47 protein-coding genes and 1 riboswitch (1 of these 48 only partly in view) are annotated in these 57,671 nt (G+C 71.9%); of the genes, 24 read left to right on the top strand and 23 right to left on the bottom strand.

Annotated features, from left to right (window positions below; translation table 11 throughout):
* Positions 1–29 precede the first annotated feature (29 nt).
* On the bottom strand, positions 30–911 hold the full coding sequence (locus AC3IX6_RS10510) for a winged helix-turn-helix transcriptional regulator (RefSeq protein ID WP_489369904.1): 882 nt from the start codon (positions 909–911) through the stop codon (positions 30–32).
* A 138-nt stretch (positions 912–1,049) separates the two neighbouring features.
* Here AC3IX6_RS10510 and AC3IX6_RS10515 point away from each other — a divergent pair, with 138 nt between their 5' ends.
* Positions 1,050–2,306, top strand: a complete 1,257-nt coding sequence (locus AC3IX6_RS10515; RefSeq protein WP_489369905.1) for an MFS transporter — start codon at positions 1,050–1,052, stop codon at positions 2,304–2,306.
* 11 nt (positions 2,307–2,317) lie between these two features.
* Here AC3IX6_RS10515 and AC3IX6_RS10520 read toward each other — a convergent pair whose 3' ends face one another.
* Together AC3IX6_RS10520 and AC3IX6_RS10525 are read right to left on the bottom strand one after the other, a co-directional pair.
* Positions 2,318–3,034, bottom strand: coding sequence for a flavodoxin family protein (locus AC3IX6_RS10520; RefSeq protein ID WP_489369906.1), 717 nt, complete (start codon positions 3,032–3,034; stop codon positions 2,318–2,320).
* Complete coding sequence (locus tag AC3IX6_RS10525; RefSeq protein WP_489369907.1) at positions 3,031–3,177, bottom strand: hypothetical protein; 147 nt, start codon at positions 3,175–3,177, stop codon at positions 3,031–3,033. Before AC3IX6_RS10525 ends, AC3IX6_RS10520 begins: the two co-directional genes overlap by 4 nt.
* A 285-nt stretch (positions 3,178–3,462) precedes the next feature.
* A riboswitch (cobalamin riboswitch) is annotated at positions 3,463–3,656 on the top strand.
* 29 nt (positions 3,657–3,685) lie between these two features.
* Between AC3IX6_RS10525 and AC3IX6_RS10530 the strand changes: the two genes are divergently transcribed.
* Genes AC3IX6_RS10530 through AC3IX6_RS10555 form a run of 6 tightly spaced genes read left to right on the top strand, consistent with a single transcriptional unit; the run spans position 3,686 to position 7,877 of the window.
* Complete coding sequence (locus AC3IX6_RS10530; RefSeq protein ID WP_489369908.1) at positions 3,686–4,381, top strand: energy-coupling factor ABC transporter permease; 696 nt, start codon at positions 3,686–3,688, stop codon at positions 4,379–4,381.
* Positions 4,381–4,719, top strand: coding sequence for an energy-coupling factor ABC transporter substrate-binding protein (locus AC3IX6_RS10535; protein WP_489369909.1), 339 nt, complete (start codon positions 4,381–4,383; stop codon positions 4,717–4,719). The genes AC3IX6_RS10530 and AC3IX6_RS10535 overlap by 1 nt, the downstream gene beginning before the upstream one ends.
* Positions 4,720–4,722: 3 nt before the next feature.
* Positions 4,723–5,472, top strand: a complete 750-nt coding sequence (cbiQ, locus tag AC3IX6_RS10540) for a cobalt ECF transporter T component CbiQ (RefSeq protein WP_489369910.1) — start codon at positions 4,723–4,725, stop codon at positions 5,470–5,472.
* Between the two features lie 5 nt (positions 5,473–5,477).
* Positions 5,478–6,302, top strand: a complete 825-nt coding sequence (locus tag AC3IX6_RS10545; RefSeq protein WP_489369911.1) for an energy-coupling factor ABC transporter ATP-binding protein — start codon at positions 5,478–5,480, stop codon at positions 6,300–6,302.
* 15 nt (positions 6,303–6,317) lie between these two features.
* Positions 6,318–7,313, top strand: coding sequence for a hypothetical protein (locus AC3IX6_RS10550; protein WP_489369912.1), 996 nt, complete (start codon positions 6,318–6,320; stop codon positions 7,311–7,313).
* 9 nt (positions 7,314–7,322) lie between these two features.
* Complete coding sequence (locus AC3IX6_RS10555; RefSeq protein ID WP_489369913.1) at positions 7,323–7,877, top strand: PadR family transcriptional regulator; 555 nt, start codon at positions 7,323–7,325, stop codon at positions 7,875–7,877.
* 44 nt (positions 7,878–7,921) lie between these two features.
* Here the strand turns inward: AC3IX6_RS10555 and AC3IX6_RS10560 are convergent, their stop codons facing one another.
* Positions 7,922–8,134 carry an EF-hand domain-containing protein gene (locus AC3IX6_RS10560; protein WP_243336380.1) on the bottom strand — a complete coding sequence of 71 codons (213 nt, stop codon included), beginning with the start codon at positions 8,132–8,134 and terminating at the stop codon, positions 7,922–7,924.
* Between the two features lie 254 nt (positions 8,135–8,388).
* Between AC3IX6_RS10560 and AC3IX6_RS10565 the strand changes: the two genes are divergently transcribed.
* Positions 8,389–9,177, top strand: coding sequence for a tRNA-dependent cyclodipeptide synthase (locus AC3IX6_RS10565; protein WP_489369914.1), 789 nt, complete (start codon positions 8,389–8,391; stop codon positions 9,175–9,177).
* Positions 9,158–10,396, top strand: coding sequence for a cytochrome P450 (locus AC3IX6_RS10570; RefSeq protein WP_489369915.1), 1,239 nt, complete (start codon positions 9,158–9,160; stop codon positions 10,394–10,396). The genes AC3IX6_RS10565 and AC3IX6_RS10570 overlap by 20 nt, the downstream gene beginning before the upstream one ends.
* A gap of 115 nt (positions 10,397–10,511) precedes the next feature.
* Here AC3IX6_RS10570 and AC3IX6_RS10575 read toward each other — a convergent pair whose 3' ends face one another.
* The 8 genes from AC3IX6_RS10575 to AC3IX6_RS10610 all read right to left on the bottom strand — a co-directional run bounded on the left by AC3IX6_RS10575 (position 10,512) and on the right by AC3IX6_RS10610 (position 20,325).
* Entirely contained in the window at positions 10,512–11,699 is a 1,188-nt protein-coding gene (locus AC3IX6_RS10575) for a YncE family protein (protein ID WP_385372677.1), read from the bottom strand.
* The gene (locus AC3IX6_RS10580; protein WP_489369916.1) at positions 11,696–12,484 is read right to left on the bottom strand and encodes a polysaccharide deacetylase family protein; all 789 of its coding nucleotides are present in this window, start codon (positions 12,482–12,484) and stop codon (positions 11,696–11,698) included. Before AC3IX6_RS10580 ends, AC3IX6_RS10575 begins: the two co-directional genes overlap by 4 nt.
* Before the next feature lie 397 nt (positions 12,485–12,881).
* On the bottom strand, positions 12,882–13,385 hold the full coding sequence (locus AC3IX6_RS10585) for an ATP-binding protein (protein ID WP_266955062.1): 504 nt from the start codon (positions 13,383–13,385) through the stop codon (positions 12,882–12,884).
* Positions 13,386–13,614: 229 nt separating this feature from the next.
* On the bottom strand, positions 13,615–14,382 hold the full coding sequence (locus tag AC3IX6_RS10590) for an enoyl-CoA hydratase/isomerase family protein (RefSeq protein WP_489369917.1): 768 nt from the start codon (positions 14,380–14,382) through the stop codon (positions 13,615–13,617).
* Between the two features lie 85 nt (positions 14,383–14,467).
* Positions 14,468–15,712, bottom strand: a complete 1,245-nt coding sequence (locus AC3IX6_RS10595; RefSeq protein WP_489369918.1) for a L,D-transpeptidase — start codon at positions 15,710–15,712, stop codon at positions 14,468–14,470.
* Between the two features lie 112 nt (positions 15,713–15,824).
* Positions 15,825–16,595: a L,D-transpeptidase gene (locus AC3IX6_RS10600; protein ID WP_489369919.1), complete on the bottom strand. Its 771-nt coding sequence runs from the start codon at positions 16,593–16,595 to the stop codon at positions 15,825–15,827.
* Positions 16,596–16,729: 134 nt separating this feature from the next.
* Positions 16,730–18,937, bottom strand: coding sequence for a choice-of-anchor A family protein (locus AC3IX6_RS10605; protein WP_489369920.1), 2,208 nt, complete (start codon positions 18,935–18,937; stop codon positions 16,730–16,732).
* 191 nt (positions 18,938–19,128) lie between these two features.
* On the bottom strand, positions 19,129–20,325 hold the full coding sequence (locus tag AC3IX6_RS10610; RefSeq protein WP_489369921.1) for a L,D-transpeptidase: 1,197 nt from the start codon (positions 20,323–20,325) through the stop codon (positions 19,129–19,131).
* 390 nt (positions 20,326–20,715) lie between these two features.
* Here AC3IX6_RS10610 and glgX point away from each other — a divergent pair, with 390 nt between their 5' ends.
* Positions 20,716–22,938 carry a glycogen debranching protein GlgX gene (gene glgX, locus AC3IX6_RS10615; protein WP_489371397.1) on the top strand — a complete coding sequence of 741 codons (2,223 nt, stop codon included), beginning with the start codon at positions 20,716–20,718 and terminating at the stop codon, positions 22,936–22,938.
* Positions 22,939–23,036: 98 nt separating this feature from the next.
* Complete coding sequence (locus AC3IX6_RS10620) at positions 23,037–23,783, top strand: CDP-alcohol phosphatidyltransferase family protein (RefSeq protein ID WP_489369922.1); 747 nt, start codon at positions 23,037–23,039, stop codon at positions 23,781–23,783.
* 82 nt (positions 23,784–23,865) lie between these two features.
* Here the strand turns inward: AC3IX6_RS10620 and AC3IX6_RS10625 are convergent, their stop codons facing one another.
* On the bottom strand, positions 23,866–24,339 hold the full coding sequence (locus AC3IX6_RS10625; protein WP_489369923.1) for an FAD synthase family protein: 474 nt from the start codon (positions 24,337–24,339) through the stop codon (positions 23,866–23,868).
* A 172-nt stretch (positions 24,340–24,511) separates the two neighbouring features.
* Between AC3IX6_RS10625 and AC3IX6_RS10630 the strand changes: the two genes are divergently transcribed.
* The 3 genes from AC3IX6_RS10630 (at position 24,512) to AC3IX6_RS10640 (ending at position 28,877) form a co-directional block, all read left to right on the top strand.
* Positions 24,512–25,717, top strand: coding sequence for a glycosyltransferase (locus tag AC3IX6_RS10630; protein ID WP_489371398.1), 1,206 nt, complete (start codon positions 24,512–24,514; stop codon positions 25,715–25,717).
* On the top strand, positions 25,714–27,480 hold the full coding sequence (locus AC3IX6_RS10635; RefSeq protein WP_489369924.1) for a tyrosine-protein kinase domain-containing protein: 1,767 nt from the start codon (positions 25,714–25,716) through the stop codon (positions 27,478–27,480). Before AC3IX6_RS10630 ends, AC3IX6_RS10635 begins: the two co-directional genes overlap by 4 nt.
* A gap of 239 nt (positions 27,481–27,719) precedes the next feature.
* Positions 27,720–28,877 (top strand): MATE family efflux transporter, encoded by a 1,158-nt coding sequence (locus AC3IX6_RS10640; protein ID WP_489369925.1) that lies wholly within the window; start codon positions 27,720–27,722, stop codon positions 28,875–28,877.
* Between the two features lie 15 nt (positions 28,878–28,892).
* On the opposite strand, the gene AC3IX6_RS10645 is transcribed toward AC3IX6_RS10640, so the two are convergent.
* Positions 28,893–29,483 (bottom strand): TetR/AcrR family transcriptional regulator, encoded by a 591-nt coding sequence (locus tag AC3IX6_RS10645; protein ID WP_489369926.1) that lies wholly within the window; start codon positions 29,481–29,483, stop codon positions 28,893–28,895.
* Between the two features lie 87 nt (positions 29,484–29,570).
* Complete coding sequence (locus AC3IX6_RS10650) at positions 29,571–31,067, bottom strand: hypothetical protein (RefSeq protein ID WP_489371399.1); 1,497 nt, start codon at positions 31,065–31,067, stop codon at positions 29,571–29,573.
* A 122-nt stretch (positions 31,068–31,189) separates the two neighbouring features.
* Between AC3IX6_RS10650 and AC3IX6_RS10655 the strand changes: the two genes are divergently transcribed.
* The 3 genes from AC3IX6_RS10655 to AC3IX6_RS10665 are packed head-to-tail and all read left to right on the top strand — an operon-like array spanning position 31,190 to position 33,258.
* Complete coding sequence (locus tag AC3IX6_RS10655) at positions 31,190–31,729, top strand: WcaF family extracellular polysaccharide biosynthesis acetyltransferase (RefSeq protein ID WP_489369927.1); 540 nt, start codon at positions 31,190–31,192, stop codon at positions 31,727–31,729.
* On the top strand, positions 31,726–32,841 hold the full coding sequence (locus AC3IX6_RS10660) for a glycosyltransferase (protein WP_489369928.1): 1,116 nt from the start codon (positions 31,726–31,728) through the stop codon (positions 32,839–32,841). Before AC3IX6_RS10655 ends, AC3IX6_RS10660 begins: the two co-directional genes overlap by 4 nt.
* Positions 32,842–32,853: 12 nt before the next feature.
* Positions 32,854–33,258, top strand: coding sequence for a hypothetical protein (locus AC3IX6_RS10665; RefSeq protein WP_489369929.1), 405 nt, complete (start codon positions 32,854–32,856; stop codon positions 33,256–33,258).
* Between the two features lie 14 nt (positions 33,259–33,272).
* On the opposite strand, the gene AC3IX6_RS10670 is transcribed toward AC3IX6_RS10665, so the two are convergent.
* The 4 genes from AC3IX6_RS10670 to gmd all read right to left on the bottom strand — a co-directional run bounded on the left by AC3IX6_RS10670 (position 33,273) and on the right by gmd (position 38,426).
* The gene (locus AC3IX6_RS10670; RefSeq protein WP_250744801.1) at positions 33,273–33,485 is read right to left on the bottom strand and encodes a hypothetical protein; all 213 of its coding nucleotides are present in this window, start codon (positions 33,483–33,485) and stop codon (positions 33,273–33,275) included.
* Between the two features lie 133 nt (positions 33,486–33,618).
* Positions 33,619–34,302, bottom strand: a complete 684-nt coding sequence (locus tag AC3IX6_RS10675; protein ID WP_489369930.1) for a hypothetical protein — start codon at positions 34,300–34,302, stop codon at positions 33,619–33,621.
* A 79-nt stretch (positions 34,303–34,381) separates the two neighbouring features.
* Complete coding sequence (locus AC3IX6_RS10680; protein WP_489369931.1) at positions 34,382–37,159, bottom strand: CBM96 family carbohydrate-binding protein; 2,778 nt, start codon at positions 37,157–37,159, stop codon at positions 34,382–34,384.
* Positions 37,160–37,412: 253 nt separating this feature from the next.
* Positions 37,413–38,426 carry a GDP-mannose 4,6-dehydratase gene (gene gmd, locus AC3IX6_RS10685; RefSeq protein WP_489369932.1) on the bottom strand — a complete coding sequence of 338 codons (1,014 nt, stop codon included), beginning with the start codon at positions 38,424–38,426 and terminating at the stop codon, positions 37,413–37,415.
* 533 nt (positions 38,427–38,959) lie between these two features.
* On the opposite strand from gmd, the gene AC3IX6_RS10690 reads away from it, so the two are divergent.
* Positions 38,960–39,949, top strand: coding sequence for a GDP-L-fucose synthase family protein (locus AC3IX6_RS10690; RefSeq protein WP_489369933.1), 990 nt, complete (start codon positions 38,960–38,962; stop codon positions 39,947–39,949).
* A 25-nt stretch (positions 39,950–39,974) separates the two neighbouring features.
* Here the strand turns inward: AC3IX6_RS10690 and AC3IX6_RS10695 are convergent, their stop codons facing one another.
* A complete protein-coding gene (locus AC3IX6_RS10695; RefSeq protein WP_489369934.1) occupies positions 39,975–41,450 on the bottom strand; it encodes a sugar transferase in 1,476 nt (491 codons plus the stop codon).
* A 384-nt stretch (positions 41,451–41,834) separates the two neighbouring features.
* On the opposite strand from AC3IX6_RS10695, the gene AC3IX6_RS10700 reads away from it, so the two are divergent.
* Entirely contained in the window at positions 41,835–44,099 is a 2,265-nt protein-coding gene (locus AC3IX6_RS10700; protein WP_489369935.1) for a M4 family metallopeptidase, read from the top strand.
* Positions 44,100–44,323: 224 nt separating this feature from the next.
* Positions 44,324–45,784, top strand: a complete 1,461-nt coding sequence (locus AC3IX6_RS10705) for a nitronate monooxygenase (RefSeq protein WP_489369936.1) — start codon at positions 44,324–44,326, stop codon at positions 45,782–45,784.
* Positions 45,785–45,848: 64 nt separating this feature from the next.
* On the opposite strand, the gene AC3IX6_RS10710 is transcribed toward AC3IX6_RS10705, so the two are convergent.
* Positions 45,849–46,379, bottom strand: coding sequence for a hypothetical protein (locus tag AC3IX6_RS10710; RefSeq protein ID WP_489369937.1), 531 nt, complete (start codon positions 46,377–46,379; stop codon positions 45,849–45,851).
* Positions 46,380–46,602: 223 nt separating this feature from the next.
* The gene (locus AC3IX6_RS10715; RefSeq protein ID WP_489369938.1) at positions 46,603–48,150 is read right to left on the bottom strand and encodes an MFS transporter; all 1,548 of its coding nucleotides are present in this window, start codon (positions 48,148–48,150) and stop codon (positions 46,603–46,605) included.
* Positions 48,151–48,327: 177 nt separating this feature from the next.
* On the opposite strand from AC3IX6_RS10715, the gene AC3IX6_RS10720 reads away from it, so the two are divergent.
* Positions 48,328–49,338 carry an Lrp/AsnC family transcriptional regulator gene (locus AC3IX6_RS10720; protein WP_489371400.1) on the top strand — a complete coding sequence of 337 codons (1,011 nt, stop codon included), beginning with the start codon at positions 48,328–48,330 and terminating at the stop codon, positions 49,336–49,338.
* 19 nt (positions 49,339–49,357) lie between these two features.
* On the opposite strand, the gene glgP is transcribed toward AC3IX6_RS10720, so the two are convergent.
* Complete coding sequence (gene glgP, locus AC3IX6_RS10725) at positions 49,358–52,003, bottom strand: alpha-glucan family phosphorylase (protein ID WP_489369939.1); 2,646 nt, start codon at positions 52,001–52,003, stop codon at positions 49,358–49,360.
* Positions 52,004–52,478: 475 nt separating this feature from the next.
* On the opposite strand from glgP, the gene AC3IX6_RS10730 reads away from it, so the two are divergent.
* The 3 genes from AC3IX6_RS10730 to AC3IX6_RS10740 all read left to right on the top strand — a co-directional run.
* Entirely contained in the window at positions 52,479–54,473 is a 1,995-nt protein-coding gene (locus AC3IX6_RS10730; RefSeq protein ID WP_489369940.1) for an alpha-1,4-glucan--maltose-1-phosphate maltosyltransferase, read from the top strand.
* On the top strand, positions 54,470–56,164 hold the full coding sequence (treS, locus tag AC3IX6_RS10735) for a maltose alpha-D-glucosyltransferase (RefSeq protein WP_489369941.1): 1,695 nt from the start codon (positions 54,470–54,472) through the stop codon (positions 56,162–56,164). The genes AC3IX6_RS10730 and treS overlap by 4 nt, the downstream gene beginning before the upstream one ends.
* Before the next feature lie 189 nt (positions 56,165–56,353).
* Positions 56,354–57,671, top strand: the 5' portion of a protein-coding gene (locus AC3IX6_RS10740; protein WP_489369942.1) for a maltokinase N-terminal cap-like domain-containing protein. Its footprint extends 140 nt past the window's final position; the window shows 1,318 of its 1,458 coding nt (coding positions 1–1,318); it begins with the start codon at positions 56,354–56,356; its stop codon lies beyond the right edge, outside the window.

Below are 57,671 nucleotides of genomic sequence, written 5' to 3' on the forward strand. Positions count from 1 at the left end.
GAGCGTGGAGGCCCCTCGACGACGCGATGTCAGTTCTCCGCGGCCAGGCGCCGCACCTCGGCCAGCGCCTCGTTCACCGCTGCCGGGATGTCCGTCACCGGAAAGCGCGCGTGCCGCACCGCGCCGTCACGGTCGATGACCAGCACGGTCCGCTTCAGTCGCAGCAGTTGTCCGGCGCGAAAGGCGGGCAGGCGCAGGGCGGTGGCGAGGTGGAGGTCAACGTCGGAGAGGAGGGTGAAGGGGATGCCCTCCTGGCTCGCGAACACGCGCTGTTCGTCGGGGCGTTGGGTGCTGACGCCGCGCACCTCCGCGCCCGCGGCGCGGAAGTCCTCGTAGGCGTCCCGGAAGAGCCGGTTCTCCAGCGTGCAGCCGACCGTGCCGGGGATGCGTGACCAGCCCTCCGGCAGGGGGCTGGGGCTCCCGGTCGCCGGATAGCAGAACAGGACGGTGGCCACGCTGTCGGCCACCGGGTCAACCGGCGCACCGTCCCGGTGGCCGGGCAGCCGCAGGCGCGGCAGCCGCCGGCCCGTCAGATCCGCGACGCGCCGCGCCTCCGCGCTCGTCTCGCCGGCGGTGCCGCTGAGAGAGCCGTCGCCGAGGAGCCAGCGGTCGGCCCAGTCCTGCATCGACAGCAGGACCGGCAGCAGCCCCCGGCCACTCTCGGTCAGCCGGTACTCGTGCCGCGTCGGCCGCTCCTGGTACGGGACCTTCTCCAGCACCCCCGTCTCCACCAGGTGCGCCAGGCGTTCGGCGAGCACCTTCCGGGAGATGCCCAGCTCCTCCTGGAGCGCGTCGAACTTGTGGTGCCCCCGGGCGGCCTCCCGGATCAGGAGCAGGCTCCACCAGTCGCCGACCACCGCCGCGGCCTGCGCGATCGCGCAGGCGGCGTCCCGCTCGGGGATCGACCTCATCACCACGTCTCCGCTTCTGCGCGCACGGCGGCCGTTCGCCGGAACCATCTTGCGCCATGAGGTCAGTTCTGGATAGAAACTCACCTGGAACGAGTGAGTTCCCAAAAGAGACTAACAAGACCCGGGGGTGGGCTCCGCATGAGCGGAACACAGGCGATCCAAGAGCACGACCGACGCGACGACGAACGGGAGACCTCATCGCCGGGCGTCTTCTGGCGCTTTTGGGCCGCCACCACGGTCAGCGGCGCGGGCACCGCCGTCACCGCCCTCGCCCTGCCGCTCGTCGCCCTCACCGTTCTGGACGCCACCGCTTTCCAGGTCGCCCTGCTCGCCGCCGCCGGGCAGGTCTCCTGGCTGCTGCTCAGCCTCCCGGCGGGCGTCCTCGCGCAGCGCGTGCCGCTGCGCCGACTCCAGGTCACGCTCGACCTCGTACGGTTCGCGGCGCTCGGATCGCTGCCGCTCGCCTGGTGGATCGGCACGCTCACGTATCCGCACCTGCTGTTCGCGGCGCTCGTCACCGGCTCGGCGACCGTGCTGTTCGACATCGGCAACTCGACCTTCCTGCCCGCCGTCGTCCCGGCCCGGCAGCTGGCCGCCCGCAACAGCGTCATGTCGGGCACGCACGCCGTCACCGACACCGGCGGCCCCTCCCTCGGCGGCGTCCTGATCGGCGTGACGGGCCCGGTCGGCGCGATCGTCGTGGACGCCGCCAGCTACGTGGCCTCCGCCGTGCTGTTGCGCACCCTCCCCGAGAGCCGCCCCGCGCCCCGCACCAACGAGAGCGCGCTGCGGCTGATGCGCGCTGGATGGCGGTACGTCACCAAGCACCCGGTCATGCGCCCCTGCATGATCTGGGCGACCGCCGCCAACTTCCTGGGCGCGGCCCTCGTCACCCTCACCCCCCTCTACCTGGTCCGCGGAGCCGGCCTCGACTCCATGCAGCTCGGTCTCGTCCTTGCCATGGACGGGGTCGGCGCGCTCGCCGGCGCCGCCGTCGCGGTCCGCGTGACCACGCGCCTCGGCACCGCGCGGGGCATCATCCTGGCCGATCTGGCCGGCGGCGCGCTGCTCCTGCTCGCCCCGCTGACCACGTCGGCGGGGGACGCGTACTGGTTCGCCCTGGGCAACGCCGGCTTCGCCTTCGGCACCGTCATCGGATCGATCACCACCCGCACCTACCGGCAGACGCAGTCGCCCCCGGAACTGCTGTCCCGCGTGATGGCCACGGTCCGTTTCGTCTCCTGGGGCGCGCTGCCGCTCGGCGCGCTCACCGCCGGCCTCCTCGCCACCCACTTCGGCGCCCGTACCGCGCTCTGGACCGTCTGCGCCGCCGCCCTCCTGCCCCCGCTCTACCTCTTCTCCACCAAGGTGGGCCGCCACCGCGACCTCATCTGACGGGACCGAGCTCAGCGGTGCTCGGGGTTCTCGAAGTCGAAGCGGCAGCCGGCGTCCCACTCGGAGCGCTGGTTTCCGTGGGCGGGGATGCCGCCGGTGTCCTTGAGCATCCTCGCCAGGTGGAGCTGGTTCCAGGTCATGAAGGTCGTGTTGCGGTTCGTGAAGTCGTTGTCCGGCCCGCCGGAGCCGGGGTCGAGGTACGACGGGCCCGGGCCGGCCTCGCCGACCCAGCCCGCGTCCGCCTGCGGCGGAATGACGTATCCGAGGTGCTGGAGGCTGTACAGGACGTTCATCGCGCAGTGCTTGGCGCCGTCCTCGTTGCCGGTGATCAGGCAGCCGCCCACGCGACCGTAGTAGGCGTACTGGCCGAGCTCGTTGAGGATCGACGAGCAGGCGTACAGGCGCTCGATCACCTTCTTCATGACCGAGGAGTTGTCACCCAGCCATACGGGCCCAGCCAGCGTGAGGATGTCTGCGGCCATGACTTTCGAGTAAATGACCGGCCACTCGTCGGTCTCCCAGCCGTGCTCCGTCATGTCCGGCCAGACGCCGGTCGCGATGTCGAGGTCCACTGCCCGGAGTACCTCGACCTGGACACCCTGACGCTGCATGATGCCGGTGCTGATGTCGATCAGGCCCTGCGTGTGGCTTCGTTCCGGCGACCGCTTGAGGGTGCAGTTGATCACCACGGCACGCAGGTCGTCATGAGACATGGCGTTGTCGGTCATCGTCGTGCTCCTCCCATCGCCGCACGGCTCTTGTCGATCAGGCCCTCGGTGTCGCCGGGCTCGGGCGATCGCTTGAGCGTGCAGTTGACGTGCACGGCGGTCAGGTCGGAGTGGTCGAGGTCGTGCGCGGGATCGGTAGCCACGCGTCCAGCCTCACCGGGGCCCGGCGGGCCCGCCACCGGGCCGCACCCGTCCGGGCGCACCCCGGGGGCGGGGGCCCCGGACCGTCCGCGGGAAGCAGCCCGGCCGGAACAGGGCGGCGACGTGTGGCGGCCGTTCTCCGGCGGCCACGGACATCCGGAACTCCCCTTTCAGGCGGGGACATTGGGGCGGACAGCGACAGCACGGGCACGTGGCGTGACGCACAAGCGGAATCCGGTCACCGCCCGGCGTGATTGGGGCGGGTTGTTACCGGTCCGTGCGGCCGACTAGGGTCAGCGGGCCTTGGTGTTCGGGAAACCGGTGGGAAACCGGTGCGGCCCTCGCCACTGTGATCGGGAAGTCCGGCTCCACTCCTGCGGGAAAGCCACTGGGCTGCGCGGGAGGTTCCGCGCTGCCCGGGAAGGCGGAGCATGGACGTCAACCCGTGAGCCAGGAGACCGGCCGGGGCGCGTTGTCCATCCACGAGGTGCTGGAGAGGTCTCCCTACTCATGCATATAGCCGAGGGGTTCCTACCCCCTTTGCACGCGGTCGCCTGGGGCGCCGTGTCCGCCCCCTTCGTCGTCCACGGCGTCCGCGCGCTCACCCGCGAGGTGAAGGCCAACCCGGAGAGCACGCTGCTGCTCGGCGCCTCCGGGGCCTTCACCTTCGTCCTGTCCGCCCTGAAGATCCCTTCCGTCACGGGCAGTTGCTCGCATCCCACGGGCACCGGACTCGGGGCGATCCTGTTCCGGCCGCCGATCATGGCGGTGCTCGGCACGATCACCCTGCTGTTCCAGGCCCTGCTGCTGGCGCACGGCGGGCTCACCACCCTCGGCGCCAACGTCTTCTCGATGGCCATCGCCGGCCCGTGGGCGGGCTACGCCGTCTACCGGCTGCTGCGGAAGTTCGCTCTCCCGCTGATGGTCACCGTGTTCTTCGGCGCCTTCTTCGCCGACCTGGTCACCTACTGCGTCACCAGCGTGCAGCTCGCCCTCGCCTTCCCCGACCCGGCCTCCGGATTCGCGGGCTCGCTCGCGAAGTTCGGGGGGATCTTCGCGGTCACGCAGATCCCGCTGGCCGTGAGCGAGGGGCTGCTGACCGTCCTCGTGATGCGGCTGCTGATGGCGTCGAGCAAGTCGGACCTGGTCCGGCTGGGCGTCGCGAAGCTGACGGCCACCCGTACCGGAGAGAAGGCGGCGGCCTGATGAGCGGCATGTCGAAGAACGCCAAGATCAACACCCTGCTGCTGCTCCTGGTGGCGGCGCTGGCCGTCCTGCCGATCGCCCTCGGGCTGGGCGAGGGCAAGGAGGAGCCCTTCGCGGGCGCCGACGCGCAGGCCGAGGCGGCGATCACCGAGCTGAAGCCGGACTACGAGCCCTGGTTCTCCCCTCTCTACGAACCCCCTTCGGCCGAGATCGAGTCCGCGCTGTTCGCCTTGCAGGCGGCGCTGGGAGCGGGCGTGCTCGCGTATTACTTCGGCGTCCGCAAGGGCCGCCGCCAGGGGGCGGCCGCCGCCGCTGCCGCCACCGCCCCGGAGGCGTAGGCGGTGCTGCCGATCGACGTGGCCGCGCACGGCAGTCGCTGGCGCGGCAGGCACCCGCTGGAGAAGGCCCTGCTCGGAATCGGGCTGACGGTCACCGCCGTGTGCCTGCCGCCCTGGCCGGGCGGGCCGCTGGTGGCCGCCGCCACCCTCGCCGTGCTGCTCGGCCCGGCCGGGGTGGCCGGCCGGCAGCTCTGGCGGGCCTTCCGGATCCCGCTCGGCTTCTGCTTCACCGGGGCGCTGCCCCTGCTGTTCGCGGTCGGCGGCCCGGCGGGGCCGGTGTCCCTGGCCCCCGACGGCCCCCGGCTCGCCGCCGAACTGCTGCTGCGCACCTCGGCTGCCTCGCTCGGGCTGCTGCTGTTCGCCTTCACCACCCCGGTCTCCGACGTACTGCCCCGGCTGGTGCGGGCCGGGGTGCCGGCCCCCGTGGTGGACGTGGCCCTGGTCATGTACCGGATCGGCTTCCTGCTGCTCGACTCCATGGCGCAGGTCCGCCGGGCCCAGGCGGCCCGGCTCGGGCACACCAGCCGGGCGGCGGTGTGGCGCTCCCTGGCCGGGCTCGCCGCCACCTCCTTCGTACGGGCCTTCGACCGCGCGGCCAAGCTCCAGGCGGGTCTGGCCGGACGCGGCTACGACGGCGCGCTGCGGGTCCTCGTACCGGAGGCGGCCCTGTCGTGGCGCTTCCTGACGGCCACCGGCGCCCTGCTGGCGGCCCTGATCACCCTGACCCTCACCCTGAAGGGGCTCTCCTTGTGAACCCGGTGGCGACCCCCCTGATCGAACTGTCCGACGCGGGCTACGCCTACGAGGACGGCCCGGCCGTCCTGACCGGCGTCGACTTCGCCATCACGCCGGGCCGGGCGCTGGCCCTGCTGGGCCGCAACGGCAGCGGCAAGACCACGCTGATGCGGCTGCTGAGCGGCGGCCTGCGGCCCGGCGCGGGATCGCTGTGGCTGGACGGCACGGAGGTCTCGTACGACCGGGCCGGACTGACCCGGCTGCGCACGTCCGTCCAGCTGGTGGTGCAGGACCCCGACGACCAGCTGTTCGCGGCCTCGGTCGAACAGGACGTGTCCTTCGGCCCGATGAACCAGGGGCTCCCCGCTCCGGAGGTCCGCGCCCGCGTGGACTCGGCCCTCGCCGCCCTGGACATCACGCACCTGCGGGACCGCCCCACCCACCTGCTCTCCTACGGCCAGCGCAAGCGCGCGGCGATCGCGGGGGCGGTCGCGATGGCTCCGCGGGTGCTGATCCTGGACGAGCCGACGGCGGGCCTCGACCCGGACGGCCAGGAGCGGCTGCTCGGCGTCCTCGCGGGACTGCGGGCCTCCGGCACGACGGTGGTCATGGCCACCCACGACGTGGACCTGGCGGTCCGCTGGGCCGACGACGCGGCGGTCCTGACCCCGTCGGGCATCCGCTTCGGGCCGGCCGAACCCCTCCTCTCGGACCCGTCCCTCCTGACCTCGGCGGGCCTGCGCCCGGCCTGGTCCCCGGCGGTGACCGCGCTGTTGCGGGCCCGGGGGCTGCTCGCGGCGGACGCCCCCGGGCCCCGTAATCCGGAGGCACTGGCCGCCTGGGGGTAGGGAGGTTGCCGGTCCATGCAGACGCTGAAGGCAACCTCCGAGCCGGGGTCCCTGTTCTGGGCGGGCCGGGAGGGCGAGGACCTGGTCGACCCGGTCGGCGGCTTCCGCCGCTGGACCCCGGACGGCCGGGAGCATCCGGCCCGCCGCCCGGCCTCCCCCGCTTGGGACCGTGCGGTGCGTTCCCCTTCGGGGCGCTGGACGGTGCTCTACGAGGAGCGCGGCACCACGGCCGTCCTGCTCGACGGCGAGCGGATCGTGCGCGAGCTCAGCCGGGGTGACAACCTCGCCGAGGACTACGACCACGCGATCACCATCGGCGCGCTGTCCGACGGCCGCGAGGTACTCGTGTACTGCCCCGACGAGTACGACGTCCTCCAGGTCGAGGACGCCGCCACGGGTGAGCGGCTCACCACCGGCGCACGCACCGCCCCCGATCTGTTCCCGTCGCGGCTCTCCGTCTCCCCCGACGGCCGGGGGCTCCTGGTGGCCGGCTGGGTATGGCACCCGTACGGGGTCGCCAACGTCTACGACCTGGCGGCCGCGATCGCCGACGCGACCGCGTTGGACCGGGACGGGGACCTCCTGGGCCCGACGGCCCTCTACGCCGAGGTCGGCTCCGCCTGCTGGCTCGACGCGGACCGGGTCGCCGTGTCGGGGACGGGCGAGGGCCCGGGCCGCGAGGAGGCTCCCACCCTCCAGGACGGGCAGTTGGGCGTGTGGTCCTGCCGGGCCGGCCGCTGGCTGCACCGCAGCGCCGGAGCCGAGGACTGGGGAACCCTGATCGCGTGCGGCGGGAACCTGGTGGCCTCGCTCACCGAGCACCCCCGGCTGGTCGACGCCACCACGGGCCGCATCCTGCGGGAATGGCCGGAGGTCCGGGTACGGCACCGGAACGGGGCCTACGGGGTGAACCACGTCCCGTCCCCCGTCACGGCCCTGCACCCCGACGGGTCCCGCCGGGCCGTCGCCGTGGAGACAGGCATCGCGGTCCTCGATCTCCCGCAAACCTAGGATGACCGCATGTCGCTCCCGCACGCCATCCTCACCGCCCTGCTCGAGAAGCCCTCGTCGGGGCTGGAGCTGACCCGGCGGTTCGACAAGTCGATCGGGTACTTCTGGTCCGCGACGCACCAGCAGATCTACCGCGAGCTCGGCCGGCTGGAGGAGTCCGGGCTGATCCGGGCGCTGCCCAGCGAGGGTCCCGTACGGGGGCAGAAGAAGGAGTACGAGGTGCTGCCCGCCGGGAGCGGGGAGCTGGCGCGGTGGGTCGGGGAGCGGCAGGATCCCAAGCCGGTGCGGGATCCCCTGCTGCTGCGGATCCGGGCGGCCGCGGTGGTCGGGCCGCAGGGGCTGGCCGCCGAGCTGCGGCGGCATCTGGAGCTGCACCGGGCCCAGTTGGCCGTGTACGAGGGCATCGAGGAGAAGGATTTCCCGGCCGGCCGGGACTCCGAGGAGGACCGGCTGCGGCGTGTCGTGCTGCACGCGGGAACCGGGCTGGAGACGTTCTGGCTGCGCTGGCTGGAGGAGGCCCTCGCCGAGGTGGAGAGCATGACCGGCGGGCCGGCGCAGGCCTGACGCGCGCCCCCGGCCCGGCAGGGGCCAGGGGGCCGCGCGGGTGCTTACTTGTTCAGGGAGGCCCAGAACTCGTCGAAGCTCAGCAGGCCGTCGTCGTTCGAGTCCTTGGCGGCGATCACGGCCTCCGCGACCGGGCCGGTGACGAACGGGTCGCCCATCTCCGCCATCGCCGAACGGAACTCGTCGGCCGTGACGAAGCCGTCACCGTTCACGTCGAACTTGCCGAACGTCGTCCGTGCGCTCTCGATGTCCGCCACTGGGTCCACCCCTTCTTGGTGCTTGTTGACCGGCTCAGGGTAGCGGCATGCCCGACCCCCTCACGCCCCGGGTCCCGTTCGAGCGGCAGATAGAAATTCAATTACTCTTCCGTAGTGCGGAAGCGATAATTCCAGCCAACAATTCAAGCCCCCACTTGTCACGCTCCGGTACCACCGCATAACGTTGCGACATTGCCGCCACACCGGGAGCGCAGGGCTCCCAGGGACAAGCGGCAACAAGGGCGATCACACAGGTGACGATCACAGCTGACGCATCATTCGAAGTTCTGCCCTTCACCCGCACTTGCCACCACATCTGGGAAGACGGCGACCATGTGCTCATCGGAGTGAGTCCTGGCAACAGCTACTTCAGCTCCGAGCGCATATCCAGCCTCACCCGATGGGCCACGACCCGCTTCGCGCAGGTCGACTTCGTCTACGCAGACCTCCACGTGGACGGGATGTTCGCCGCCTTCGGCTACACCCAGGAACACGCCGAGAAGCGTGCGACGAAGGAAATCAAGGCAGTCCGGCGAAGGATTCTCAAGGGCGTGGAGGAATCAGGACCTCCGAACGCCGAGATCCGAGTGAGGGCACTTTCGGAGTTCCAGACGAACCCCGTCTACCAACTTCTGCACCGGCGCGTTCTCCATTTTCTGGAGACCGACGACGAATTCCGCAAGGGCTGCGAGGAAATGGCCCTGCACTTTGTCGGATCCAAGTTGCCGGAAGGTGAATCAATCACCGACGCGCAGTTGCAGGTGTGTTTCGATTACATGGCGGCCGAGCTGCCGTTCTTCATCGACACCCCCAGCATTCTCGACGTCCCGTCCTCCGTGGCGGCCTACCACGTCAAGATGCCGATGACCGACGTCCTCTTCGCGCGCGGTGGGGGACTGCGCGCGACGAGGAACCAGGCATACGCCGTGGTGCGGCCCGAGGCGGCCGAAAAGGCTCAGAGCAACCCGAACCACCCGAACACGCACACGCACACGCACACCGCACCAACCGAAGGGACCGTCGATGAGCGTCGAGCAGCTTGAGGGCACCGGACAGACCACCGAGCCCCTCGTCGACTTCCCGCTCTCGCGGCGCGGTGACGTGCTCCCCGAGGAGTGCACCTGGCTGCGCGAGAAGGCGCCGGTCGCGAAGGTCCGCACCCTCACCGGGGACCCGGCCTGGCTGGTGAGCAGTTACGCACTGGCCAAGCAGGTGCTGGAGGACGAGCGCTTCAGCCTCAAGGACACGGCCAATGCCGGCGTCCCGCGCCAGTACGCGCTGACGATCCCGCCCGAGGTCGTCAACAACATGGGCAACATCAACAGCGCCGGACTGCGCAACGCGGTCATGAAGGCGCTCAACCCGCGCCAGAAGGGCCTGCAGGACCGGCTGCGCGCGAAGGCCGGCGAGCTCATCGACCAGCTCCTCGCCGAAGGGGGGCCCGCCGACCTGCGGGCCGGGTTCGCCGACCCCTTCTCGGCGGCCATGCACTGCCAGGTGCTGGGCGTGCCGTTCGAGGACTGGCGGCGGCTGATGTCGGGGCTGGACGTCGCGTTCATGACCGCACGCGAGCCGTTCGCCGACTCCGCGCTCAACTGGTACAAGGACGTCGGCTACTTCGAGCAGCAGCTGAAGGCGCAGCTGGCGCTGCCTGCCGAGGAGCGTACGGGGCTCCTCGGCAAGTTCGCCGAGCTGAAGGAGGCGGACCCCGAGTCGGCGCACCTCACCGACGACATGTTCGCCACCGTCGCCGTCTCGCTCTTCGGGGCCGGCGCCGTCTCCACCTCCGCGTTCCTGACCCTGGCGGTCCTGGCGCTGCTGCAGAAGCCCGAGCTCATCGGGTACCTGCGCAAGCACCCGGAGCGCATGGGCAAGGCCGTGGACGAGCTGCTGCGCTGGAACCTGTCCGTGGGCGACGGCCTGCCGCGCATCGCGATGGCGGACATCCAGGTCGGGGACGTGCTGGTCAAGGAGGGCGAGCTGGTCCTCGTCCTGCTGGAGGGGGCCAACTTCGACCCGGAGGCCTTCGAGAACCCCGACGAGCTGGACCTGGAGCGCGAGAGCTCCAACGCCAACCTCGCCTTCGGCGCCGGCCGGCACTTCTGCCCGGCTTCCGCGCTGGGCCGGGCGCACGCCGAGATCGCGCTGGAGGTGCTGGTCGAGCGGCTGCCCGAGCTGCGTCTCGCGGTGCCGGCGGAGAACCTCGTATGGCGGACCGGCTTCATCAAGCGGCTTCCCGAGCGGCTCCCCGTCGCCTGGTGAGGAGGCGTCGGTGAGCAGTTGAGAGTGCCCCGGGAGCTGTGCGAGCCCCCGGGGCACGGCCGCGTTCTCCATGCGGAGCGGTCTCCGCGCGGGGCGGTGTCCGCGCGCTCGCCCCCTACCGGAAGATGCCGGTGTGGCCGAGGGAGTAGCGGCCGGGCTGCGGGTAGACGGCGAGGCCGTGCGGTCCGCCGCCCACCGGGATCTTGGCGAGCTGCTTGCCGGTGGTGGTGTCGATGGCGTAGACCTCGGAGTTGTAGCGGCCGGAGAGCCACAGCACCTTGCCGTCGGCGGAGACGCCGCCCATGTCGGGGCTGCCGCCCTCGGGCAGCTCCCACTTCTTCGTCAGCTTGTTCTGCGTGAAGTCGAAGACGGAGACGGACCCTTCGCCCCGGTTGGAGACGTACATCTCCTTGGAGTCGCGGCTGACGTACAGGCCGTGGCAGCCCTTTCCGGTGGGCAGCAGCTTGGGGGTCTCGAACTTGTCGCCGCCGAGCACCCACATGCCGTGCGCCATCATGTCCGCGACGTAGAAGGTCTTTCCGTCCGGCGAGACCTTCACGTCCTGCGGCATCGCGCCCTCGAACGGCAGTTTCTGCTGGCCGACGACCTCCATCTTCTCGGTGTCGACCTTGAGCAGTTCGCCGGAGAACTCGCAGCTCACGATGAAGTAGCGGCCGTCCGCGGAGAAGTCCGCGTGATTGACGCCGAAACAGGTCACCGGGACGGTCTTCACCCGGTCCATCGTGTGCGGATCGCGGAAGACCAGCTCCTTGTCCATCGAGGCCATGACGATCGCGTACTTGCCGTTGGGCGTGAAGTACAGGTTGTACGGGTCGTGCACCTCGACGGGCTTGCCGGCCTCGCCGGTGGCCGGGTTGATCGGGGTGAGCGTGTGACCCCGGTTGTTGTTGACCCAGAGGGTCTTCATGTCCCAGGAGGGGACCACGTGCTGGGGCTGGACGCCGACGGGGATGGTGTCGATGACCTTGTACGTGACCGGGTCGATGACGGACACCGTGTTGGAGTTGGTGTTCGGCACGTAGACGCGGGACGGGAAGTCCTTGACCACCGGGGAGAGCTTGTTCGGCCGGTCGGCCGCGTACACGTCGTTCGGATCGAGGAGCGGCGGCATTCCGGCCAGGCCGGGCGGCGCCGCCGGTACGGCCTTGACGGGCGCGGCGGGCCCCTTCGTGCCGAGGGCCTCGGCGGGTCCCTTGTCGGCCGCTCCGCAGCCGGCGAGGGCAGCGAGGACCAGACCGGCCAGCAACGCGGTGGCCTTCCGGGGAAGGCGGGTGGTCGTCATGGGGTCAGCAGCTCCGTGGTGGTCACCGCGCGCAGTTTGCGGCGTGCGAGTTCTTCGAGGAGGGGTGGCATCGCGTCGACCGTGTCCGCGTAGCCGAAGTGCAGGCTCACCACCGATCCGCCTTGGATCGGGCCGATGACGGTGCGGACGACGGCCGCGGCACCGGGCGAGGTGAAGTCGAGGGAGTCCACGTCGTACGAGAGGACGTGCGGGTAGCCCGCCCGCTGGGCCAGTTTTCGTACCAGGGGGGTGGCGTACTGGGTCTGGGACGGGCGGAACCAGGTGCCGATGGATCCGGTCAGCCGTCTGAGCCGGTCGGCGCAGCCGGTGATCTCGGCGTACGCCTGCTCCTCGGGCATGGTGTTGATCGCGAGGTGCCGCTGGGTGTGGTTGCCGAGCTCGTGGCCGCCGTCCAGGATCCGGCGGGCCATCTCCGGGTGGGCGTCGAGCCAGGCGCCGATGGCCAGTACGGTCACCCGCGCGCCCGCCCGCTCCGCCTCGGCGAGCACCGACGTGGCGATGGCGGGGTCGCCGTTGCCGTGGAAGGTGAGCGCGACGCCGGGCCGGCCGCGGGGGCCGTGGCCGATCTCCACGGGCTGCCCGGCGAACCGGCGCGGGGCGGGGGCCGCCTTGGCCCGGGCCGCTTCGGCCGGCGCCGCCGGTTTGTCCGGGGCGGCCTTCGCCGGGGCCGCGGGGCCCGCGGGGGTACAGGCGGCGGCGAGGGCGCCGGCGGCGACCGCCGCGCCGGCACGGAGAGCGGATCGGCGGTCCGGGTAGCAGAGCACCCGCCCATTTAAGGGGTGGATGCCCGTGTAGGTATTGATTGACCCATTTCAGGACCTTCGGCCGAACCGGTGCCACCCGGCGACTGTCCGCTATGTGATCAACGATTCACTCAGGGCAGTCGATATTTATTCACTAATTACGAGGCCCGTGGCCCATCTCACCTAAGATTTAGGTAGAAAGTCTTAGGATATGCACACTTATGTCCAACTTGGGACTTTTGGCATTTGGTCCCTCTTCTGCCATAGTCGGAACCACGGCTTCCCGTTGACCCGAGCGAAGTCCCCGCCGAGGATCACACCCCCTTCGATCCTCGGCACACCCATGAAACCCCCACAGCGCCCCACAACGGCGACAGGGGGTTTCTGGCGTTCGGGGGGCAGTGAGGCCAGGGGGCTCCTAGCGGTCCGCGACCCGCATCTCGAACCAGGTGATCTTCCCGCGCGGCAGCAGGTCCGCGCCCCAGCGGTCCGAGAGCTTGTCGACGAGGAACAGCCCCCGGCCGGTGGTGTCCATCTCGTGCACCGGCATCAGACAGGGCAGCCCGCGCGAGGGATCGCGCACCTCCACGCGGATCCAGCCGCGCCGCCTGAGCATCCGTAAACCGAAAGAGCGGGCCCCCGTGTGCCGGACCGCGTTGCCCACAAGCTCCGAGACCAGCAGGACCGTGTGCTCGGCGATCTGCGGCGAGAGCCCCCACAGGCGTACGACCACGCACTGCGTGAGCCGGCGGGCGGTGCCGGCCGACTCGGGCATCGACGGCAGCGTCACTTCCGCCTCGGCCGGATTCCCGTACAACTCCAGCGCTTTCAGGCCCAGTTCGTCCTCCAGGGCCGCCGTGAGCCGTACGGCGGAAGCGCTACTGCGCTGCCGCGGCTGTTCCACACCCTCCAGACCCGCCATGCACCCATCATGGAGGGCCGGTAAGGCCGTTCGGGCCGTTCCGCAGGAAAAGACCCCCCGGGATCGTGGATTCCGAGGGGTCGTCCTGGCATATGCAACTGGCAACACGGAGGCCGCCGCACACCCCTGACCTGCGGTGACACACCGCACATCGGTGATCACCCAGAGTGGATCACCGATTCTCCTTAAGGCTGCCTTAAGGCCTGGCTAATCCACCCGCAGGGAGGACCTACAGGAACTTCGCCTTGCCGGGACCCTCCTCCACGAAGCTGCGCATCCCGCGCTCGCGGTCCTCGGTGGCGAACAGGCCCGCGAACCAGCCCCGTTCGATGGTCAGGCCGGTGTCGATGTCGGCCTCCAGCCCCGCGTCCACGCACTCCTTGGCAGCGCGCAGCGCGAGGGCCGGGCCCTGCGCGAGCTTCGCGGCCCAGGCGTGCGCCTGCTCGTAGACCTCGGCGGCCGGGACGACGCGGTCCACGAGGCCGAGGGTCAGCGCCTCGTCGGCCTTGACCATGCGGCCGGTGAAGATGAGGTCCTTGGCCTTGGAGGGGCCGATCAGCCGGGACAGCCGCTGGGTGCCGCCCGCGCCGGGGATCAGGCCGAGCAGGATCTCGGGCTGGCCGAGCTTCGCGTTGTCGGCGGCGATCCGGTAGTCCGCGCACAGGGCCAGCTCGCAGCCGCCGCCCAGGGCGTAGCCGGTGACGGCCGCGACCACGGGCTTGGGGATCCGGGCCACGGCGGTGAAGGCGTCCTGCAGTCCGCGGGACCGGGCGACCATGGCCGCGTGGTCCATCGTCTGCATCTCCTTGATGTCCGCGCCGGCCGCGAACACCTTCTCGCCGCCGTAGATGACGACCGTACGGACGTCGGCCCGGTCGGTTGCCTCGACGGCGAGCTCGCGCAGTCGGTCCTGGGTAGCGATGTCCAGGGCGTTCATGGGCGGCCGGTCCAGCCGGATGACGCCGACGCCTTCGGAGACTTCGAGAGAGATGGTCATACGGGAAGGTTAGCGCCGGTTAACCCGAGGTGGCCCGGTGCTGTGGGTCACAGCACCGGGCCACTCGACTGCATTCCGACCGGGGTTACTTGATCCAGTCCGCCCAGTCCATGTTCCAGCCGTTGAGGCCGTTGTCGGGGGCGACGGTCTTGTCCTTGGAGTTCTTCACGATGACCACGTCGCCGATCAGCGACTCGTTGAAGAACCAGGCGGCGGGCTGGCTGCCGTCACCGGCGCCGCGGACGTCCTTCAGGCCCACGCAGCCGTGGCTGACGTTCTCGGAGCCGAACGTGCTGGACGAGGCCCAGTAGTTGCCGTGGACGAAGGTGCCGGAGGTGGTCAGCCGCATCGCGTGCGGGACGTCGGAGATGTCGTACTCCCCGCCGAAGCCGACGGTGGCGCCGTTCATCCGGGTCACCTTGTACTTCTCGCTGATGACCATCTGCCCGTTGTACGTGGTCGTCGACGGGGCGCCCGCGGTGATCGGAACGTTCTTGAGCACCTGGCCGTCGCGGACCACCTGCATCTGCTTGCTGCTCGCGTCGACCGTGGTGACCTGGGAGCGGCCGACCTTGAAGGTGACCGTACGGGTCTGCTTGCCGTAGACCCCCGGGCGGCCTTCGACTCCGTCGAGCGCCAGCTTCAGGGTGACCGTGGTGCCCGCGGCCCAGTACTTCTCGGGACGGAAGTCCAGGCGGTCGTTGCCGAACCAGTGGCCCTCGACCGGGACGGCCGGCTCGGCCGTCACCGTGATGGCCTTCTCGACGGCCTCGGGGTTGGTGATGCCGCGGGAGAAGTTGATCGAGACCGGCATGCCCACGCCGACCGTCGATCCGTCTTCGGGCGTGTACTGGCCGATGAAGGTGTTGGCCGGCGTGAGGGTGGTGAAGGTGGTGTCCTTCGCGGACTCGCGGCCGGCCTCGTCCTTGGCCACCGCGTGCACCTTGTACTCGGTGGCGGAGGCGAGGTTCCGGGCGGGCTCCCAGCTCGCGCCGTCCTCGGCGAGCTTGCCCTCCACCGCGTTGCCCTTGGTGTCGGCGACCGTCACCGTGGTGAGCTTGCCGCCGGTGCTGGTTATCTTGAGGATGCCGCTCGTCGCGACCTCCTTGGCCCCGTCGTCCGGCTTGACGCTCACGACGGCCTTCGACGCCTCGGTACCGGTCGTACCGGTACCACCGTCTCCGCCACCGCTCCCGCCGGCGCCGCCCCCGTTGCCTCCACCACCGCTGCACGCGCTGGTGAACAGCAGGGCCGCGCCCAGCAGGAGGGCCGGCAGGCCGGTGCGGGCGCGGCCGCGTATCGGCTGCAGGTTCACGATCGTTCTCCCCATGTCCCCCGCGCGCGGACAGTCGCGCGCTTATCGCCAGGAAATCACATGGGGGATCACGAGACAGTACGGTCGTGTCACCGTTCCGTCCCAAGAGTGGTGCGGGCTCCGGGAGTCAGCCCTCCGTGCCGGGCTTGGTGCCCCAGACGTAGACGGCGTCCCCCTCGGTGAGCAGGTCCCACAGGCGCCGCGCGTCGGGGACGGAGAGGTTGACGCAGCCGGCCGAGCCGCCGTGGGCGTACAGGTCGCCGGGGCGGCCGTGCAGGGCCTGGCCCCCGTCGAAGAACTGGGCGTAGGGCATCGGGGAGTTGTAGAGCGTGGACACGTGGTCCTCGCTGCGCCAGTAGACCTCGTGCCAGCCGGGCCGGGTCTCCTCGTCGTCGCGTCCGGTGCGGACGGGCACGGGCGGGAAGACCACCGTGCGGCCGCGCTGCACCCACAGGATCTGGCGCTCCAGGTCCACGCAGGTCACCCGGTGCGGACGGACCGGGCAGTCGCCGGCGGCGTTGGGATCCGTACGGGCGGCGACCGCGACCATGGTCCGGAAGGTGACCAGCCCGGCGTAGCCGCCGGCGGGCCGGATCCCGTGGGCCCGCTGGAAGGTGCGGATCGCCTCGCAGTCCCCGGCGTCCTGCGTTCCGTCGGCCGTCCGGCCCAGGTGGTCTTCCAGCTCGCGCTGGTAGGGCCCGGTCCCGGCGGTGCACGCCTCCGCGGCCGGGGACGGAGCCGGGGCCGGGGATGCGGCCGGAGCCGGGGACGACGGTGTCGGGGACGGCGCCGCCGCTGCCGTCTGCGGCGGGGCCAGGGCGGCCGCCGCGAGGATCGCGGCCGTTGCGGCCGCCCTGCCGATCGCTCCTATCGCACCTGCCGCGTCCCCTGTGCGCATGCGGACCTCCTCGCGCCCGCCGGCCGGGCCGTCGGCTCCGAGCCAACCGGATCCGCCCGGCCCCGGCGCGCCGGGTGGGCCGGCAGGGTCACCGGCCCACCCGGGCGGCCTACTCGGCGGCCGCTCCGCCCGGCCTACGCGCCCGGCCGCGGCTTCGGGCCCTTGCCCTTGCCCTTGTCCTTGTCCTTACCGCCGTTGCCACCCTTGCCGTGGTCGTCGCGCTTGTTCTCCAAGGTGACCACCAGGCGGTGGTCCGGGGTGGTCCCGTCCAGGTGGAGCGGCCCGGTGACCCGGTTGCGCGGGAGGACGTAGCCCTCCGGCACGGCCGTTTCGACCACGTAGTACCAGCCCTCCTCCAGACCCGGGAACGCGCACACCCCGGCCCGGTCGGTCGCGCAGCCCGCCGTCACCTTGCGGTCCGGGTTGATGCCGCGCGTCTGGAGGCCCCGGGTGCTGTTGGTCTCCTTCCACACCTCGAAGACCGCCCCGCGCAGCGGGCGCTTCGTCTTCGCGTCCTTCTTCAGGACCTCGATCGACCCCTCGTAGTCGGGCTCCCCGGTCCGCTCGTCCGTGACGCTGACGACGAGGCCCGTCGTCACGTGGTCCGCGGTGAGGTCGAACGGCGTGACCGGGTCCGCCGGCAGGTCGTAGCCGGCCGGTGCCTGCGTCTCCCGCCAGTAGTACCGCTCACCGACGGGGAGCTGGACCGTGCAGCTTCCCTGCGCGTCGGTGGTGCAGGACCCGGCGAGCTGCTCGTCGGGGAGCGTTCCGTCGGTCTGCAGGCCCGTACGGTCGTTTGCCTCGCGCCACAGCTCGAAGCGGGCGCCGGGCAGCAGCGCCCCGCCGTCCGCGTCGGACTTGCGCAGCACCACCTCGGCGCTGCCGGGAAGCTTGGTGTTGCTCATGCTGACGCTCGCGCCCGCGGTGGCGTTCTGCTCGGTCAGCGTCAGTTCGGCGACGGGGTTCTCCGCGAGCTGGTAGCCGTCCGGAGCCTGCGTCTCGCGCCAGTAGTACGTGCCGAGCGGGACGGTGCGGGAGCAGACGCCGCTCACCGGGGTCACGCAGTCGGCGACCTTGGTGTCCCCGCCGGGGCTGGTGAACTGGGCTCCGGGGGCGCCGTTGGTCTCCTGCCACAGCTCGTACGTGGCTCCCGCCAGCGCGTTGTCCGCGTCGTCCCGCTTGGTGACGGAGACGGCGCCCGTGACCGGACCGGTGTTCCCGCAGGCCGGCAGGTCGCCGTTGAAGGGGTACGCGTGGAACTCCTGACCGCCGCCCCCGGTGCTGGTGTGGAGGAGCTCGCCGGTGGTGAAGAAGCGGCCGTTGGTCCCGGGCAGGGTGACGGTGGTGCGCGAGGCCTGCTCGCCGACGAGCACGCTCCCCTGGAACTGCCCGGTGCCGACGAGCTGGACGGCGGTGGCGTCGGGGAAGTTCCACAGCAGCCGGGTGCGGTAGCCGTTCCAGGGGTCGGCGCCGGCCCCGACGTCGTTGATGCTGCCGCCGTAGGTGCTGATCGTGGGACTGGCGCCCAGGACGTTGACCAGGACGGTGGCGTCGGCCGGGATCCGGTCGAAGCGGATGCCGATGGATCCGCCGGTCGGGCCCACCAGGTCGAAGTCCACGTTGAAGACCTGGAGCGGGGAGGCGTTGTCCCCGGTGAAGACCGTGGTGCCGTCCTGGTTGACGGCGGTGCCCGTCGCCGCGCGCGGCTGGCCGTCGACCCGGGCGTAGCAGCGGCTGGCCGCGGTGAGCTGGTCGCGCAGGCCGGCGTAGGGGGTGATCGCGGCCGGGTCGGCCACCAGCCGGCCGGTGACGGTGCCGGGCCCGGGGGCGGTGCCCGCGTGGCGGACGACGCCGGTGTCCGCGATCAGCCGCTGATCGGCGGCGATCGTGACGTTGCGGCCGGTGGTCAGGAAGTCCGAACCCGGCGGAGGCTGCACGAGCGAACCCGCCCCGACGACGCCGATGTTGTACCCGCCGCCGGTGGCCGCCAGGTTCTTGTTCTGGTCGAAGGTGCCGAGGACGACGACCTTGCCCTCGGCCTCGGCGGCGCGCTCGCGGACGAGGAAGTCGGCGCCGACGAAGATGTTGATGCCCTCGTCGTAGCCCTTGGCGACGGTACCGGTATCGATCGCCGGGAACGGGTCGACGCACCCGGCCCCGAGGCAGGGGCCGAGCCTGCCCGGCAGCGGTGCACGCAGGGCGGCGGCCTGCCGGGCCGGCCCCGGCTGCTGTCCGCCGGGGCCCGGCGCGGCCGGCGCCGCCAGGGCCGCCGGGGCGCCCGCGGCCAGTACGGCCCCGAGGGCGAGCCCCAGGGGGCCGAGGGTCCACTTCCTTGCTGACATGACGCTCCGTCCGTTGCCCGCCGCCGCGTGCGTGCGGGCCCGTACAGGCTGGCGGCGGGCTCCGGCGAGCCGGGCGGACCGACACTCCCCCGCTACGGCATTCCGGTACGACAATCACTCGACTGGGGTGTCGGGTGCGGGGAACGGCAGGTGAGGGACCGGCGGTGCGGGGAACAACAGGTGACGGGTGATCAGCCGAGTGCGGAGCCCGCGACCCAGGTGGGCCAGGACATGTTCCAGCCGCCCAGCCCGTTGTCCGGGGCGACCGTCTTGTCCTGCGAGTTCACGACCTCCACCACGTCGCCGACCAGGGTCCGGTCGAAGAACCAGCCGGCCGGGGTGTCCGAGCCGCCGCCCTTGTTGTCGCGCAGTCCGATGCAGCCGTGGCTGACGTTGGTGGAGCCGAAGGTGTCGGGGCTCGCCCAGTAGTTGCCGTGCAGGAAGGTCCCGGAACGGGTGAGGCGGATGGCGTGCGGGACGTCGGGGATGTCGTACTCGCCGCCGAAGCCGACGGTCTGCCCGTTCATCCGGGTGACGTCGAAGAGCTCCATCACCACCATCTTCCCGTTGTAGGTCATGTTCTTCGGTGCCCCCGCGGTGATCGGCACGGTGGACAGCAGCTCGCCGTCGCGCCGGACCTCCATGGTGTGCGCGGCCGCGTCGACGGTGGAGATCTGGGAGCGGCCGACGGTGAAGCGCAGGGTCTTGTCCTGGATCCCGTAGGAGCCGGGGGCGCCCTCGACGTCCCGCAGGCCGATCTTCACCGTGACCTCGGTGCCGGGCTTCCAGTAGGTCTTGGGACGGAAATCGAGGCGCTCGTCGCCGAACCAGTGGCCCACCACCTCCACGGCCGGGTCGGAGGTGATCGTGATGGCCCGCTCCACGTCGGCGCGGCGTTCGATGGACCGGCTGAACCCGAAGGAGATGATCATGCCGGTGCCGACGGTCGAGCGGTTCTCCGGCTTGAAGTAGCCGATGAACCGCTCCTCGGGAACGTAGGTGGTGAAGGTGGTGTGCCGGGCCTGGCGCCGGTTGTGCCCGTCGAGCGCGACCGCGTCGACGGTGTACTTGGCCGCGAGCGCGAGCCGGCCCGACGGCGTGTCGGGGCTCCAGCTGAGCCCGTCGACGGCGATGGAGCCGGGCACCTTCTCCTCCTGGGCGTCCTCCACCTTGGTGACCACGACCCGCTCCAGGCGGCCCTCGGGCACGGTGACCCTCAGCGGGCCCTCGGCCGGCACCCCCTTGGCATTGTCGTCGGGGGTGATCCTGATCGCCTCGTCCGGTGACCGGGGTTTGCCGGGCAGCTGGATCTCGATCGGGGAGCCGCCGTTCTCGGTGCATCCGGCCAGGCCTCCGAGGAGCCCCGCCCATACCGCCACGGCGGCCAAGCCCGCCCCTGCCCGCCTCGTCAGAAGAGTCACGTTCCTCCAACGACCGGGCCCCTCCGGGGGAAACGTGGGCGCGGCCCACGTTCCAGGCAGGACAGTCCGGGCAGAACAGTGGGAAGGACCAGACGGGGGCGGGCTCCGGCAGGGACGCCGGGGCCGCAGTTCCCCCACCCCCGCAGGTACCGAGAGCCGTGGAGGCGGGCAGTGTCGAGCGCAGCCGAGCAAGAGGCGGTGGAAGCCGTCGCGGGGACCGGGCATCCGAACGGGACGGGCCACCCCGACGGGACCGGCCACCCCGACGGAACCGGCAACGGGAACGGGAACGGCGCCGGGACCGGAAACGGGAACGGGAACGGGAACGCGGCGTCGAACGGGGCGTCGACCGGGACGGTGAACGGCCAGGTCAGAGCCCATGTGGCGGCGGTGCGGGAGCGGACCCGCCCCGGGCCGCCCGCATGGCCCGGCTCCTCTCATCCGCTGGGGGCCCGGTTCCACCAGGGGCCGGACGGGACGGCCGGGACCAACTTCGCGCTGTGGGCCCAGGGCGCGGAGGCGGTGGAGGTCTGCCTCTTCGCGGAGGACGGCTCCGAGAGCCGCTGTGCGCTGACGGAGCTGACCCACGAGATCTGGCACGGCTTCCTGCCGGGGGTCCGGCCCGGGCAGCGGTACGGATTCCGGGTGCACGGGCGCTGGGACCCGTGGACGGGGGCCCGCCACAATCCGGCGAAGCTGCTCCTGGACCCGTACGCACGGGCCGTGGACGGGGACTTCCTGCTGCCGCCGGAGGTGTACGGGCACGTCCGCGACTGGCCGCAGCAGTACATCGCGGACACCGTGCGCGACGACCGCGACTCGGCGCCGCACGTCCCGAAGGGGGTCGTGGTCCACGATGACGACGACTGGGCGGACGACGTCCGGCCGAAGACCCCGTGGGCCGATTCCGTCATCTACGAACTGCACGTGCGCGGCTTCACGATGCGCCACCCCGGCATCCCCGAGCACCTGCGCGGCACGTACGCGGGCCTCGCCCACCCGGCGGCGATCGAGCACCTGACCGGGCTCGGGGTGACGGCGGTGGAACTGCTGCCGGTCCACCAGTTCGCCCACGAGGACCACCTGCTGCGCCGGGGCCTGCGCAACTACTGGGGCTACAACTCGGTCGGCTACTTCGCCCCGCACGCCGCGTACTCCTCCAGCGGTACGGCCGGCCAGCAGGTCGGCGAGTTCAAGCGGATGGTCAAGGCGCTGCACGCCGCCGGGATCGAGGTCATCCTCGACGTGGTCTACAACCACACGGCGGAGGCCGGCGAGCTGGGCCCGACGCTGTCGCTGCGCGGGATCGACAACCGGGCCTACTACCGGCTCCAGTCGGACCAGCGCCGGTACGCGGACTACACCGGCTGCGGCAACACCCTGCACGCCGGGCGCCCGCACGTGCTGCGCCTGATCACCGACTCGCTGCGGTACTGGGTGACGGAGATGGGGGTGGACGGCTTCCGCTTCGACCTGGCGGCGGCGCTGGCCCGCTCGATGCACGACGTGGACATGCTCTCGCCGTTCCTCGCGGTGATCGCCCAGGATCCGGTGCTGCGACGGGTGAAACTGATCGCCGAACCGTGGGACGTGGGCTCGGGCGGGTACCAGGTGGGGGCGTTCCCACCGCTGTGGACGGAGTGGAACGACCGCTACCGGGACGCCGTACGGGACTTCTGGCGCGGGGCGCTGCCCGACGTACGGGACCTCGGGTACCGGCTGTCGGGATCGAGCGACCTGTACGCGTGGGGCGGGCGGCGGCCGTACGCCTCGGTCAACTTCATCACCGCGCACGACGGTTTCACCCTGCGCGACCTGGTGTCGTACGAGTCCAAGCACAACGAGGAGAACGGCGAGGCGGGACGGGACGGGACCAATGACAACCGGTCCTGGAACTGCGGGGTGGAGGGCGAGCCCGAAGAGGGCACGGATCCGCGGATCGCGGCGCTGCGCCGGCGGCAGCTGCGGAACCTCCTGACCACGCTGCTGCTGTCGACCGGGGTGCCGATGCTGGTGGCGGGCGACGAGTTCGGGCGCACGCAGGGCGGCAACAACAACGCGTACTGCCAGGACAACGAGACGAGCTGGGTGGACTGGTCGCTGCTGGAGGACCCGTCCTGGCAGCCGCTGCTGGCGCTGACCCGGCGGCTGCTGGCGCTGCGCCGGGCCCATCCGGTGCTGCGGCGCCGCGCGTTCTTCTCGGGGCGCTCGCAGGGGGCGGACGGGCTGCGGGACCTGGCCTGGTTCACCCCGGCGGGGGTGGAGATGACCGAGCGGGACTGGTACGCCCCGGCCGGGTCGGTGGGCCTGTACCTGTCGGGGCAGGACATCCCGGGCCGTGACGAGCGCGGGCGGCAGGTCACGGACGACAGCTTCCTGGCGCTGCTGCACGCCGGGGACCGGCCGGTGGCGTGGGTGCTGCCGGGGGCGCCGTGGGGCCGGGCGTACGAACTGGTCCTGGACACCTCCCGGGAGGACCAGGCGGCGGCGCCCGCCACCGTGCACCGCGGCGGCGAGAGCGTCACCGTCCCGGCCCGTGCGGTGCTGCTGCTGAAGGTGGTGGGCCAGGTGGTGGACTGAAGGTGGCGGGCTGACGGTCGGGAGCCCTCGGAACACCCTGCAATGATGTGGCCTTCGTACGCACGCACGCACATACGGATGTTCGAGGGGTTGAGTCGATGGCGAGTGTCGGGACCGCGTTGCGGGAGCTGCGCGGGGCGCAGAAGTCGGCGAAGGGAGTGTCCCTGTACTCCCGGTTCGTCAACCGGCCCGTCGGACGCTACCTGGCCGCCGGGTCGTACGCGCTCGGGCTCACCCCGAACCAGGTGACGCTGATCAGCGCCGCCCTGAGCTTCGCGGGCGCGGCCGCCGTCGCGCTGGTCTCGCCCTCGTGGGGGCTGGGGATCGCGGTGTGGGCCCTGCTCGCCGTCGGCTTCGCCTTCGACTCCGCCGACGGGCAGTTGGCCCGGCTCCGCGGGGGCGGCAGTGCGGCGGGCGAGTGGCTGGACCACGTCGTGGACTGCGCGAAGCTCACCGCGCTGCACACCTGCGTGCTGATCGCCTTCTACCGCTTCCCCGAGGCCTACGGGATCGGCGGCGGCGGGGCTGACGGAGCCGCCTCGGCCGGCTGGCTGCTGGTGCCCCTGGGCTTCCAGCTCGCCGCGGTGGTGACCTTCTTCGGGGGGCTGCTGACCGAGAAGCTCAAGCCGAAGCCGGCGCCGGGGAGCGCGGCCGCCGCACCGTCGGCCCTGCGCGCGGTGGCACTGCTGCCCGTGGACTACGGGGTGTTCTGCCTGGTGTTCCTGCTCCTCGGCGGCAGCGGCGCGTTCCGCTGGGCGTACGCCGGGGCGGGCGTGATGGCCGCGCTGTTCCTGGTGGCGTTCCTCGCGAAGTGGTTCCGGGAGCTCAGCGCCGTACCGAGGTGACCGGGGCAGGCGCCCGCCGCCGGACCGCGGCCCGGCCGGATGCCCCGCCGGATGCCCCGCCTCGCCCTGCCGTTGGCGCCGCTCAGCCCCGCTGTTCCGTGGCGAGCGGCTGCGACAGCACGTCAAGGGCCCGGCGCAGCTGGGTGCTGGAGGTGTGGACCGTGTACGGGAAGTAGACGACCTCGACCCCGTGCACGGCGAAGTCCCTTTCGAGCTGGTCGCCCTTGGGGGTGCCGCGCCAGTCGTCGCCCTTGAATATGACGTCGAAACGGACTTGCTTCCACGTTTCGACTTTGTCCGGAACCGTCTCGACGAAGGCGGCGTCCACGTACTGCACGCTGCGGACGATCTCCAGTCGCTCGACGAGCGGGATCACCGGGCGTCGCCCCTTGGCGAGTTCGGCCATTTCGTCGGATACCACCCCGGCCACCAGGTAGTCGCACTGACTCCGGGCGTGGCGAAGGATGTTGAGGTGTCCGATATGGAACAGATCGTAGGCACCCGGCGCGTAGCCGATGCGGTGTGGTCTGTGCCCGGTCTCGGCAAATTCGGACATGTCCTGCTCCGTCACGTGTTATCCCCCAGAAGCCGCACACCCCGGTGTGGCGGATTAGCAGACAATAGCGTGCACGTTCCCTGTGTTGCCGGTGAACGAATAGGGTGACGTGCGCATCATCCTGGTGAGAGGGGGACGTCCAGTGTCGAAATCCGGTCAGCGACGCCTACTGCTGGTTTCCACGAATTACGCCCCCGAGCACACGGGCATCGGCCCGTACGCCACCCAGATCGCGGAGCACTGGGCGGATCTCGGTCACGAGACCCACGTCCTGGCGGGCATGCCCCACTACCCGGCCTGGTCCGTCGAGCCGGAGTACAAGGGGGCGCTACGGCGCACGGAACAGCGTGCGGGCGTGACCGTGCACCGGCGTGCGCACACCGTCCCCCCGCGCCAGACCGCCCTGCGTCGGGCCCTTTTCGAAGGATCGATTCTGCTGCACGGCTCCGTGGCCCCGCCGCGGATGGCGAAGCCGGACGCGGTCCTCGCCCAGATGCCCAGCCTGGCCGGCGGTCTGGTGGCCGCCCGCCTCGCGGCACGCTGGAAGGTCCCCTTCGTCCCGGTCGTCCAGGACCTGATGGGCGCCGCCGCCGCGCAGAGCGGGATCAGCGGCGGGGACAAGGCGGCCGCGTTCGCCGGTCGGGCCGAGGCCCACGCCCTGAAGCGGGCCACCCTCGTCGGTGTGATCCACGAGACGTTCGTCGACCGGGTCGTCGGCATGGGCGTGGACCCCAAGCGGATCCGGCTCGTCCCCAACTGGTCCCACGTGGCGCTGCCCACCAAGCCGCGCGGGCGGACCCGCCACCACCTCGGGTGGGCTCCCGACCAGACCGTCGTCCTGCACTCCGGGAACATGGGGCTCAAGCAGGGGCTGGAGGTCCTCGTCGGCGCCGCCCGGCTGGACCCGAGCGTCCGTTTCGTACTGATGGGAGACGGCAGCCAGCGCTCCGCCCTCGCCGACCTGGCGGCCGATGTTCCCAATCTCGACATCATCCCCCCTGCCGCGGACGGCGAGTTCCCCGATATCCTCGCCGCGGCGGACGTGCTCGCGGTCACGCAGCACGCCGCCGTGATGGACATGAGCGTGCCGTCCAAACTGACCTCGTACTTCCAGGCCGGCCGTCCCGTCGTCGCCTCCGTCGCGGCACTGGGCGGGACCGCCCAGGAAGTGGAACGTTCGGGCGCCGGGGTGCTCGTACCGCCGGAGAACCCGGAGGCCCTGCTGAAGGCCGTACGGGCGCTGGCCGAGGACCCCGCGGGCGCGGACGCACTGGGGGCGGCCGGGCCGCGCCACGTGGCGGCGCACCTGAGCCGTGAGGCGGGCCTCGCCCGCATCGACGCACTGATGGACGAAGCACTTGGGGGTCCCCGGCCGTGATCGAGACCAACCGCCCGGCAGCGGCTCCGGCCGAGGACGAACCGGACCTGCTCCGGGACCAGTTCCGCCAGCTCCTGCGCTACCGCCGGCTCATCGGCGCGGGCGTGGGCATCGGCCTGCTCGGCGGGGTCTACCTCGGCGTCTCCACGGCGGACACCTACGTGGCCACCGCCGACATCGTGCTGCGCGCGCCCACCGACGACCCCTTCAACCCGAGCCTCGCCCCCGACAAGGCGATCAACATCGGCTCGGAGCGGCAGGTCGCGCTCTCCAGCTCCATAGCCAACGAGGCCGCGAAGAAGCTCGGGGTCTCGCCCACCGACTTCTCGGCCCTGCGCGCCGGTCTGCAGGTGACCAACCCCCCGCAGACGATGGTGCTCCGCTTCACCTACACCGCCTCCTCACCCGCCGAGGCCGCCAAGCGCGCCAACGCGATGACCGAGGCCTACCTGCTCAAGCGGCAGGAGGCCCTCGACGTCACCCGCGACAAGATGGTCAAGGGCTACCAGGACCAGCGCGACCCGGTGGCCAAGCAGCTCGACGAGCTCGCCAAGCAGATCACGAGCATGCCGGCCGGTCCCGCGCGGGACGCCGCGTACTCCTCCAAGACCGACCAGCAGAGCAAGATCAACACCCTCAACGGCAACATCGCCAAGCTCCAGGCCCTGGACATGACCCCCGGCCGGGTCACCAGCTCCGCCGTCCCGCCGCACGGGGCCGACGGCCCGGGCCTGCCCATGTCCCTCGCGCTCGGCGCGGCCGTGGGCCTCGCCCTGGGCCTGCTCGGCGCCTGGGTGCGCCTGGTCTTCGACCCGGCTCCGCGCTCCGAGGGCGATGTCGCCCGGGCCCTGCGCGCGCCGGTCCTGGGTTCCCTGCCGCGGGGCAAGGCCGACGGCGGGCCGCTGCTCGCGGCCGGCGAGGAAGACCCCCGGCTGGCCGAGGAGTTCCGCTCGGTGGCCTTCCGGCTCGCCTACGACGCCCGCTTCGCGGACCGGCGCCGCCTCCTCGTGGTCGCCCCGCGCGGCAGCAGCGAGATCGCCGCCGCCGTGGCGGTGAACCTGGCCGCCTCCTTCGCGGAGACCGGCAAGGACGTGCTCCTCATCGAGGCCGACCTGCGCACCCCGGTGCTGGCCAGCCAGCTGCCCACCGACGCCGCCGGCCGGCCGCGCTGGAGCCAGTCGCAGGGCGGCGCCGGCGCGCAGCACGGGGACACCGAGTGGCCCGACGGCCGCCAGCTCCTCGTGGACGCCGGGGAATCGGGCAGCTTCGACCTGATCCCGGGCGAGCGGGTGCGCAACGTGCCCCGCGCGCTGACCTCGCAGCGGGCCACCCGGCTGATCTCCGAGGCCGACTCCCCCAACTCCACCGTCGTGGTGCTCGCCCCGCCCGTGCTCTCGTACGCCGACGCCCTCGCGCTCGTCGACCGCGTCGACGGCGTCCTGGTCGTCTGCAACCCCGGCGCGGTGCGCCGCACCGACCTCTCCCGCATCCGCGAGCTGATCAGCGGGGCCGGCGGCACGGTGCTGGGAGCCGTCCTGCACGCGCCGCTGCCGGGCGAGAAGAAGCGCGGCCTCGGCAGGGCTCCCAAGGGCGGCGACCCCGCCGCCGAGGAGCCCCGGCCCGCGCCGCCCGCGCCCTCGCCCGGTTCGCGGGAGCCGCAGCCGATCCCGTACGAGGTGGCCGCCGCCGACGCCGCCCAGCACATCCCGGGCGACGGCACCGACACGGTCGCCCTGCGTACGGTCCGCACGGGCCGGCGGTGAGCCGGCGCGGCCCAGGCCGTCTCTTTCGGATCCTGTCGGGCCCGCGACGCCTGGCACCGCGCCTGGCCGCACTGCCGAGACGACCACGTACGTCCAGTACGCGAACGCCCCGACAGCACGCCCAGGCACGGCACCAGACGCCGCGGGCTCGTCCGACAGGATCCGAAAGAGGCGGCCTAGCCGCGGTCGCCTCAGTACTGGACCAGGCCGCGTCCAGCGCCACGAACATCCTGGTCCTGGTGCTGGCCGCCCGGCTCTCCTCGGCGGCCGGCTTCGCCGACTTCACGATGGTCTACGTGACCTTCACCGTGCTGCTCGGCCTGAGCATGGCCTACGTCGGCCAGACCCTGGTGCTGGAGAAGGAACCGGCCCGTCTGGCCGGGGCCTGCCGCTCGGGGCTCGCCTTCACGGGCGCCGCCTCGGCCGCGGTGGGAGCCGTACTGGCCCTCCTGGGACTGCTGTTGCCCGGGGCCACCGGACGGGCGTTCCTCGCGCTGGGACTCGTCCTGCCCCTGGTGCTCCTCCAGGACGGGCTGCGCTACTGCTTCTCCGCCCTGCGGGTGCCCGGGCGGGCGCTGGCCGCCGACGCGCTGCGCCTCGCCTGCGTGGTGCCGGCGCTGCTGCTCCAGCCCGAGGGCGCTTCGGCGGGGCGGCTGGTGCTGGTGTGGGGGATCTCCGCGCTGCCCGCGCTCGCGCTGGGCCTGTGGCTGCTGCGGCCCTCGGTACGGGGTGCCGCCGCCGACATCCGCCCCTACCTGCGGCGCGGCCACCTGGGACAGCGGTTCGTGGTGGAGTTCGCCGTGGGCAACGGCTCCAGTCAGCTCGCCGTCCTGGGGCTCGGCGTCTTCGCGACCCCGCTGGCCGTGGGCGCGCTGCGCGGCGCCACCACCCTCTTCGGGCCGCTGAACGTGCTGTTCAACTCCGCGAACTCCTTCGGCCCGCCGGTCGTCGGCCGGGCCTCGGGGAAGCGGGGCGTGGTCCGGCTGACCGCCCTGATGGGCGGCGCGCTCGCGGTGACCGGCGCCGCGTGGGGGGCCGTGCTCCACGCGCTGCCGGAGCGGGCCGGCCGCGAACTGCTCGGCGACACCTGGCAGGCGGCGGCCGCGCTGCTGCCCGCGACCGGAGCCCAGTACGCCGTCATGGGGCTCGGCACCTGTGCGCTGCTGACCCTGCGGGTGCTGAACCCGAAGGCCACGCTCTCGCTCCAGGTGGTCTTCTCGCTGCTGTCGGTCGGGCTGCTGCTGGGCGGGTACGCCGCCTGGGGCGTGGCCGGAGCCGCCTGGGGGCTGGCCCTCGGCTCCGCCGCGAAGGCCGCGGCGGGCTGGCTGCGCGTGGCCCGGCTGCCCGTCCCCGAAGCGGCCGCGCCCACCGCCGCCGACCAGGTCCGGGCGGCCTGAGTCTCTCCCGGCCGGTCAGGCCGGGGTGTCGCCGAAGCCCGCTTCGATCAGGGCGAACAGCTCCCGCATGGCCTGGCGCTGGTCCTCCTGGCCGCGGATCAGGCTCGCGGTGTCCATCACGAAGCGGGCCAGCGCGGCGGACCTGAGGTCGCCCTCGGGAGCGCCGGCGGCTTCCGCGATCGCGGCGGCGAGCGCGAACTCGTGGCGCCGCCACATCCGGTCCCAGTACTCCTGCAGCTCCGGGGTCTCCCGGACCAGGGTGATGTGCGCGATCACCGCCGGGTCGTCGATCCGCCGGCTCGCCCGGGTCTCCACGAAGTGCTCGCGCAGGGAGTGCAGGACCGACTGCCCGGGCGCGCGGTCCCGTACCGCCGAGACGAGCGTGGCCTCGATGTCGCTGGTGGCCCCGTCTTCACCGAAGACCAGGGCTTCCTTGCTCGGGAAGTGCTTGAACAGCGTGGTCACCGAGACGTCGGCCGCCTCCGCCACGTCACGGACGCCGACCTTGTCGTACCCGTGCTCCAGGAACAGGCGCAGCGCGGCATCGGCCAGGGACTTGCGGGTCAGGGCCTTCTTGCGCTCGCGGCGCCCCACGGTCTCGGTCATGACACCACTGTACCGAGGGCGCTTATCCGGTGCACAAGTTGAGTGGATGCACTTGTGAAGCGATTGCGCACCTGGCCGGGTCTGCGGTCAGCGCAGGGAGGTGGCCCTGTCCTGCCGGTACGTGGCCACGAGCGCGAGGCACATCCCCGCGATGGCGATCCGGCCCGAGGCCTGGAGCAGCGGCCCGCGCAGCAGGATGAAGGAGTACCCCGCGACCAGCGGGACCACCGTGGAGATCAGACTGCCCGGCGGCGAACTGCGCCGGGCGCGCTTCGCGTAGCGCCGGTCGACGCGGGCGGAGGCGTACCCCATCCCCAGGAGCCCCGCACCCATGCCCAGCGGCCCGAAGTCGATCCACAGCTCGGCCCAGATCGGCGAGGAGAGGTTGGTGTTGACCGTGCCCATCCACTGGCCGACCATCACGCCGGTGTCGCGCGGCTTGCCCGACCACACCGAGCGCGGCACCGCGAAGAAGACGGATCCGGCGAGCTGGCGCCCGTAGGAGTGCCCGGGACCGGACTCCGAGAAGGTGATGGTGTTGGCGAACATGCCGATCTGGTCGTAGTCCTTGAGCGCCATCGGCTCCAGGAAGGAGGTCGTCTCCACCGGCTTGTAGTTCTTCTCGTCGTAGCGGAAGCGGTCCGCGAACGGGAAGACCAGCAGGGCGATCACCACGGCCATGGACAGCGCCACCCGGTACATCGCGGCGCTCACCGGGAAGACGGTGAAGAGGAGCGCGAACATCACCGTCAGGAACCAGTAGCGCGGGTTCGAGATCGGGTTGTTGACGATCAGGTTGAGGACCATGAGCGCCGACCAGGTGACGATGATCGACATCTTGCGGCGGGCGAACTTCGAGGTGATCAGCCAGCGCGTGTACAGCAGCAGCGCCAACAGCGCGGGGACCGTGCCGAATCCGCGCAGCAGCGCCTGCCCGGCCTGGCCGTCCTGGGAGACGCCCGCCTCCTCGATGCCCGCGATGATCTCCTGGCGACTGGAGAAGAACACCGCCGGACCGCCGAGCTTCACGATCAGGGCCGCCCCGCCCAGGAACGCCACGCCGGTCAGCACGTAGAGCCGCCTGCGGTGCGCCATGACCGGGCGCGGCTCCTTGAGCGAACCGCCCGCACGGCCGGCCGGCCGGTGCCGGGCCAGCAGCACGCCCACGTCGAAGGCGGCGCAGCCGAGCAGCACCAGGCTGATGGCGGCGGTGAGGTCGGAACGCGGGCCGACGACGGGCGTCGGCACCTGGCCGAGCACGGCCTGCGCGAGGGGGGCCACGCCCATGGCCATGTAGACGAAGAGCCAGAAGGAGCCCTGGAGCAGCTTGCGGCGGCTGGTCAGGACCATCGCCGAGAGACGGGCGCCCGCGTACATGGTGAGCAGGAGCTGAAGCCAGAAGGCGGCGTCGTGCTGGCCGGCGCCGGGCTGCACGGCGACGAAGAGCGGCAGGAAGACGGTGAACCCGAGGGCCAGCGGCACGGAGAGCGCCCGGGAGAGCAGCGTCCGCGGCGTGGTGACCCGGCCCCAGCTCTTCTCTTCCCCCGGCCGCGGCGGCACGACCCGGGCGACGGCCCCACGCATATCGGTCGCCACGCTTGCCCCCACCCCCTGTGCCTGATCCGGGCGCAGTCTAGTCTGAGCGCTCGGCGCCCGGGGAGGCGCCTTCGAGGCGCCGTTCGGGGCCGCAGTGCGAGGGGGTGCCCGTGCGTGATCTTCCTGCCTTCACGCTGGCCGGATACGACAAGGGGCGCGGGCGGCTGACGCAGGCGCTCTGGTTCGCCGTGATGAACACGCTCTTCATGAGCTGGCTGTGCCCCGCGCGGCTGCGGGTCGCGCTGCTGCGGGCCTTCGGGGCGAAGATCGGCGACGGCGTGCTGATCCGCCACCGGGTGCGGGTGCTGTGGCCCTGGAAGCTGACCGTGGGCGACCACGCCTGGATCGGCGAGGGCGCCTGGATACTCAACCTGGAGCCCGTGACGATCGGCGCGCACGCCTGCGTCTCGCAGGAGGCGCTGCTGTGCACCGGCTCGCACGACCACCGGGCCGCCGACTTCCGCTACCGCAACGCGCCGGTCACCGTCGAGGACGGCGCGTGGGTGGCGGTACGGGCCACCGTGCTGGCCGGGGTGACCATCGGCCGGTGCGCGGTCGCCGGCGCCGGGGCCGTGGTCCACAAGGACCTCCCCGCGCTGACCCTGCAGACCCAGGACGGGCGGCGCCGCCCGGTCGAGGAGCCCAAGTGAGAGTCCTGCACGCCGTCACCCTGCACTCCCCCACGCACGCCTTCGGCGGGCCGGTACGGGTCGCGCTGAACCTGGCCAAGGGGCTGCGGGCCCGCGGGCACGAGGCGAACCTGCTGGCGCTGGGCGAGGGGTTCCCGGAGCCCTGGCCCACCTCGGTGGAAGGGGTCCCCGCGAAGCTCTTCCCCGCCCGGCGCCTGCTCCCCCTCGGCTTCAGCGGGATGACCTCGCCTGCCCTGCTCGCCTCCGCGGGCCGCCTGGTGCGGGGCGCGGACCTGGTCCACGTGCACCTGGCGCGGGACCTGGTCACCCTTCCCGTCGCGCTCGCGGCGCTGCGGGCCGGCAAGCCGCTGGTCCTGCAGACCCACGGCATGGTCGACCCGAGCGGGAAACTGCTGGCCAAGGTGCTGGACGCGCTGGCGGTACGCCGCCTGCTGCGCGGCGCCGACGCCCTGCTGTACCTCACCCCGCACGAGCGCGAGGGCCTCGACGCCGTGGCCGGGGCGCCCCTCCCGAACACCGTCCGCCTGGTCAACGGCACCCCGGCCCAGGAGGAGCGCCCCGCCCTGTCCGGACCTCCGCGGATCCTCTACTCGGCCCGCCTGCAGGCCCGCAAACGCCCGGTGGACTTCGTGGACGCCGCCCCGGCCGTCCTGGCGGCGCACCCGGACGCGGAGTTCGTGGTGGCCGGCCCCGACGAGGGCGAACTCGCGGCGGTGCGCGGCCGGATCGCGGAGCTGGGCCTCTCCGCCCGCTTCACCGTCCCGGGCGCCCTGTCCGGCGCGGAGGTCCTGACGGAGCTGCGCCGCGCCCACGTCTACGTACTCCCGTCGGTGGAGGAGCCGTTCCCGATGTCGGTCCTGGAGGCGCTGTCGGTGGGCGTCCCCTCGGTGGTGACCCACTCCAACGGCCTGGCCCGCGACATCGCCCGCGCGGGCGCGGGCCGGGCGGTCGACCCGGGCCCGGCGGGCGTCGCGGAAGCGGTCCTGTCCCTCCTGGACCCGGCCGAGAACACCACGGCCTCGAAGTCCGCCCGCGAACTGGCGTCGTCCGCCTTCTCGATGGACGCGGTCCTGGACACCCTGCTGCCGGTGTACGAACGCATCTCCCGCTGAGGGCGTCATCCCATGGAGTGGTACGAGCAGGCCCTGGCAGCAGAGCGGCGCCGGGATTGGGACGCGGCCATCATGCTGGTCAGCGCCCGCGCCGAGTGCTATTCCGCCGATTCCTCCGCGCACCGCAACCACTTGTGGCACCTGCAGCTGCTCGTCGACGCGGAGCGGTTCACAGAACTCGCGGAACTGGCGCGCACCGATGTCCACGCACGCCGAAGGCTCAACAGGTCACTTCACGAACGGAAGATGGACGCGTCACTGTCCCGCCGTGCCCACGGCGGCGACAGGGGCGCCCTGTACCACCTCGTCAATCTGCTGTGCGAGACGGGGCGAGTCGAGGAGGCCTCCCGGGCGGTCCACGACCTCGCCCCGGAGGACGAGTACGCGCAGGAGCTGTTGTCGTCTTACCGCGCCTAGCGCTTGTTCATGTCTCAGAGGCCGCGGCGGGTTTCGTCGACCACCGGGAGGGCGCCGACGCGGCGGCGCTTGAGGACGCTCGCGTAGACCGCGAGGCCGATGGCGCCCGCGACCATCATGATGACCCCGACCAGGTCGAGGTTCACGCTCTGCAGCTGCCAGTCGCTCGCGAAGGTGAGGATGGCCCCCACCACGATCAGGCCTATGCAACCGCTGATGCCCCTCATGGGATTCGCCTCCAGCCTCGTGGACGGGGTGCCGCCCCGCCGTGTGGAGGCGCGGATGCCCCCGATGCGGGAACGAAAACGCCCCTGCTGCCCGGGAGTTCGGGCAGCAGGGGCGTTTGCGTTCGGCGGGGTGCTACGCCGGGATCCAGGCGTAGCAGCCGTTCGAGACGAACTGGGTCGTGCCCGCCGGGATCTTGGCGGTGATCTTGTCGCCCGGCTTCAGCGGGGTCTCCGGGCCCGCGGCGAGGGCGGCGCCGTCCTTGCCCTTGGCCTCCCAGGTGCACGTCGTGCTCTGGGTCAGCGCGCGGTAGGTGCCCGCCGCCGGGGACTCCTTCGTACCGTCCCCGAAGCCCTTCGCCGACGCGTCGAGGACCGGCTTCTGCTCCGGGCAGAGGTAGGTGATCGCGTCCTTCGCGCCCGGGATCTCCCCGGCCACGAGGGCGCCGACCGCCGCGTCCTTGTCCCGCTTCGCCGTGCGCTCCACCCGCTGGCAGGCTTCCTGGCCGCTCTGCAGGACGGCCGCCGGGTCCATCTTCTCCGGGACCCTGCCGCTCAGGTACTGCTTCTGCGGCGCGGTGAAGCTGCCCGTCTTCGGGACGAGCTTCGCGTCCGGCAGGACCGGACCCGTGGGCTTCGCGTCCGGCGCGGCCGGCGCCGGGGCGTCCGTGGCGTCGGCCGGGTCGGGGACCGGCGAGGCGGCCGGCGGCTTGGGCGAGGCGGACGAGGCTTCGGCCTTGCCGTCACCGCCCGAACCGCAGGCCGTCAGCGTCAGGGCGGCGGCGAGCAGGACGGCGGCCGCCGCGGAGCGTCGGTACATGAGGTGGCTCCCGTACGTATGAGAAGGGCGTGCGGGGCCCGGCCGTCGAAGCGGCCGGGCCCCGCACTCCGTCAAGCGGTTACTTCGCGCCGAAGGTGAGGGTCAGCTGCGGCTTGGCGTCCACGGCCGTGGACTCCGAGGACCAGATCCACAGCGGGTTGGTACCCGTGCTCGTCAGACCCAGGCTGTAGCTGCTGCCCAGCACCGCGGAGAGCGCGGCGGTGTCCAGCGTCGTGCTCTGGACCGCCGAACCGTCCGGCACGCCGGCGAAGGAGCCGAGCGGGGTGGTGCCCAGGGTCGGCTTGCTGTTGAAGGTCGTGCCCGCACCGCTCCACGTACCGGTGACCGGGACCACCGAGACGGTGTCGGTGGTGCCGGCACTCGCCACGGTCGTGGTCTTGACCTGGAGGGACGCGGACTTCAGCACCGTGCCGGCCGGGGCGGCCGGGATGTCGAAGCGCAGGTACGTCTCGTAGGCCGAGGTGCCGCGGACGGCCAGCGAGGCGGACGTGCCGTAGGCGGTGCTGGGGGCGCCCTGGTTGATGTAGGTGTCCTCGGTCGCGGTGACCTTGGAGACCGTGTCCGTGGCGGCCTTGGCCAGGTTGTAGTGGTTCTTGACCTGGGCCTCGGTCAGCACCTTCGGGTAGACGGCCGTCTCGTCGATCTGGCCGGCGAAGAAGTTGCTGGTCGGCCGGGACGGCCAGGCGGCGAGGTTGTCGCCGCCGACGTGCCAGTAGCCCTCGATCGCCTGGGAGCCGGTGACGTTGAGGGTGTCCTTGAGCTTGCCGTCCACGTACAGCGCCATGCCGGCGGGACCCTGGGTGGCGACCACGTGGTGCCACTTGTTGTCGTTGAACGTGTCCAGCAGGCCGGTGGAGATGGTCTTCGTCGAGCCCGGGTTGACCCCGAAGAAGATCCGGCCGGTGTTGGTCATGTAGAGGTGCTTGTCGTACAGGTTGCTGTTGCGGTCCTGGTTGGTGCCGAAACCGAGCAGCTTGCCGCCGCGGGTGGTGTTCGTCTTGAACCAGGTCTCCAGCGTGTAGCTGCTGCCGACCGTCTGGCGGTGGTCGCTGTACACCTGCTGGCTGGTGCCGTTGAAGCCCATGGCCGTGCTGGCTCCGGTGATGGCGCCCGGGGTCTGGCGCAGCGCCGGGGCGTTGAGCTGGATGCCGCTGGTGTTGCCGGAGACGGAGGAGTCGGCCACGTACGGGCTGACGACGTCGTCGTAGCGCCAGTACAGATTGGCGCCGTCCTCGCGGACCTGGTGGGGGTACGCGCTGACCGTGGTCGGGACCGAGACCGAGACCGTCGCCGACAGGGCGCTGGTGTTGCCCGCCGCGTCGGTGGCGGTGACCCGGTAGCTGTAGGACACGCCGGCCTTGACCGTGGCGTCCGTCCAGGAGGCCTGCTGGCGCAGCCACTCCAGGGAGTTCGCGCTGACGGTGGCGATCGGGGTCGCGGAGCCGTTGCGGTAGATGCGGTAGGTCAGCTTGTTGTCGTCCGCGTCGTAGCTGGCGCGCCAGCGGACCTGGACCTCGCCGGGCTTGACGCTGGAGACGCTGGCGACCGGGGTGGTCGGCGCGCCGACGTCGCCGGTGGAGGCGAAGCGGGTCAGGGCCTGCTGGGCCTTGCCGTTGATGAGGGTGAACTCACCGCCGACCCACATGTACTTGGCGGTGCCCTTCTCCGCGATGGCCATCACGCGCGGGCCGATGCCCTCGCCGAGGCCGTCGTTGGAGGTGGGGTGCCAGCCGAGCTTCGCCGGGCTGCGCACGAAGCCGCCGATGGGCGCGGGGGCGTCGAGGCCGCCGTTGCCCCAGTCGGTCAGCTGCGCCAGCAGGAAGTGGCGCTTGCCGTCGGGGAACTGGCCCTCGGAGGTGCAGTTGTGCGCGTGCGAGGAGCTGTAGAGGACTCCGTCGTACGGCAGCACGGCCTGGGTGGCGCCCAGGCACTGGTCGCGCCACTTCTCGCTGAAGTCGGTGGCGAGGGCGACGCGGCCGTCGAAGCCGCCGGTGCCCTCGGCGCCGGTGTAGTAGCCCGTGGCGTCGGCCGTGATGGACTTGATGACCGACATCGAGGGGATGGTGCCGTAGGTCTTGACGACGGCTCCGGTGGTGGCGTTCACGACGGCGAGCGCGTGGCTCTGGGATCCGTTGACGGTGAAGAAGTCGCCGCCCAGCAGGATGTTCTTGCCGTCGTTGCTGAGCTGGAGCGCGCGGCCGGGGTCGTCGGCGTTGGCGACGAAGGGCTTGAGCGCACCGGAGGCGGCGTCGACCGCGGCGAACCGCTCGCGGGTCGCGCCCTCGACGGTGCTGAAGTCCCCGGCCGCGTACAGGGTGGTGTCGGTGGCGGCGAGGGCGCGCACGGTGGAGGGGAACTTCGGGTGGAACGAGGCCTTGGGGGTGCAGGTCGCGATGTCGATGGCGGCGACGCTGTTGACCGGGGTTCCGTTGACGGCGGAGAAGTAACCGCCCGCGTACAGGGTCTTCTTGTCCTTCGAGACGGTGAGCGCGCGCACGGTCGCGCTGCCGTCGCCGATGGTGAAGGAGAGCTTGCAGGAGGTGGGGGCGCCGGTCGCCGCGTCGAGCGCGACGAAGTTCACGGCTTCCTGCTCCGCACCGGCGTCGCCGGTGGGCGGGCGGACGGCGGAGAAGGTGCCACCGGCGAAGACGGTGCCGTTGGCCTCGGCCATCGCCCAGACGATCCCGTTGGGCTGCCACGTCGGCAGGTTGTCGGCGGTGAAGGCCACCGGCTGCGTGATGGCCGACGCCTCGGGTATCAGCACCAGGCCTATCGCGGTGCCGGCGCCGGCCAGTGACAGGGCGAGGGCAGCAGTCAGCCCTCTGGATCTACGCATGAGCCCCCCAGGGCAATTGCCCGGCTTGAATGGCTGGTTCGACAACTGGCGGAACAGCCATATGTACTGGCGCAGACTAGGGCTCACGCGAGGGCCTGGTCACCACGCGGGACCCATTGCTTACCAACTTGGAATCAACGAGTCCGGACGCGGATGGAGCACTACGGACATACGGCAGATTTGCCCCGGCCACAGCCGCCGATAGCTGCGCGAATGGCCGGGACAGGGCAAATCGTAGGCGAAATATAAGGCCTCAGCGGTCGATGCGGACGCTGGCGCCCGCCAGTTGGTCCTCGACCTGCCGGATGTCGGAATCCACCATGATCCTGGCCAGCTCGGCCACCAGGACCGTCGGCTTCCAGCCGAGCAGGTCGTGGGCCTTGGACGCGTCACCGATCAGGGCGTCGACCTCGCTGGGGCGCTCGTACTTGGGGTCGTAGCGCACGTGCTCGTTCCAGTCGAGGCCGGCGTGCGTGAAGGAGGCCTCGACGAACTCGCGGACGGTGGCGGCGACCCCGGTGGCCACGACGTAGTCGGTGGCCTCGTCCTGCTGGAGCATCCGCCACATGGCGTCCACGTACTCCGGGGCGTAGCCCCAGTCGCGGACGGCGTCGAGGTTGCCGAGGTAGAGCTTCTCCTGGAGGCCCGCCTTGATCCGGGCGACCGCGCGGGTGATCTTGCGGGTCACGAAGGTCTCGCCGCGGCGCGGGGACTCGTGGTTGAAGAGGATCCCGTTCACGGCGAACATGCCGTACGCCTCGCGGTAGTTCACCGTCGTCCAGTACGCGAACACCTTCGCGGCGCCGTACGGGCTGCGCGGGTGGAACGGGGTGGCCTCGTTCTGCGGGGGCGGGGTGGCGCCGAACATCTCCGAGGAGGAGGCCTGGTAGATGCGGGTGTCCACGCCGCTGGCCCGGATCGCCTCCAGCAGGCGCAGGGCGCCGAGGCCGGTCACGTCGCCGGTGTAGAGCGGGGCGTCGAAGGAGACGCGGACGTGCGACTGGGCGCCGAGGTTGTAGACCTCGTCGGGGCGTATCTCGCGGAGCAGGTTCACCAGGGCGACGCCGTCGGAGAGGTCGGCGTGATGCAGCACGAGGGAACGGTTCGCCGTCTGCGGGTCCTGGTAGATGTGGTCGATCCGCTCCGTGTTGAAGCTGGAGGACCGCCGCACGAGCCCGTGCACCGTGTAGCCCTTGGAGAGCAGGAGCTCTGCGAGGTACGAGCCGTCCTGCCCGGTGACGCCGGTGATCAGCGCGGTCTTGCCCATTGGGTCCCCCTGGGGATCGTTGCGGTGCGGTCGTGGCTGCGCCCCGGTGTACGGGCCGGAGCTGTTCGGTTCGGGGCGTCGCCCCGGGTGTGGCTCGGGGCGCGGCCCCGGGTGTGCCCCGGGGTCACGCCTCGTCGTGCGGGTCGGTGCCGGGCACCGGGTGCGGGTTGGTTCCGGACCCCGGGTCCGGGTCGGTACCGGCCCCCGGAGTGCGGCTGGAGTCCGCGGCCTCCGGTGTTCGAGCCGGCCGCCGGATGTGGAGTGGGGCCGGGCCCGGGTGCTGCGCGGTCCGTCGCCAGGGGGCTGGAGACGGGTACCAGATCGGTACCGTACACGTTCGACCCGGAGCCCCCTCCCGCCGGATCGGGCCCCCTCGCCCCCTTGCGGGGCGGTATGTACCGGACTCGCCGCTGCCACCCGAAATCCCCCTGCCCGCCGGGGCTTCCGGGGTCGGCCCCGAGGCGTGCGGCAGGCAACCGCGGCCGGGGGCTCCCCCGTGAAACCGCGGACAGCGGACTGGCATCATCGGCGGTATGACAAGTTCGCCGTTCCTGCCCCCGAACGCCCGCGTCTTCGTCGCCGGCCACCGCGGCCTCGTGGGGTCCGCGGTCGTCCGCCGGCTCACCGCCGACGGGTACGAGGTGCTCACCCGCGGCCGCGCCGACCTCGATCTGCGCGACGCCGCCGCGACCGCGGCGTACCTGCGGGACGTGCGGCCCGACGCCGTCGTCCTGGCCGCCGCCAAGGTCGGCGGGATCATGGCCAACAGCACGTTCCCGGTGCAGTTCCTGGAGGACAACCTCAAGATCCAGCTGAGCGTCGTCGCCGGGGCGCACGCCGCGGAGGTCGGCCGGCTGCTGTTCCTCGGCTCCTCCTGCATCTACCCCAAGCTGGCCCCGCAGCCCATCAGCGAGGACGCCCTGCTGACCGGCCCGCTGGAGCCGACGAACGAGGCGTACGCCCTGGCGAAGATCGCCGGCATCGTCCAGGTCCAGTCGTACCGCAAGCAGTACGGGGCCTCGTACATCTCCGCCATGCCCACGAACCTCTACGGCCCGGGCGACAACTTCGACCTGGAGTCCTCGCACGTCCTGCCCGCCCTCATCCGGCGCTTCCACGAGGCCGCCGCCGAGGGGCGCGAGGAGGTCACGCTGTGGGGGTCGGGGACGCCCCGCCGGGAGTTCCTGCACGTGGACGACCTGGCGGCCGCCTGCGCCGTGCTGCTGCGCGAGTACGACGGCGCCGAGCCGGTGAACATCGGCTGTGGCGAGGACCTGACCATCAAGGCCCTCGCGGAGACCGTCGCCGAGGTGACCGGCTTCCGCGGCAGGCTCGCCTGGGACACCTCGAAGCCCGACGGGACGCCCCGCAAGCTGCTGGACGTGACCCGGCTGCGCGGGCTCGGCTGGAAGCCCGCGGTCCCGCTGCGCGAGGGCATCGCCGCCACGTACGCCTGGTGGCGCGAGCAGGACTCCGGGCAGGACAGCGGGCCGGGCAAGGAGCGGAGCAGCGGGCAGGGCTGATCCCAAGGCAGGGATCCCCGGTGCCTCAGTACGCTCCGCGACCGTCGACCACGGCGCGGAGCGTGCGGCCCATGACGTCGACGTCACTGGTGAACGACCAGTTGTCCACGTACTGCAGGTCGAGCTGGATCGTTTCGTCCCACGAGAGGTCGGACCGCCCGCTGATCTGCCACAGCCCGGTCATCCCGGGCCGCACCGCGAGCCGGCGCAGTTCGACCTCGTCGTACTCCGCCACCTCCTCCGGCAGCGGAGGGCGCGGGCCGACCAGTGACATGTTGCCCGCCACCACATTGATCAGCTGCGGAAGTTCGTCCATGGACGTGCGGCGCAGCAGCCGGCCCACGCGGGTGACCCGGGGGTCTCGCCGCATCTTGAACATCAGGCCGTCGTTCTCGTTGGCCCCGGACAGCTCGGCCTTGCGCGCATCGGCGTCCACGACCATCGTGCGGAACTTCCACATGACGAAGGGGACACCGTCGCGGCCGATGCGCCGCTGCCGGTAGAAGGCCGGCCCGCGCGAGCCGCAGCGGATCGCCAGGACCATCGCGAGGAAGGCCGGCGACAGCAGGACCAGTCCGAGCGCCGCGCCCGCCCGGTCCAGTACCGACTTCAGCAGGGTCTGCATGCCGCGGCTCACCGGCGGCGCCACCCGCAGTATGGACAGGCCGCCCGCGGACAGGGTCTCCAGTCGCTTGACGGAGACCTCCACCAGCCCGGGGAAGACCGCCAGTTCCAGCCCGGCGTCGTGCAGGGCCCAGGAGATCCGGCGCAGCCGCTCCCCCGCGAGCCGGGCACCCGGTGCGACGAGCACCAGGTCGGCGCGGTGGGCGGAGACGGCTCCGAGCACGGCGGCGGAGTCCCCGTTCGGGGACTGCGCCATCGCGGAGCCGAGCCGCGCCGCCACGGGTACCCCGCTGTCCAGCCCGCCGGGACCCACCGGGACGACGCCGACCACCACGTAGGGGTGGTCGGTGCGCGCGGCGAGGTGTCCGATGACGGACTCGGCGGCGTCGGGCTCGCCGACGACCAGGACCCGGCTCACCGCCTGGGCTTCGCGCCGGGCGGCGGAGAGGTGGCGGTAGGTCAGCTTGTGGCAGGCGACGGTGACGAGCAGGGCGGGTACGAGGGCGCCGAGGGCGGACAGCCGGGGGGTGTTCTCCCCCGTGACCACGCGGGCCACGGCGAGTACGCCGATCAGAATCAGCCAGTCGTGCAGGACGGGCAGGACTCCCCGGGATTCGCCGAGCGCGCGGCCCGCGTAGCGCCGGCGCATCAGCTGCACGCCGGTCCAGGCGAGGGCCGCGCCGAGGGCGCAGAACAGGGGCCGGGCCTGGTGGGCGGCCTCGAAGACCAGGCCGACGGGTACTCCCGCGCCGATCAGGTCCGCGGCGACCGCGGCCGGCAGGTACCAACGGGCCTTGTCGCGCAGGCCCCGGGCCCGCATGGCCGACGCCCGGGCCGCGCCGGCCACTCTTTGCACAGGAATACGGACATGCCTCATGAGGCCCCCCTGGCACGTGGTCTATGACGGTGGCGCGAGTCCGCGGCTTCCCCAAACAGTGGACATCAGGCGCACCGGGAAACAGTACGACAAACGCCAGTACGGTAAATGCCGTTTCCCGGAACCGGACATCTTGTTGCCCAAGCGTTAGCGCCCGGCCGTCCGCATTCCGGGTGCGGGACGCGCCCCCTCTCTCATCCCAAAGTGAATGTTCCGCATACCGGATACGTCTCTTCGGACAACGAACGATTTCCGGCCAACCTTTTGACGCGGCCCTGACATCACAGCGCGCAGGTGGCACTCTTCGACCGTTCATCGCACCAGCCCGATCTGCCCGGAGGCCCACCCAGCCATCCGGAACCCCCCTTGCAGAAGGAGTCTGCGTTGAGTCCCACCCCCCAGCGGCGTGCCACCACGGCCGGCGCGCTTGTTGCCGCGGCCGCTCTCCTCGCCGTAGGCATCCAGACAGGTTCCGCCAACGCCGACGCCACCGCGTCGCAGGCCGGATCGGTCGCCCAGGCCAACCCGGGCGCGGCCAATCTCAAACTCAGCGCTTCGGAGCGTGCGACGCTCCTGGCCGAGGCCAACTCCACCACCGCGCAGGCCGCCAAGGCGCTCAGCCTCGGCAGCGGCGAGAAGCTCATCGTCCGCGACGTGGTCAAGGACGTGGACGGCACCACCCACACCACGTACGAGCGCACCTACGACGGCATACCGGTGCTCGGCGGTGACCTGACCGTCCACGCCAAGGGCGGCGTCACCAAGAGCGTCACCAAGGCCACGAACCACGACCTGAAGGTGGACACCACCGCCACCGTCGCGCCGTCCGTCGCGGAGGGCCAGGCGGTTTCCGCCGCCAACGCCGAGGGTGCCAAGGACGCCAAGGCCACCAAGGGCGCCCGCAAGGTGATCTGGGCGGCCGAGGGCGCTCCGGTCCTCGCCTTCGAGACCGTCGTCGGCGGCCTCCAGCACGACGGCACGCCCAGCGAGCTGCACGTGGTGACCAACGCCAAGACCGGCGCGAAGATCACCGAGTGGCAGGGCATCGAGACCGGCACCGGCAACACCATGTACAGCGGCCAGGTGACCATCGGAACCGCGCAGTCGGGCAGCAACTACACGCTGAACGACGCCTCGCGCGGCGGCCACAAGACCAACAACCTGAACCGGGCCACCTCCGGCACCGGCACCCTGTTCTCCGGAACGGACGACGTCTGGGGCAACGGCCTGCCGGCCAACCTGGAGACGGCCGCCGCCGACGCCCACTACGGCGCGCAGGTGACGTGGGACTACTACAAGAACGTCCACGGCCGCAACGGCCTGCGCAACGACGGGGTCTCCCCGTACAGCCGGGTCCACTACGGCAACAACTACGTGAACGCCTTCTGGGACAACTCCTGCTTCTGCATGACGTACGGCGACGGTGAGGGCAACGCCAAGCCGCTCACCTCCACCGACGTGGCCGCGCACGAGATGACGCACGGCCTGACCTCGGTCACCGGCAACATGACGTACAGCGGTGAGCCGGGCGGTCTGAACGAGGCCACCTCCGACATCTTCGCGGCGGCGGTCGAGTTCTACGCCGCCAACCCGCAGGACGTCGGCGACTACCTGGTCGGCGAGAAGATCGACATCCGCGGCAACGGCACCCCGCTGCGCTACATGGACAAGCCGAGCAAGGACGGCTCGTCGAAGGACTCCTGGTACTCGGGCCTCGGCTCGATCGACGTCCACTACTCCTCGGGCCCGGCCAACCACTGGTACTACCTGGCCTCCGAGGGCTCGGGCGCCAAGGTCGTCAACGGCGTGAGCTACGACTCGCCGACCGCCGACGGGCTCCCGGTCACCCCGATCGGCCGCGACGCCGCGTCCAAGATCTGGTTCCGCGCCCTGACCACGGGCCTGTTCCGGTCGAACACCAACTACGCGGCCGCCCGTACGGCCACCCTGCAGGCCGCCGCCGACCTGTACGGCTCCGGCTCGGCCACGTACACCAACGTCGCGCACGCCTGGGCCGCCATCGCCGTCGGCGCCCGTCCCACGAACGGCGTCACGGTCACCAGCCCGGGCAACCAGAACACCGTCACGGGCAGCGCGGTCAGCCTGCAGATCCAGGCCACCAGCACCAACGCGGGTGCCCTGAGCTACGCGGCGACCGGCCTGCCGGCCGGGCTGTCGATCAACGCCTCCAACGGCCTGATCTCGGGTACGGCCTCCACGGCGGGCACGTCCAACGTGACCGTCACGGTGACCGACTCGGCGAACCAGACCGGGACGGCGGCGTTCACCTGGACGGTCGGCACCACACAGCCGAACGTCTTCGAGAACACCACCGACTACGCGATCGCCGACAACTCGACGGTCGACTCCCCGATCACCGTGAACCGCACGGGCAACGCCCCGAGCACCCTCAAGGTGGACCTCAACATCCTCCACACCTACATCGGTGACCTGAAGGTCGACCTCGTCGCCCCCGACGGCACCCTGTACAACCTGCACAACCGCAGCGGCGGCAGTGCGGACAACATCATCAAGTCCGTCACGGTCAACGCCTCCTCCGAGGTCGCCCAGGGCGTGTGGAAGCTGCGTGTCAACGACAACGCGAACATCGACACCGGCAAGATCGACAGCTGGAAGCTCACCTTCTGACCCCCACCGGGGCCGTTCGTGAACCAGAGCTGAACCGCTAGACCACGGGGCCGCCCGGGAGAAGACCTCCCCGGGCGGCCCTGTTCCATTGGGCCCCGGCCACCGGGTCCACGTACCCCCAGGGCCAGGACCTTCGGCGCCCGCCGGCCGGCCGGGCCGGCGTCATAGTGGAAATCAGCGAACCTACGGAACCGTAGGTTCGGGTGATTCCGAGGACGTGACCCATGCCGCAGACCCCCACGAACGCCCCCGCCGCGCAGCACCCCTGGCTGATCCAGGGCGGCATGGGCGTCGGCGTCTCCGGCTGGCGGCTGGCCCGGGCCGTCTCCGGCGAGGGCCAGCTGGGCGTGGTCTCCGGCACGGCCCTGGACGTCGTACTGGCCCGCGTGCTGCAGACCGGCGACCCCGGCGGCCACGCCCGCCGCGCGCTGGCGGCCTTCCCGCTGCCCGAGCTCGCCCAGTCCGCCCTCGACCTCTACTTCCGCGAGGAAGGCCTCGCGGACGGCACGGCGATGCGCACCACCCCGCGGCTGCGGGCGACGGGCGGTTCGCAGGCCGAGATCCTCACCGTCCTCGGCAACTTCGTCGAGGTCTGGCTCGCCAAGGAGGGACATGACGGTGTCGTCGGCATCAACTACCTGGAGAAGATCCAGCTCGCCACCGCCCCCGCGATGTTCGGCGCGATCCTGGCAGGCGTCGACTACGTGCTCGTGGGCGCGGGAGTCCCCGGTCAGATCCCTGCCCTCGCCTCACGGCTGGCGCGCTACGAACGCTGCGTGAGCAAGATCCACGTGGAGGGCGCCGAAGAGCCCCTGAACCACCTCTTCGACCCCGCGGCCCTGCTCGCCGGGCACCTGCCCGGCCCGCTGCGCCGCCCCCACGTGCTGGCCATCGTCTCGCTCCCGGTCCTGGCCACCTACCTGGCCCGGGACGAGATCACCCGCCCCGACGGCTTCGTGATCGAGACCAGCCAGGCCGGCGGCCACAGCGCCCCGCCGCGCGGGCCGATGAAGCTCGACGAGGACGGCGAGCCGGTCTACGGCCCGCGCGACAGCCCCGACCTCGCCAAGATGGCGGCGCTCGGGCTGCCGTTCTGGCTCGCGGGCGGCCAGGCCAGCCCCGAGGCCGTGGCCGGGGCGCTCGCGGAGGGCGCGGCCGGGGTCCAGATCGGCAGCGCGTTCGCCCTGTGCGAGGAGTCGGGGATGGCCCGCCACCTGCGCGAGGAGCTGCTGGACCGGGCCCACACCGGCACCCTCTCGGTCCGCAACGACCCCGAGGCCTCCCCGACCTCGTTCCCGTTCAAGGTGGCGGACCTGCCGGGGACGGTCTCCGAGCCGGAGGTGTCCGAAGCCCGGCGCCGGGTCTGCGACCTCGGGTTCCTGCGCACTCCCGTACGGGGTCCGCGCGGTCTGGTCTACCGGTGCGCGGCCGAGCCGGTGGCCGCGTACGTCCGCAAGGGCGGCGAGGCGTCCGACACCAAGGGCCGCCAGTGCCTGTGCAACGGCCTGCTGGCCACGATCGGGCTGGCCCAGCGCCGGCCGCACGGCCGGGTGGAACCCCCGCTGGTGACGATCGGCAAGGACCTGTCGTTCCTCCCGAGGCTCGCCCCGAACGCCGAGCCCTACACGGCCGCGGACGTGGTGCACTGGCTCGCGGCGGGCGCGGAGCGGCCTGCCGGCCGCTGAGGCCCCGAAGCAGGTGAAGGGCCCGGCTCCCCTGGGGGGGCCGGGCCCTTCGCGGTCCGTGGGATCAGCCGAGGGAGCTGAAGACCGAGTCGAGGATGTCCGAGGTCTCGTCGGCCGGTGCGGCGGCGGCGCGCCCGCCGATGCTGCGGTCCTCGTCGTCGCGCCAGTCGTCACGGCGGTCGTCACGGCGGTCGTCGTCATGCCGTCCGTCGTGGCGGCCGTGGTGGTCCCAGTCGTCGGTCGGCTTGAAGAAGACCGAGCGGACCTCCAGGTCGTCGGCCCGCTCGCCCGGCGCCAGCGTCTCCACGGCCTGGCCGCCGCAGGAGCGGTCCTCGAACAGCACCGCCAGCGAATCCGTGTCGTTGCGCACCTGGAAGGCCGGGTGGTTCCGGGACGCGTTCGTCAGCTGGTAGCAGGTGTCGTTGTCGGCGGGCTCGATCCGGCCGTGCCGCGTGTCACCGCCGTCGCTGTAGCGGTAGTGCAGCGTGCCGAGGTACTCGCGGTCGTCGTGGTCGTTGGCGTACGACAGCCCGGCGGTCGGCAGGACGAGCGCGAGGGCGCCCGTGAGCGCGATGGCGGTGGTGCGAAGACGCATGGGGAGTCCGTTCCTCGGGTTCCTCGGATGCCAGGTCCGGTTGGCACCCGCGGGCAGCGTAGGAGCGGACCGGCTCCATGCGGCGATGCGGCACGGCAGCGCGTTCGAAGGTTCACCCTCCCGGTCCCTCCCGGCCCCTTCCGGCCCCTTCCGGCGTCGAACGCGCGAACGCCCCGGATCCGCGCGGGATTCGGGGCGTACGAAGAGGCCGGACGAGCCCCGCTCAGACCGCGGCCCGCTCCGCCGGCGCGGAGCCCTGGCCCGGCACCGGCACCGCCACCGGGCCCTTGCCGCCGGATCCGGCGGCCGGCCGGCGGACCAGCACGAACAGGATCAGCGCCCCCGCCAGGCCCATCGCCCCCGAGACCCAGAAGGTGTCGCGCAGCCCGCTCGCGAAGGCCGCCTCCACCCAGGTCGCGGCCCCCGGAACGGTGTCCAGCAGCCGCGCCGCCCCGCCGCCGGCCAGCGCCGTGGCCGTGCCGTGCGGCTGCCCGGAGCCGGCGAGTCCGTCGGCCAGCCCGGTGTGGAAGACCGCGCCGAGCACCGCGATGCCCAGGGCCATGCCCAGCTGCCGCGCGGTGTTCAGCGCACCGCCCGCCATGCCCGCCCGGGCCGGGGGCACGGCCCCCATCGCGGCCGCGGCCAGGGCGGGGGAGATCAGTCCGACGCCCACACCGGTGACGGCCAGGCCCGGTACCAGCGCCGTCCAGCCGTCGCCGGCGTCCAGCAACCAGCCCTGGAGCAGCGCACCGGCCGCGATGAGGAGCAGCCCGCCGCCGATGGTGGTCCGCGGGGAGGCCCCGTGCAGGAGCTTGCCGGAGGCCGCGGCGACGAGGAAGCCGGCCAGGCTCATCGGCAGCAGGGCCAGTCCGGCCCCGACCGGGCCCATGCCCTCGGCGGTCTGGAGCCACAGGGAGACGTACATGAGGTAACCGAAGGCGGCGCCGGACATCAGCAGCGAGGCGGTCATCACGGCGACGAAGACCGGGCTGCGGAAGAGCGAGAGGTCCAGCATCGGGCGGGAGCCGCGCAGTTCGACGAGGACGAAGGCGGCGAAGGAGGCCGCGCCCAGGGCGAACAGGCCGAGGGTGCCGGCGGAGGTCCAGCCGTTCTCGCCGCCGCGGATGAGGCCGTAGGTGACGGCCCCGGCGCCGAGGGTGAAGGCGGCCATGCCGGGCAGGTCCAGGCCCTTGGCGTGCGGGTCGCGGGACTCGGTGACGGCCTTGAGGGTGACGTACACGGCGAGGGCGCAGACCGGGAGGTTGATGAAGAAGATCCAGCGCCAGCCGAACTGCTCGGTGAGCAGCCCGCCGATGATCGGGCCGGCCGCGGCGGCGGCTCCGTTGACCGCGCCCCAGACGCCGAAGGCGACGCCCCGGTCGCGGCCCTGGTAGGTGGAGCTGAGCAGGGCCATGGTGGTGGCGAACATCGCGGCGCCGCCGATGCCCTGGACGGCGCGGAAGGCGATGAGCGCGGCCGGGCCCTGGGCCAGGCCGCAGGCGAGGGAGGCGGCGGCAAAGAGTCCGAGCCCGCCGAGGTAGACGCGGCGGCGGCCGATCCGGTCGGCGAGCGATCCCGCGCCGAGCAGCAGGGCGGCCAGGGCGAGGGCGTAGCCGTCCATCACCCACTGGAGCTCGGAGAACCCGCCACTGGGAATGCCGGAAGCCATGTCGGCTGCCATGTCGGGCAGGGCGACGGTCACGATCGTGACGTCGACCAGGAGCATGAAGGCTCCGAGACACACCGCCGTCAACGGCAGCCATGTGCGCATGGGGGTACTCCCGGGATGTCCGAAGGCAGGGGCGGGTCGGGTCGGCGAACCGGGTGGGCGGCCGCCGGGGTCCGGCGGGGCGCGGCTTCCGCCTCCCACAAGGTGCCAGCCCGCCGGGGCCACCCCCACCCAGCAGCCCTCCGGCGGCGGATTTCACCCATGGACGGGTCTGTGATGATGGAAACCGTGAACGAAACGGAGCTGGACCCGCTCGACCGGTCCCTGGTCCAGGCCCTCACCATCGACGGCCGGGCCCCCTTCAGCAGGCTGGCGGAGGTGCTGGAGGTCTCCGACCAGACCGTCGTACGGCGCTACCGGCGGTTGCGGACCACCGGCCTGATCCGGGTCGTCGGGCTGCCGCTGGGCAGCCGGGTCGGGCTGTTCGAGGCCTGGCTCCGGGTGCAGTGCGCCCCCGACGCCGCGCTCCCGGTGGCCGAGGCGCTCGCCCGCCGCCCGGACATCGCGTGGGTGACCCTGGGCTCGGGCGGCACCGAGATCCATTGCATGACCCGGGCCCGTACCCGCCAGGACCGGGACGCCCTGCTGCTGGAGAAGCTGCCGCGGACCCGCCGGGTGACGGGCGTGAGCGCCCACACCATCCTGCGGAAGTTCTTCGGCGGGCCCGACGCCTGGGTGGGCCTGGACGTACTGCGCCCCGACCAGACCGCGGCCCTGGAGCGGCCCGCCGCGCAGCCGGGTCCGCAGCGGTACGCGCTCGACGAGGCGGAGCTGGCCCTGCTCTCGGTGCTGGGCCGGGACGGCCGCGCCGGGTATCCGGAACTGGCGCGTGCCAGTGGCCTGTCGGAGTCCACCGCGCGGCGCAGGCTGGAGCGGCTGCGCGAGGTGGGGGCGGTCTTCTTCGACGTGGAGTTCGTCCCGGCGCTCTTCGGTTACGAGGCGGAGGCGACGATCGTGCTGACCGTCCCGCCCGCCCGGCTGGCGCAGGTGGGGGCGGCGCTGGCGGGCCACCGCGAGGTGGCCTTCGCGGCGGCCGTGACCGGGGCCGCTTCGCTGATGGCGGTGGTGGTGTGCCGGGACACGGACGCGTTGTACACGTACCTGACCGAGCGGATCGGCGCGGTGGACGGTGTGGGGCAGGTGGAGGTGATCCCGGCCCTGCGCAGCGTCAAGCGGGCCGGGATGCTGGTGGAGGACGGGCGGCTGGTCGACCCGCCGCCCGCCTCCTGAACGCCTGCCGCCGGGGCGGCTAGCGCAGCACCACGCCGCCTCCCGCGTCGGTGTCCATGCCCGTGGCGGGGCCCGCGACCAGGCCCAGTTCGGCCGGGGTCGCCAGCAGCGGGTGCGCCGGCATGATCCGTACGGTGTAGCCGAAGGGTCCCGTACGGTCGAGGGCGAGCGGGCCCTCGTACAGCCAGCGGCCCTCCAGGTCGGGTCCGCCGGCGGGCTTGAGCGGGAAGGTCCGCCCGGCCTGGATCACGTCCTGCGCGTCGACCCGGCCCGCGACGGCCTGGACCTCCACGTCCTCGGGGGCCAGGGAGTCGAGGGAGACCTGTACGCGCAGGGTGAGGGTGGCCCCGAGTTCGGCGGTGCCGCCGACCGGGCCCGCGGTCAGGGCCTCCACGTGCTCGACGGTGAGCTGCGGCCAGGCCGCGCGGACCCGGCCCTTCCACCAGGCGAGGTCCCGCGCCGCGTCCGGGGTCAGGGCGCGGTGGGAGAGCGCGGCCGGAGCGTAGAGCCGCTCCACGTACTCCCGCACCATGCGCCCCGCGAGCACCTTGGGCCCCAGGGAGACCAGGGTGCGCCGGACCATCTCGATCCACCGCACCGGGAGTCCGGCCTGTCCGGCCCGGTCGTAGAACCGGGGGGCGACCCGGCCCTCGATCAGGTCGTAGAGGGCGTTCGCCTCCAGGTCGTCGCGGCGGTCCTCGTCCGCGCCGAGTCCGTCGGCGGTCGGGATGGCCCAGCCGAAGTCCGGCTCGAACCATTCGTCCCACCAGCCGTCCAGGACGGACAGGTTGAGGCAGCCGTTGAGCGCCGCCTTCATCCCGCTGGTGCCGCAGGCCTCCAGCGGGCGCAGCGGGTTGTTCAGCCAGACGTCGCAGCCCGGGTAGAGCTTCTGGGCCATGGCCATGCCGTAGTCGGGCAGGAACACGATCCGGTGGCGCACGCGGGGGTCGTCCGCGAACCGCACCAGCTCCTGGACCAGCCGCTTCCCGCCGTCGTCGGCCGGGTGCGCCTTGCCCGCGACCACGATCTGCACGGGCCGGTCCGGGTCCAGCAGCAGGCGGCGCAGCCGGTCGGGGTCGCGCAGCATCAGCGTGAGCCGCTTGTAGGACGGCACCCGGCGGGCGAACCCGATGGTCAGCACGTCGGGGTCGAGTACGGAGTCCACCCAGCCCAGTTCGGCGGCGGCGGCCCCACGCTGGCGCCAGGAGGCGCGCAGGCGGTCCCGTACCTCTTGGACGAGCTGCTCCCTGAGCACCCGGCGCAGGTCCCAGACGTCCTGGTCGGGGATGTCGGCCACGGCGTCCCAGCGCTGTGAGCCGCCGACGGAGAGCGCGTCCTCGGTGCGGCCGGCGCCGATCTGCTTCGCGCCGAGCTTCACCACCTCGGGCGCCACCCAGGTCGGGGCGTGCACGCCGTTGGTCACCGAGGTGATGGGCACGTCGGCGGGGTCGAATCCCGGCCACAGCCCGGCGAACATCTCGCGGCTGACGGCGCCGTGCAGGGTGGAGACCCCGTTGGCCCGCTGGGCGAGGCGCAGGCCCATCACCGCCATGTTGAACACCCCGGGGTCGCCGCCGGGGTAGGTCTCGGCGCCGAGGGCCAGGATCCGGTCGACGGGTACGCCGGCCAGTTCGCCGCCCTCGCCGAAGTGGCGGGCGACCAGGGCCCGGTCGAAGCGGTCGATGCCGGCGGGGACGGGGGTGTGCGTGGTGAACACGGTTCCCGCGCGCACCGCCTCGACGGCGGCGTCGAAGCCGAGCCCCTGCTGCCCCTCCAGTTCCCTTATGCGCTCGAGTCCCAGGAACCCGGCGTGGCCCTCGTTGGTGTGGAAGACCTCGGGGTCGGGGTGCCCGGTGATCCGGCAGTAGGCCCTGACGGCCCGCACCCCGCCGATGCCGAGCAGCATCTCCTGGAGCAGCCGGTGGTCGCTCCCTCCCCCGTACAGCCGGTCGGTCACCTCGCGGGCGACGGCGTCGTTGTCCTCGACGTCGGAGTCGAGGAGCAGCAGCGGCACCCGGCCGACGCGGGCCTGCCAGACGTGTGCGTGCAGGGCCCGGCCGCCGGGGAGGCTCAGGGACACCCGTGCGGGGGTCCCGTCCTCCTCGCGCACCAGCGCGACGGGCAGTTCGTTGGGGTCGAGGACCGGATAGTGCTCCTGCTGCCAGCCGTCCCGGGAGAGGGACTGGCGGAAGTAGCCGTGCCGGTAGAGCAGTCCGACGCCGATGAGGGGGACGCCGAGGTCGCTGGCGGCCTTGAGGTGGTCCCCGGCGAGGATGCCGAGCCCGCCGGAGTACTGGGGCAGGGCGGCGGTGATCCCGAACTCGGGCGAGAAGTAGGCGATGCCGGCGGGCAGCTCCGCGGCGGCCTCGTGGCTCTGGTACCACCTCCCGCCGTGGACGTAGTCATCGAGGTCGGCGGCGGCGACGGCGAGCCGCCTCAGGAACCGCCGGTCCCCGGCGAGCTCGGCGATCCGCGCGGCGGACACGGCGCCGAGCAGCCGGACGGGATCCCCGCCGGCGGCTTGCCAGCCCTCGGGATCGACGGATTGGAAGAGTTCACGGGTCTCGGCGTGCCAGGACCAGCGCAGGTTGCGCGCGAGGTCGGCGAGCGGCGAGAGGGTCTCGGGGAGGACGGGGCGCACGGTGAATCGACGGATAGCCTTCACGCGTTCCACCTTCGCAGGGGATTACGGATCGGAGCGGCCGCACCACGCTGTGCACCGCGAGCGTCACCCTCGGAAGGCTAGCGCCCTCCCCCCTCCCGGACCATGCCCCCTCCAGCCCCCCTCCACCGGACGCCCGCGGGCCGGTGGACATCCGTTAGTCCTCTTCGAGTTGACGGAGCATCGGCAGGTGTCGAGCCGTGGCGTGCGGGCAGGCGTTCCAGTACGTACGAGTAGTTAACCGAACACGCGGCATGGGCCGGGCTGGAGTGGGAAGGGCTCCCCGGGTACGCGCACGGCGCACCCTCCCCCGACCTCTCCCGCCACCCGAGTGAACGCGGACAGGAGCGGCCATGCCCGCAGCCCAGCCGTCTTCCGAGCAGCTAGAAACAGAGCGAACAGAGCGTGCACTACCAGCTGCCTTGCCGGCTGGCCTGTTGTCACCGAGCCCTGCGAACTGCCCCCAGGTGATCCCATCATGATCGGTCGCATTCCCGTGCTGGACGTCCGCCCCGCCGTCGACTGCGGCGTCAGACCCGCCAAGGCGGTCGTGGACGAGGCCTTCGAGATTTCCGCCACCGTGTTCCGCGAGGGGCACGACGCCGTGGCGGCCCATGTCGTGCTCCGAGATCCGAGCGGGCGGCTGCGGCCCCCCGTGCCCCTGTCCGAGCTCGCTCCCGGTACCGACCGGTGGGGGGCGCGGGTGTCCGCCGAGGTCGAGGGGAGGTGGACTTACACCGTCGAGGCGTGGAGCGACCCGGTGGGCACCTGGCGGGCCCACGCGGCGGTGAAGATCCCGGCCGGGATCGACACCGGGCTCACCCTCCTGGAAGGCGCCGAGCTCTACGAGCGGGCCGCCGCGAAGATTCCCAAGCGGGACGGCCGCGAGCACGTGCTGGCCGCCGCGGACGTGATGCGCGACGAGGACCGGCCCGTCGCCGAGCGGTACGCGGCGGCCCTCGGCCCTCGGGTCGACGCGCTGCTGGCGAAGCGCCCGCTCCGGGAGCTGGTGACGGCCTCCAAGCCGCTGCCGCTGCTGATCGAGCGCAAGCGGGCCCTCTTCGGTTCCTGGTACGAGATGTTCCCCCGGTCGGAGGGGGCGGTGCTGGAGCCCGGCGAGGCTCCCGTCAGCGGGACCTTCGAGACCGCCGCCGAGCGGCTGCCCGCCATCGCCGCGATGGGCTTCGACGTGGTGTACCTGCCGCCGATCCACCCGATCGGGAGCACGTTCCGCAAGGGCCCGAACAACACGCTGTCCGCGGGGAGTTGGGATCCGGGCGTGCCCTGGGCCATCGGCTCCACCGAAGGCGGCCACGACGCGGTCCACCCCGAGCTCGGCACCCTGGAGGACTTCGACGCCTTCGTCGCCAAGGCCCGCGAGCTGCGCATCGAGGTGGCGCTCGACTTCGCCCTGCAGTGCTCCCCGGACCACCCGTGGGTGGAGAAGCACCCGGAGTGGTTCCGCCACCGCGCCGACGGGACGATCGCGTACGCGGAGAATCCGCCGAAGAAGTACCAGGACATCGTCCCGATCCACTTCGACGCCGACATGGCCGGCATCGTCGGGGAGACGGTGCGGATCCTGCGGCACTGGATGGAGCACGGCGTCCGGATCTTCCGGGTCGACAACCCGCACACCAAGCCGGTGGTCTTCTGGCAGAAGGTGATCGCGGACATCAACAAGTCCGACCCCGACGTGATCTTCCTGGCCGAGGCCTTCACCCGCCCCGCGATGATGCGGACCCTGGCCGCCGTCGGCTTCCAGCAGTCCTACACGTACTTCACCTGGCGCAACACCAAGGCCGAGCTGACCGAGTACCTGACCGAGCTCGCGGACACCCGCTCCGCCTCCGTCATGCGGCCGAATTTCTTCGTCAACACCCCCGACATCCTGCACGCATACCTTCAGCACGGCGGCCGCCCCGCCTTCGAGATCCGCGCGGTCCTCGCCGCCACGCTCTCCCCGACCTGGGGGGTCTACGCCGGTTACGAGCTCTGCGAGAACACCCCGGTCAAGGAGGGCAGCGAGGAGTACCTGAACTCCGAGAAGTACGAGCTGCGCCCGCGCGACTGGGCCGCCGCCGACCGCGAGGGCCGCACCATCGCCCCGCTGATCACCTCCCTGAACCGGCTGCGCCGGCGCAACCCCGCGCTCCAGCAGCTGCGCGACATCCATTTCCACCCGACCGACAACGAACAAGTGATCGCCTATTCGAAGCACGCGGGGAGCAATTCCGTACTGGTGGTCGTCAACCTCGATCCGCACCACACCCAGGAGGCGACGGTCTCGTTGGACATGCCGGTACTCGGCCTCGACTGGCACGGGTCCCTCGCGGTGCGCGACGAGCTCACCGGCGAGACCTATCACTGGGGCAGGGCCAACTACGTGCGCCTGGAACCGGGCCGCACGCCCGCGCACGTACTGGCGGCTCTGCGACCGTCCCCGCCCACCGGAGGGTCACCCATCTCATGATGATCAACGATCCCGTCCCCGACACCTTCGAGGACACCCCCGCCAAGGACCGCGATCCCGACTGGTTCAAGCGGGCGGTCTTCTACGAGGTCCTCGTACGGTCCTTCCACGACAGCAACGGCGACGGCGTGGGTGACCTCAAGGGGCTCACCGCCAAGCTGGACTACCTCCAGTGGCTCGGCGTCGACTGCCTGTGGCTCCCCCCGTTCTTCGCCTCGCCCCTGCGCGACGGGGGCTACGACGTCGCCGACTACACCGCCGTGCTGCCCGAATTCGGCGACCTCGCCGACTTCGTGGAGTTCGTGGACGCGGCGCACACCCGCGGCATGCGGGTGATCATCGACTTCGTCATGAACCACACGAGCGATCAGCACGAGTGGTTCCAGCAGTCCCGCAAGGACCCCGACGGGCCCTACGGCGACTACTACATGTGGGCCGACAACGACAAGCAGTTCCAGGACGCCCGCATCATCTTCGTCGACACCGAGACCTCGAACTGGACGTACGACCCGGTCCGCAAGCAGTACTACTGGCACCGGTTCTTCTCCCACCAGCCGGACCTCAACTACGAGAACCCGGCCGTGGTCGAGGAGATCGTCTCCGCGCTCCGCTTCTGGCTCGACCTCGGCATCGACGGCTTCCGCCTCGACGCCGTGCCCTACCTGTACGCCGAGGAGGGCACCAACTGCGAGAACCTGCCGCGCACGCACACCCTCCTCAAGGCGGTGCGCGCCGAGATCGACGCGCACTACCCGGACACCGTGCTGCTCGCCGAGGCCAACCAGTGGCCCGAGGACGTCGTCGACTACTTCGGGGACTTCCAGAAGGGCGGGGACGAGTGCCACATGGCCTTCCACTTCCCCGTCATGCCGCGCATCTTCATGGCGGTCCGAAGAGAGTCCCGCTACCCGGTCTCCGAAATCCTGGCGAAGACCCCGGCGATCCCGGACCGCTGCCAGTGGGGCATCTTCCTGCGCAACCACGACGAGCTCACGCTCGAAATGGTCACCGACGAAGAGCGCGACTACATGTACGCCGAGTACGCCAAGGACCCGCGGATGCGGGCCAACATCGGCATCCGGCGCCGGCTCGCCCCCCTGCTGGACAACGACCGCAACCAGATGGAGCTGTTCACCGCCCTGCTGCTGTCGCTGCCCGGTTCGCCGGTGCTGTACTACGGCGACGAGATCGGCATGGGCGACAACATCTGGCTCGGCGACCGCGACGGGGTGCGCACGCCGATGCAGTGGACCCCGGACCGCAACGCCGGTTTCTCCTCGTGCGATCCGGGCAGGCTGAACCTGCCGGTCATCATGGACCCGGTCCACGGGTACCAGGTGACCAATGTCGAAGCGGCGATGGCCTCACCGTCTTCGCTGCTGCACTGGACCCGCCGGATGATCGAGGTCCGCAAGGCCAACCCGGCCTTCGGACTCGGCTCGTACACCGAACTGCCCTCGACGAACCCGGCGGTGCTCGCCTTCCTCCGTGAGTACGGGGACGACCTGGTGCTGTGCGTGCACAACTTCTCGCGCTTCGCGCAGCCCACCGAGCTGGACCTGCGGTCGTTCAACGGGCGGGTCCCGGTGGAACTCACCGGCGACGTCCGTTTCCCGCCGATCGGCGAATGGCCGTACCTGCTGACCCTGGCGGGCCACGGCTTCTACTGGTTCCGCCTGCGCTCGGAGTGACGTTCCGCTCGGAGTGACGTTCCGCTCGCAGTGACGACGCACGCGGTGCACGAGGGCGGGCGAATGGGTCAATCGCCCGCCCCTGTACGGACCCTTCTGACCCGACACTCGCTCACACCGGAGAAGCACACACCGCGATCCGGGACACTCTGCGCATTCTTTGACGGCCCGGGGAAAGGACGCGACGCCATGTCGGAGGCTGCATCCGCCCGGGATCGGCTCACCGCCGACCGGGCCGCCGGGCTCGGGCCGCGGCTCGGGCTGGGTCCATTGGAACCGATGCTGCGGGCCTGGCTGCCCGGACAGCGCTGGTTCGCGGGCAAGGGCCGCGCCATCGGACGGCTCAGGACCATCTCGGCGGCCGAACTGCTGCCGCCCGGATCCACCGCCGGACTGCTGCACCTGCTGCTGGACGTGGACGGGGACTGCTACCAGCTCCTGCTCGGCATCCGCCCGAGCCCGCTGCCGCCGGCCCTCGCGCCCGCGCTGATCGGCCGCGCCGAGCAGGGCCCGTACGCCGGCCTGTCGGTCTACGAGGGGCTGGGCGATCCGCGGCTCGCCTCGCTGCTCCTGGAGCGGCTGCGCTCCCCCGGCACCCTCGGCCCGCTCCGCTTCGACCGGGATCCGGCCGCCGAGATCCCCGAGGCGCCCACCCCCCGGCCGCTGTCCGGGGAACAGACCAACTCCTCGCTGATCTACGGGGATTCGTACATCCTGAAGGTCTTCCGGCGGGTCGGCCCCGGGGTCAATCCCGACCTGGAACTGCCCCGCGCCCTGGCCGCCGCCGGCTGCGCCCGGGTGCCCGCGCCCGTCGCCTGGTACGAGGCCGAGCTGCCCGGCTCCGAACCGCTGACCCTGGGCGTGCTCCAGCCGTACCTGCGCGGCTCCGACGACGGCTGGCAGCTCGCGCTGCACCGGCTGCGCACCGGGGCCGACTTCACCGCCGAGGCGCACGCGCTCGGCCGGGCCACCGCCGAGGTGCACAGCGCGCTGGCCGGGGCCCTGCCCACCGTCGCGCTGGGCCCGGAGCAGACGGCCCGGCTGGCCGCCGGGATGACGGCCCGGCTCGCCGCCACCGCCCGCGAGGTACCGGCCCTGCGCCCCTACGAGGCGGGGCTGCGCGGCGCCTTCGACGCCCTGGCCGCCTCCCGCGGGACCGGGGTCCGCGCCCAGCGGATCCACGGGGACCTGCACCTGGGCCAGACCCTGCGCACCGCCGACGGCAGCTGGGCGCTGATCGACTTCGAGGGCGAGCCGGCCCGGCCGCTGGCCGACCGGCGCCGCCCCGAGCCGGCGGTCCGGGACATCGCCGGGATACTGCGCTCCTTCGACTACGCGGCCCGCTCGCACCGGCCGTTCGCCCCCGCCTGGGCGGACGACTGCCGGGCCGCCTTCTGCGAGGGCTACGCCCGCACGACCGGCCGGGACCCGCGCGAGGACCCCGTGCTCCTGCGCGCCTACGAGACCGACAAGGCGGTGTACGAGGCCCGCTACGAGTCCCGGCACC

The sequence above is a fragment of the Streptomyces sp. GL_141 genome (genome assembly GCF_057834385.1).

Bases quoted from the DNA above. Each gene is read 5' to 3' on its own strand.
- AC3IX6_RS10555 (WP_489369913.1), top strand. From the start codon at position 7,323: ATGTCGCTCCCGCACGCCATCCTCACCGCCCTGCTCGAGAAGCCCTCG.
- AC3IX6_RS10585 (WP_266955062.1), bottom strand. From the start codon at position 13,385: ATGGCGGGTCTGGAGGGTGTGGAACAGCCGCGGCAGCGCAGTAGCGCT.
- AC3IX6_RS10595 (WP_489369918.1), bottom strand. From the start codon at position 15,712: ATGGGGAGAACGATCGTGAACCTGCAGCCGATACGCGGCCGCGCCCGC.
- AC3IX6_RS10670 (WP_250744801.1), bottom strand. From the start codon at position 33,485: ATGAGGGGCATCAGCGGTTGCATAGGCCTGATCGTGGTGGGGGCCATC.
- AC3IX6_RS10695 (WP_489369934.1), bottom strand. From the start codon at position 41,450: ATGAGGCATGTCCGTATTCCTGTGCAAAGAGTGGCCGGCGCGGCCCGG.
- AC3IX6_RS10710 (WP_489369937.1), bottom strand. From the start codon at position 46,379: ATGCGTCTTCGCACCACCGCCATCGCGCTCACGGGCGCCCTCGCGCTC.
- AC3IX6_RS10550 (WP_489369912.1), top strand. From the start codon at position 6,318: ATGCAGACGCTGAAGGCAACCTCCGAGCCGGGGTCCCTGTTCTGGGCG.
- AC3IX6_RS10520 (WP_489369906.1), bottom strand. From the start codon at position 3,034: ATGACCGACAACGCCATGTCTCATGACGACCTGCGTGCCGTGGTGATC.
- AC3IX6_RS10680 (WP_489369931.1), bottom strand. From the start codon at position 37,159: ATGCGTAGATCCAGAGGGCTGACTGCTGCCCTCGCCCTGTCACTGGCC.
- AC3IX6_RS10705 (WP_489369936.1), top strand. From the start codon at position 44,324: ATGCCGCAGACCCCCACGAACGCCCCCGCCGCGCAGCACCCCTGGCTG.
- AC3IX6_RS10510 (WP_489369904.1), bottom strand. From the start codon at position 911: ATGAGGTCGATCCCCGAGCGGGACGCCGCCTGCGCGATCGCGCAGGCC.
- AC3IX6_RS10570 (WP_489369915.1), top strand. From the start codon at position 9,158: ATGAGCGTCGAGCAGCTTGAGGGCACCGGACAGACCACCGAGCCCCTC.
- AC3IX6_RS10590 (WP_489369917.1), bottom strand. From the start codon at position 14,382: ATGACCATCTCTCTCGAAGTCTCCGAAGGCGTCGGCGTCATCCGGCTG.
- AC3IX6_RS10690 (WP_489369933.1), top strand. From the start codon at position 38,960: ATGACAAGTTCGCCGTTCCTGCCCCCGAACGCCCGCGTCTTCGTCGCC.
- AC3IX6_RS10535 (WP_489369909.1), top strand. From the start codon at position 4,381: ATGAGCGGCATGTCGAAGAACGCCAAGATCAACACCCTGCTGCTGCTC.
- treS (WP_489369941.1), top strand. From the start codon at position 54,470: ATGATGATCAACGATCCCGTCCCCGACACCTTCGAGGACACCCCCGCC.
- AC3IX6_RS10675 (WP_489369930.1), bottom strand. From the start codon at position 34,302: ATGTACCGACGCTCCGCGGCGGCCGCCGTCCTGCTCGCCGCCGCCCTG.
- AC3IX6_RS10720 (WP_489371400.1), top strand. From the start codon at position 48,328: ATGGAAACCGTGAACGAAACGGAGCTGGACCCGCTCGACCGGTCCCTG.
- gmd (WP_489369932.1), bottom strand. From the start codon at position 38,426: ATGGGCAAGACCGCGCTGATCACCGGCGTCACCGGGCAGGACGGCTCG.
- AC3IX6_RS10730 (WP_489369940.1), top strand. From the start codon at position 52,479: ATGATCGGTCGCATTCCCGTGCTGGACGTCCGCCCCGCCGTCGACTGC.
- AC3IX6_RS10600 (WP_489369919.1), bottom strand. From the start codon at position 16,595: ATGCGCACAGGGGACGCGGCAGGTGCGATAGGAGCGATCGGCAGGGCG.
- AC3IX6_RS10515 (WP_489369905.1), top strand. From the start codon at position 1,050: ATGAGCGGAACACAGGCGATCCAAGAGCACGACCGACGCGACGACGAA.
- AC3IX6_RS10530 (WP_489369908.1), top strand. From the start codon at position 3,686: ATGCATATAGCCGAGGGGTTCCTACCCCCTTTGCACGCGGTCGCCTGG.
- AC3IX6_RS10665 (WP_489369929.1), top strand. From the start codon at position 32,854: ATGGAGTGGTACGAGCAGGCCCTGGCAGCAGAGCGGCGCCGGGATTGG.
- AC3IX6_RS10645 (WP_489369926.1), bottom strand. From the start codon at position 29,483: ATGACCGAGACCGTGGGGCGCCGCGAGCGCAAGAAGGCCCTGACCCGC.
- AC3IX6_RS10625 (WP_489369923.1), bottom strand. From the start codon at position 24,339: ATGTCCGAATTTGCCGAGACCGGGCACAGACCACACCGCATCGGCTAC.
- AC3IX6_RS10575 (WP_385372677.1), bottom strand. From the start codon at position 11,699: ATGACGACCACCCGCCTTCCCCGGAAGGCCACCGCGTTGCTGGCCGGT.
- AC3IX6_RS10715 (WP_489369938.1), bottom strand. From the start codon at position 48,150: ATGCGCACATGGCTGCCGTTGACGGCGGTGTGTCTCGGAGCCTTCATG.
- AC3IX6_RS10605 (WP_489369920.1), bottom strand. From the start codon at position 18,937: ATGTCAGCAAGGAAGTGGACCCTCGGCCCCCTGGGGCTCGCCCTCGGG.
- AC3IX6_RS10650 (WP_489371399.1), bottom strand. From the start codon at position 31,067: ATGCGTGGGGCCGTCGCCCGGGTCGTGCCGCCGCGGCCGGGGGAAGAG.
- AC3IX6_RS10620 (WP_489369922.1), top strand. From the start codon at position 23,037: ATGGCGAGTGTCGGGACCGCGTTGCGGGAGCTGCGCGGGGCGCAGAAG.